This window comes from Sphingomonas hominis (assembly GCF_013328205.1).
Classification (GTDB): Bacteria; Pseudomonadota; Alphaproteobacteria; order Sphingomonadales; family Sphingomonadaceae; genus Sphingomonas; species Sphingomonas hominis.
Window position 1 is genome coordinate 283,739 of record NZ_JABULH010000003.1, and the last position, 57,499, is coordinate 341,237.

The following is a 57,499-nucleotide window of genomic DNA, read 5'->3' on the forward strand; positions in this document are numbered from 1 at the left end:
CGGTGCCCATGCGGTGTCCGGACACGTTGATGACGTCGTCGACGCGGCCCGTGATCCAGTAATAACCGTCCTCGTCGCGCCGGCACCCGTCGCCGGTGAAATACTTGCCCGGATAGGTGGTGAAATAGGTCTGGAAAAAGCGGTCGTGATCGCCCCACACGGTGCGCATCTGTCCTGGCCAGGACGCGGTGATGCACAGATTGCCACTGGTTGCGCCGTTCAGCACCTTGCCCGTCTCGTCGACCAGTTGCGGCTGCACGCCGGGCAGCGGCTTGGTGGCGGAGCCGGGCTTCAAGTCGGTCGCGCCGGGCAGGGGCGCGATCAACGCGCCGCCGGTTTCGGTTTGCCACCAGGTGTCGATGATGGGGCTGCGGCCCTCGCCGACGACGTCATGGTACCAGCGCCACGCCTCGGGGTTGATCGGCTCGCCGACCGTGCCGAGCAGGCGGAGCGAGGCGCGGCTGGTCGCGCCCACGGGCGCGTCGCCCTCCTTCATCAGCGCACGCAGTGCGGTCGGTGCGGTGAACAGCGTGTGCACCTGATGCCGGTCGACCACCTGCCAGATGCGGCTGGCATCGGGCCAGGTCGGCAGCCCTTCATACATCAACGTCGTCGCGCCGTTCGCGAGCGGGCCGTAAACGATATAGGTGTGCCCGGTGACCCAGCCGATATCAGCCGCGCACCAGTAGACGTTCGGGGCGCGATAATCGAACACCAGGCCGTGGGTGTAGGCCGCCCACAGCAGATAGCCGCCGGTCGAGTGCAGCACGCCTTTCGGCTTGCCGGTCGAGCCTGAGGTGTAGAGGATGAATAGCGGGTCTTCCGCCGCCATCGGCTCGGGTGCGCAATCGTCCGACACGTCGGCCGCTGCCTCGTGGTACCAGGTGTCGCGCTCGCCCAACGGCACGTCGCCGCCGGTCGCGCGGACCACCAGCACGCGCTCGAGCGTCGGCGCGCTCGCGGCGGCGGCATCGACGTTGGCCTTGAGCGGGATGGTCTTGCCGCCGCGTCGGCCCTCGTCGGCGGTGATCACGAGTTTCGACCCGCAATCCTCGATCCGGCCGGCGAGCGCGTCGGGCGAGAAGCCGCCGAACACGACCGAATGGATCGCGCCGATCCGCGCGCAGGCGAGCAGGGCGAACGCGGCCTCGGGGATCATCGGCAGGTAGACGGTTACGCGGTCGCCCTTGGCGACGCCTTGCGCCTTCAACACATTGGCGAAGCGGCAGACCTCGCGGTGAAGCTCGGCGTAGGTGATCCGGCGCGGTTCCTCGGTCGGGACATCGGGTTCCCAGATGATCGCGACTTGGTCGGCGCGTTCGGCGAGATGTCGGTCAATGCAATTGACGCTGGCGTTGAGCGATCCGTCGGCGAACCAGCGGATATGGAAGTCGTCGGCGTCGAACGACCAGTCGCCGGCCTGGGTTGGCGGCGTTATCCATTCGAGTTGCTGCGCTTGTTCCAGCCAGAAAACGTCGGGCTCGGCGACGCTGCGGTGGTACATTTCCTCGTAGCCGGCGGCATCGACGCGCGCCTCGCGCGCCCATTGCGCGGGAACAGGGAACAGGTCGATCTCGGACACGCGCGGGGTTCCTTTCCTTGGTCGCGGGCTGCATGCGCCGCACGACCGCGCGGGGCAAGTATCGTGGCCGCTCGGCCGCGATCGGTAGCGTCTCGTTAGCGAAATGGTAACGAATGGGCGGGTAAGGCGCGAAGCGCCATGCAACCGATCTCGATACTGTCCGCCGATGAAGCCGCCGCGCGCGATCCGCGTACCAGCGTGATGCTGAGTGCCGAGGTGGTGCGCAGCGAAGGCTCGGCGCCGACGCAGCATCGCGTGCTGAACGTATCGGTATCGGGGGTGTGCATCGCCAAGCCGGTCGGGCTGGTCGCGGACATGCCGGTGATGGTCTCGCTTGGCCGGGTTGATCACGTCGGCGCACGCGTCAAATGGGTGCGCGGCGACCGGGCTGGATTGCGCTTCGACGAAGCGATCGACCTCGACGCCGCGCGGCAACGCCGGCCCGGCAACGGCGCGCCGCCGCCGCCGACCTCGGGATGGATGGCTGCGGCGAACGAGCGTTTCCGGCGTCAGACCACGCTGTAGGGCACGACGCGTCGCGTCGCCGGATCGACGCGGATCGCGCGGTCGGTTGGCGGAAAGGCGCGCTGGTCGCAATCGCTGCGCGGGCAAAGCCGGCACGAGATGCCGATCGGCGTCGGTGTACCCGACAGTCCGTGCGACACGCCCCCCTGCCAAATCCCGAGTGCATCGGCGTAGACGAAATCGGCGGCGTGCATCGCCTCGCAGCCCAGCACGACCGCGTAGCGCCTGGGCGCGCGCGCGAAGCGGCCTGACGGCTTCACCAATCCCTTCGCCATCGACACGTAGCGGACGCCGTCGGGCGTCTCGGCGTGCTGGACCAGGATGCGGTCGGGGATCGCCGCCGCCTCGTGGACGTGCCACAACGGACAGGCACCGCCGAAGCGTGCGAATTGCAGCCGGGTGGCGGAATGTCGCTTGGTGATGTTGCCCGCCATGTCGACGCGGCAGAAGTAGAAGGGGACGCCCTCCGCGCCCGGGCGCTGCAGCGTCGAGAGGCGGTGGCACGCCTGTTCGAAACTGACGCCGAACCGCCTGGAAAGCCGGTCGATGTCGTGGCGCACCGCCTTCGCCTCGGCACGGAACGCGGCGTAGGGCATGACCAGCGCACCGGCGGCGTAGTTGGCTAGGCCGATGCTCAGCAGTCGCCGTGCCTCGTCGTGCGCGAGCGGCGCTGCGGCGACGATCCCGGCGATGGGCGCGGCGAAGGCAAGCGCGGCGAGGCGGTGCGCGACGAGAAAACGCCGCGTCTCCGGCGGGGTCGCGGCGGCAAGCGTCAGCACGCGGCCGTCGAAGCGTGCGAGCGGGGCTGCGTCGTCTGGGGCCAGCACCACCGCCACGCCGTGGTCGGCGAGCTGCTGGTCGAGCGCGCCGCCGCTCGCGAGTTCCTCGGCCGCACGATCGAGCAAGTCGACGTAATTGCCCGCGTCGTGGAACCAGTCGCGCACCGCCTCCCATGGCAGCCGCGCGCCGGTGCCGGTCAGCCCGGCGCTGGTGATCATCGCTTCCTCGGCGAGCGCGGCACGTTCCTCCGCCGCGCGCTTGGCGGCGTGGAGCGCGACGAAGCGATCGGCGACGTCAGGGCGCTCCTCCGCTAGTCGCGCGATGCTCTCCGCGTCGAGCGGCGCGACCGCTGGGTCGGCGAGTGCAGCGGCGAGCGCGGAAAGGCGGCGCGCGGGTACCTCGCCCTCAATCCCGGCGAGTGCCGCGGGGAAATGCCGCGCCAGCGCCGCGCTGACCACCGCGGTCAGCGGACGTTCGCCGCTCTCCAACTGCGACAGATAGCTGACCGACAGTCCCAGCTTCATTGCCATCGCGCGCTGATTGAGCCCGGCGGCGCGGCGCAGCGCGCGCAAGGTATCGCCGGCGTAGAGGCGGGAGCGGGGCATGACGGTCGCGCCTAGTTTGCAACGTGACTATTCGCAACTTCGCAACTTCACATTTGCGCGCGCAGTCGCGAGGGCGCAGGAGGACAGGCACAGGAGATCAGGATGTCATCGACGCTCGCCGAACTCGAGAAGAAGCGCGCCGCGGCGAAGCTGGGCGGCGGGCAGAAACGCATCGACGCGCAGCACGCCAAGGGCAAGCTGACCGCGCGCGAGCGGCTCGACGTGCTGCTCGACGAGGGATCGTTCGAGGAGCTCGACATGTACGTCGAGCATAATTGCGTCGATTTCGGCATGCCCCAACAGGTGATCCCCGGCGACGGCGTGGTGACCGGATCGGGCACGATCAACGGCCGGCTGGTGTTCGTCTTCAGCCAGGATTTCACCGTGTTCGGCGGCTCGTTGTCCGAACGGCACGCGCAGAAGATCTGCAAGATCATGGACATGGCGATGAAGGTCGGCGCGCCGGTCATCGGGTTGAACGATTCAGGCGGGGCGCGCATCCAGGAGGGCGTCGCGTCGCTGGGTGGCTATGCCGAGGTGTTCCAGCGCAACGTGCTGGCGAGCGGCGTGGTGCCGCAGATCAGCCTGATCATGGGGCCGTGCGCGGGCGGTGCGGTCTATTCGCCGGCGATGACCGACTTCATCTTCATGGTGAAGGATTCGTCCTACATGTTCGTGACCGGCCCCGACGTGGTCAAGACCGTCACCAATGAGGTGGTGACGCAGGAGGCGCTGGGTGGGGCGGTCACGCACACCACTAAAACGAGCGTCGCCGACAATGCGTTCGAGGACGACATCGAGGTGTTGCTCGCGACGCGCGATTTCTTTGATTTCCTGCCCGGATCGAACCGGCAGCCGGTGCCTGAGCGGCCGAGCGACGATCCGTGGGATCGGTTGGAGCCCAGCCTCGACACGCTGATCCCCGCGTCCGCCAATCAGCCGTACGACATGCACGAGCTGATCCGAAAGACGGTCGACGAAGGCGATTTCTTTGAGATCCAGCCCGGCCACGCCGCTAACATCATCTGCGGCTTCGGTCGGATCGAGGGCCGCACGGTCGGTGTCGTCGCCAACCAGCCGATGGTGCTGGCGGGCGTGCTCGACATCAACTCGTCTAAGAAGGCCGCGCGCTTCGTCCGCTTCTGCGACGCATTCGACATTCCGATCGTCACCTTCGTCGACGTGCCCGGCTTCCTGCCCGGCACGGCGCAGGAGCATAACGGCATCATCAAGCACGGTGCGAAGCTGCTGTTCGCCTATGCCGAGGCGACCGTGCCGAAGATCACGGTCATCACGCGCAAGGCGTACGGCGGGGCGTATGACGTGATGGCGTCGAAGCATCTGCGCGGTGACCTGAACTACGCCTGGCCGACCGCGGAGATAGCGGTGATGGGCGCGAAGGGCGCGGTCGAGATCATCTTCCGCGGCCGCACGCCGGAGGAGATCGCGCAGCGCACCGCCGAGTATGAGGCGCGCTTCGCCAACCCCTTCGTCGCGGCGTCCAAGGGGTTCATCGACGAAGTAATCATGCCCCATTCCACCCGCCGCCGCATCGCGCTCGGCCTGCGTAAGCTCGCCGGCAAGACGTTGGAGAATCCGTGGAAGAAGCATGACAACATCCCGTTGTGATGCGACTGCGTGCACATTATCATGTCCATGATAAAGGAGATGTGATGTGCAGACGGAACGCGTGACCTTCCTGACGACGCCCGACCACAAGGCCGCGCTTGACGCTTATGCCGCCTCGAATGGCAAGTCGGTCGGCCATGTCGTGCGCGAGGCGACGAGCCGGTACATTGCGCAGCCTGCCGACGACGACGCCAACGATGAAGAGGTGGAATTGGCAGCGCTGGTCGCAGAGGCGAATGCGGCGATCCCGCAGATGCGTGCCTCCATCGATCGGATGATCGACGCGCTCGACGCCTCGCACCGCAAGGTCGATGCGTTCCTTCGCGAGGCGGGGGTGCGCGCGTGAGTGCGATCGGCGACGCGCTGGCGGCGATCCGACAGGTCATCCTGATGCAGCAGCGTATGGATCAGCTCGACGGGCGGATCACGCAATTGGTGGCGGACGTCGATGGGCTGACCGATGCGCTATCGAACATGCGCGACCGCGTTAGCCGGCTGGAAGGCATTATCGAGGGCGCAGTGATGGCAGCGCGGCAGCGGAGGATCGAGGAATGAGCGGTATGACGCTGGGACGGCTCAATCACGTCGGAGTCGCGACGCCGTCGATCGAGCGGTCGGTCGCGACCTATCGCACGCTGCTGGGCGCGGAGGCGATCGGCGAGCCGTTCGACCTGCCCGCACAGGGCGTCCGCGTGTGCTTCGTCGACACGCCAAACACACAGATCGAGTTGATCGAGCCGTTTGACGAGCAATCTCCCATCGCGGGGTTCCTCAAGAAGAACCCGGCCGGCGGGCAGCATCACGTCTGTTTCGAGGTGCCCGACATCCACGCCGCGGTCGCGCACCTGAAGGCGGAAGGCGCGACCGTGCTAGGCGAGCCGCGCATCGGCGCGCATGGCACACCGATCGTGTTCGTCCATCCGAAGGATTTCGGCGGATTGCTGGTCGAGTTGATGGAAACGCCGGCAGGCGATCACTGACAACCATAAGCGGGAGAGGTGCCATGACCGATTACCAGACGATCATCGCTGAGAAGAAGGGTGACGTGCTCGTGCTCACGCTCAACCGGCCCGATCGGTTGAACGCTGCCTCGATCGACCTCGCGCAGGAGTTGAGCGCGGCCTTGTACGACTTGCAAGGCGCACGCGCGGTGCTGCTGACCGGAGCGGGGCGAGCCTTCTGTTCGGGCGCGGACTTGCAGTCGCGCGGCGGTGACTCCGCCGTCGCAGGCGGCGATGCCAGCCACCGCGCATTGATGAACTTCTACAATCCGTTGATGAGCCAGTTGCTGCATCTGCCCGTACCGGTCGTCACCGCGGTCAACGGCCCTGCGGCGGGCGTCGGTTGCTCGATGGCACTGTCGGGCGACTTCGTGCTCGCGGGCAAGAGCGCCTATTTCCTGCAAGCCTTCGTCAACATCGGGCTGGTGCCCGACGGCGGTTCGACGTGGCTGCTCGCGCGCGCGATCGGCAAGGCACGCGCGACGCAGATGATGATGCTGGGCGAGCGGATTGGTGCGGATCAGGCGGCTGACTGGGGGCTGATCTACCGCGCGGTTGAGGATGCGCAGTTGATGGACGAGGCGCTGGCGCTCGCGACCCGGCTCGCCGCAGGGCCGACCGTGGCGCTCGCCGCGATGCGCCGCACCATCATGAGCGCGCTCGACGGTTCGTTCGACCAGACGCTGCGCGCCGAGGCCGAGGGGCAGCGCGCGGCGGGCAATTCGCAGGACGCACGCGAGGGGGCGAAGAGCTTCATCGAGAAGCGCAAACCCGCCTTCACCGGCGCGTGAGCCGATCATCCGAGTAGAATGATATGACTGATCCCATCATCGAGCAGAACACCGGCGAGGACGCGGGCAGCGCGCCCAAGCCCGCGGCCATGCCGACCGAGGTCGCGGCGCCTCCGCCCGCGCCGGCGCTCGACACTTGGGCAAAAGCCGCGGCGAAGGAGGTCAAAGGCAAGGACCTGACCTGGGCGACGCCGGAAGGGATCGACGTCAAGCCGCTCTACACCGCGGAGGACGTCGAAGGATGGGAGCCCGGTCTGCCCGGTTTCGCGCCGTTCACCCGCGGCGTGCGCGCGTCGATGTACGCCGGACGGCCGTGGACGATCCGGCAATATGCCGGCTTCTCGACTGCTGAGGCCTCCAACGCCTTCTACCACCGCAACCTCAAGGCGGGGCAGAAGGGCCTGAGCGTCGCGTTCGACCTGGCGACGCACCGCGGCTACGACAGCGACCATCCGCGCGTGACGGGCGACGTCGGTAAGGCGGGCGTCGCGATCGACAGCGTCGAGGACATGAAAATCCTGTTCGACGGCATCCCGCTCGACCAGATGAGCGTCAGCATGACGATGAACGGCGCGGTGATCCCGATCCTCGCCTTCTTCATCGTTGCAGGGGAAGAGCAAGGGGTCGATCGGCGGTTGCTCGACGGAACGATCCAGAACGACATCCTCAAGGAGTTCATGGTCCGCAACACCTATATCTACCCGCCAGAACCCAGCATGCGGATCATCTCGGACATCTTCGGCTACACCAGTCGCGAGATGCCGAAGTTCAATTCGATCTCGATCTCCGGTTATCACATGCAGGAAGCCGGTGCGACGCAGGTGCAAGAGCTTGCGTTCACCATCGCCGACGGCATGGAGTATGTGAAATACGGCGTCGCGAGCGGGCTCGACATCGACAAGTTCGCCGGGCGGCTGTCCTTCTTCTTCGCGATCGGCATGAACTTCTTCATGGAGATCGCCAAGCTGCGTGCGGCGCGCGTGCTGTGGCACCGCGTTATGACCAATTTGGGCGCGCGCGACGAGCGGTCAAAGATGCTGCGCACGCACTGCCAGACCTCGGGCGTGTCGCTGACCGAGCAGGACCCGTACAACAACGTCATGCGCACCACGATCGAGGCGATGGCGGCGATGCTGGGGGGCACGCAATCGCTCCACACCAACGCGCTCGACGAGGCGATCGCGCTGCCGACCGACTTCTCCGCCCGGATCGCGCGCAACACGCAGCTGGTGATCCAGGAAGAGACCGGGATGACCAACGTCGTCGATCCGCTCGGCGGCAGCTACTACGTCGAGGCGCTGACTAAGGACCTGGTCGACCGCGCCTGGGCGATCATCGAGCGCGTCGAAGCCGAGGGCGGCATGGCCAAGGCTGTCGCCGCCGGCTGGCCTAAGGCGATGATCGAGGAAGCCTCCGCCGCGCGCGCAGCGCGGGTCGACCGCGGCGAGGACGTGATCGTCGGCGTCAACAAATACCGCAAGGAGAATGAGGACGGACTCGAGATCCTCGACGTCGACAATCACGCGGTGCGCGAGGCGCAGGTCCGCCGCATCAACGAGATGAAGGCGAAGCGCGACGAGGCGGCGTGCCGGGCCGCGCTCGACGCGTTGCGTGAGGGCGCACGCGGGCAGGGCAATTTGCTCGAACTCGCGGTTGACTGTGCGCGGGCGCGCGCGACGCTCGGCGAAATCTCCTCGGCGATGGAAGACGTATTCGGTCGCTTCGGCACGCAGCCGACGCCGGTGAAGGGCATCTACGGCGGCGCCTATGACGGCGATGCGGCCTGGACGCGGTTGGAGGAAGGGGTGGCCGCGACCGAGCGGCGGCTGGGGCGCAAGCCCCGGATGCTCGTCGCCAAGATGGGGCAGGACGGTCATGATCGCGGCGCAAATCTCGTGTCGTCGATGTTCGGCGACCTGGGGTTCGAGATCGTGCCCGGCCCGCTATTCCAGACGCCCAAGGAAGCGAGTGAGTTGGCGCTGGCGAAAGATGTCGACGTGGTCGGCGCGTCCAGCCTCGCGGCCGGGCACAAGACGCTGATCCCCGAGCTGATCGGCCATCTGCGCGACGCAGGGCGCGCCGACATCAAGGTGATCGCGGGCGGGGTGATCCCGGCGCAGGATTACCAGGCGCTGCGCGACGCGGGCGTCCAGGCGATCTTCGGTCCGGGCACCAACCTGATTACGGCGGCGCAGGAAGTGCTCCGCCTGCTCGGCCACAACATGCCGCCGATGAGCGAGGCCGCGGAATGAAAGCGACGATCCTGATCGCGGGCGCGCTGCTCGCCGCGCCGGCGGGGGCGCAATCAGCGAGCGACTATCAGGCCGCCGATGCGCAGCTGAACGCGGCATATCGAAACGCGATGGCGCGGATGAAGCAGCTCGATCATGGCACCAGGCTTGCCGACCTACCGCCGGCCGAACGTGCCGGGCCGAGCTATAGCCAGGCGCTGCTTAACAGCCAGCGCGCGTGGCTCGCCTACCGCGACGCCAACTGCCGCGCGTTCGCTTACGAATATCGCGGCGGCTCGGCGCAGGGCTTGTCCAACCGCGTCTGCCTAACCCGCGTCACGCGCGCGCGCACGACCGAGCTGCGGCTGCTGCAATCGGTGTTCCTGCCCAAATGACCGAGTTACCCATGACGATCCGTACCGACTGGACTCGTGACGAGATCGCCGCGCTGTTCGACCTGCCGTTCACCGAGCTCGTGTTCCGCGCCGCTGAGGTGCACCGCGCGCACCACGATGCGGGGGCGGTGCAGCTATCGACTTTGTTGTCGATCAAGACCGGCGGGTGTCCCGAAGATTGCGGCTATTGCTCGCAATCGGTGGTCGCCGACAGCGGGGTCAAGGCGACCAAGCTGATGGACGTGCGTGCCGTGCTGCAATCCGCCGCGCAGGCGAAGGACGCCGGCTCGACCCGCTTCTGCATGGGCGCGGCGTGGCGTAACCCCAAGGACCGCGACATGCCCGCGGTGCTCGAGATGGTGCGCGGCGTGCGCGCGATGGGGCTGGAGACGTGCATGACGCTCGGCATGCTGACGCCTGCACAGGCCGCGATGCTGGGCGAGGCCGGGCTCGACTATTACAACCACAACATCGACACCTCGCCCGAGCGCTACAGCGGTGTCATCACCACGCGCAGCTTCGACGAGCGGCTCGACACGCTGGCGCACGTGCGCGAGGCTGGGATCAACGTCTGCTGCGGCGGGATCGTCGGGATGGGCGAGACTAGGCAAGACCGGGTCGGCTTCGTCCACGCGCTCGCCACCTTGCCAGAACATCCCGGCAGCGTGCCGATCAATGCGTTGGTGCCGGTCAAGGGCACGGTGCTGGGCGACATGCTCGCCGACACGCCGCTCGCCAAAATCGATGACATCGAGTTCGTCCGCACGGTCGCGGTCGCGCGCATCACCATGCCGGCAAGCATGGTGCGCCTCTCCGCGGGGCGTGAGAGCATGTCAGAGGCGACGCAGGCGCTGTGCTTCATGGCGGGCGCGAACTCGATCTTCACCGGCGACAAACTGCTTACCGCCGCCAACGCCGGCGACGACCGCGACGCGGCGCTGTTCGACAAGCTGGGCTTGCGTCCGATGGCGGCAGAGTGCCGGGCGATGGAAGCGGCGGAGTGATACGCTTCCTCCGTCATGCTGAACTCGTTTCAGCATCCAACTCTCATCACGCGCCGTCGTCGCCTCGGGCGCAATGGACCCTGAAACGAGTTCAGGGTGACGGCGGTTTAGGACTTCGCGGTTCCCGCGAAGCGTTCATCTAAGGGGGCCGTCATGTTCAAGAAGATTTTGGTCGCCAATCGTGGCGAGATTGCGTGCCGGGTGTTCCGCACCGCCAAGAAGATGGGGATCGCGACCGTTGCGGTCTATTCGGACGCCGATGCGCTCAGCCCGCACGTGCTGATGGCGGACGAGGCGGTCAGGCTCGGGCCGGCACCCGCGGCCGAGAGCTATTTGAAGGCCGAGTTGATCCTGCTCGCCGCCAAGGAGACGGGCGCGGACTGCATCCACCCGGGCTACGGTTTCCTGTCGGAGCGCGAGAGCTTCGCGCGCGCCTGCGCCGAGGCGGGGATTGCCTTCGTCGGCCCGCCGCCGAACGCGATCGCGGCGATGGGCGACAAGATCGAGTCGAAGAAGCTGGCGAAGGAAGCGGGCGTCAACGTCGTGCCGGGCTTCCTGGGCGAGATCGCCGACACCGACGACGCGGTCCGCATCGCGGGCGACATCGGCTATCCGGTGATGATGAAGGCATCGGCCGGCGGCGGCGGCAAGGGGATGCGGCTCGCCTGGTCCGAGCAGGACGTGCGCGAAGGCTTCGAGGCGACCAAGCGCGAGGGACTGGCAAGCTTCGGCGACGACCGCGTGTTCATCGAAAAGTTCATCGAGAGCCCACGTCATATCGAGATTCAGGTGCTGGGCGATCAGCACGGCAACGTGGTCTATCTCAACGAACGCGAATGCTCCGTGCAGCGCCGCCACCAGAAGGTCGTCGAGGAAGCGCCCTCGCCGTTCGTCACGCCCGAGATGCGCCGCGCGATGGGCGAGCAGGCGGTCGCGCTCGCCAAGGCGGTCGGTTACTACAGCGCCGGCACGGTCGAATTGATCGTATCGGGCGCGGACACGACGGGGCAGGGGTTCTACTTCCTGGAGATGAACACCCGGCTCCAGGTCGAGCATCCGGTCACCGAGGAGATCACCGGGCTCGATCTGGTCGAGCAGATGATCCGCGTGGCGGCGGGCGAGCCGCTGTCGTTCGGGCAGAGCGACGTAAAGATCAACGGCTGGGCGGTCGAGAACCGCGTCTATGCCGAGGACCCGTATCGCGGCTTCCTGCCCTCGATCGGACGGTTGGTGCGCTACCGCACGCCAGCGGCCAACCAACGCCAGGCCCCTTTCGGTGACGACGAGGGCGCGCCGGGCGTGCGCGTCGACGACGGCGTGCGCGAGGGCGGTGAGGTCAGCATGTTCTACGATCCCATGATCGCGAAGCTGGTCACCTGGGCGCCGACGCGTGAGGAAGCGATCGATAAACAGATCGCCGCGCTCGACGCGTTCGAGATCGAGGGACCGGGGACCAACCTCGATTTCCTGTCCGCGCTGATGCAGCATCCGCGCTTCCGCTCGGGCGAGATCACGACCGGGTTCATCGCGGAGGAATATCCCGACGGCTTCCACGGCGCGCCGGCGAGTGATGACGTGGTACGTGCGCTCGCGGCGGCGGCGGGGTTCGCCGCGACCGCCGAGGCCGACCGCGCGCGGCAGGTCGATGGGCAATTGGGCAACCAGCTCGACGCGCCGACCGACTGGGTGGTGCGCGTTGGCAAGAGCGATCACCGCGTGCAGGTTGGCGACGATCACGTCGTCGTCGATGGTGCGCCGGTCGCGGGCGACATCGGCTACGACGCCGGCGCGCGGGTGGTCACGGTCGGCGGCGACGCGCCGCTGTCAGTCAAGCTCCGCCGCACGCGGACCGGCTTCACGATCAACGCGCGCGGCGCGACGCACAAGGTGCGCGTGCTGCCCGCGCACGTCGCCCCTTACGCGCAGCATTTGATCGAGAAGGTGCCGCCCGATCTGTCCAAGTTCCTGATCGCGCCGATGCCGGGGCTGCTGGTGCGGCTGGACGTGGGTGTGGGCGACCGCGTCGAGGCCGGGCAACCGCTCGCGGTGGTTGAGGCGATGAAGATGGAGAACATCCTGCGCGCGGAGAAATCGGCGGTGGTGAAGACCGTCAACGCTGCGGCGGGCGAGAGCCTGCAGGTTGACCAGGTGATTCTAGAGCTGGAGTGAGGTTGGGGCGGTAGGGGCGCCGTAAATCCACGGGACAGCGTAACCCACCGCGGCCATCGTCATCCCGGCCTTGAGCCGGGATCTCGCTTTCTTCTTTCTCCGCGACGGAAGCGGGACCCGGATCAAGTCTGGGGTGACATGTAGAAAGTCGATCGAGAGTTTTCCGGTGTGCCGTGCAGCCGTGCGCGACGCGGGAGTTAATCCCGCGTCGTCGGTCGGCACTTCGTGCCGCCGGCCGTGTAGGCGCGTGCAGCCTTGGCTGCACCGCCCGCCGGCACGGCGGGCTCGCGCCTACAATTTGCGACACAAAAGCGCTGGACGTGACCCGGTGTGTTGGCCATCTCCATCACCATGACGCGCCTGCGCCTCTCGCTCCTCTCCGCCGTTGCCTTAGCCGGCTGTACGGTCGGCCCCGACTACGCGCCGCGCTCGGCCGCCGAGCTGGGTGTGCCCGACGCCTATTCCATCACCGCCGCGCCGACGCGTGAGGATCTGACGCATTGGTGGACGCGCTTCGACGATCCGGTGCTCGGCCAATTGGTCGAGCAGGCGAGCGCTGCCAACACCGACGTGGCGCAGGGGCTCGCGCGGCTCAGGCAGGCGCGCGAGTCGCTGGTGCAGAGCCGCGCCAACCTGCTTCCCACACTGAACGGGTCGGGCGGGTACAGCCGGTCGGAGACGTTCCGCGGCGGCGGGCAGTCGGTGACGCTGCCCGACGGCACCGTGCAGAATATCGGCGGAGGCGGCGGCTCGAACTTCTCGCTCGGGCTCGACGCACAATACCAGCTCGGGCTGTTCGGCGAGGTGCGTCGCACCGTCGAGGCGACGCGCGCGCAATATGAGGCGTCCGGATTCGATTACGCGACCACGCTCCTGTCGGTGCAGCAGGAGGTCGCGCGCAACTACGTGCTGGCCCGGCTCTACCAGGCGCAGCTCGCCAATGCGCGCGCCAGCCTCGCGCTACAGGACGACAATCTCGAGATCGCCGGCTTCCGCGTCCAGGCCGGCCTCGTCTCCAGCCTCGATCAGGAGCAGGCGCGCAGCCAACGCGCGGCGACCGCGGCGACGATTCCCGCGTTCGAGCAGCAATATAACGCCGCCGTCTCGCGCCTCGGCGTGCTGACGGCGCAGGCGCCGGGGGCGCTCAAGCCGTTGCTCAGCGCGGCCCGGCCCATTCCCACCGGCCCGCGTGTCGTCGGCGCTGGCATCCCCGCCGACGTGCTGCGCCAGCGCCCCGACGTGCGCGCAGCCGAGCGGACGCTGGCCGCCGCAACCGCGCAGATCGGCGTCGCCAAGGCCGCGCTCTATCCCGCGCTCGCGATCAGCGGCAACATCAACACCAATGCGGGCAATGTGGGCGGGCTGCTCGGCACGATCACGGGCGGGCTGTTCGCCGGACTGACGCAGGCAATCTTCAACGGCGGACGGTTGTCGGCACAAGTGCGCAGCAACGAGGCCGCGGCCGATGCCGCGCTCGCCGCATATAAGGGCAATGTGCTGCTCGCACTGGAGGACGTGGAGAACGCGGTCGTCGCGCTCGACACCTCGCGGCGGCGTGGGCGCGAGTTCGCGACACAGCTCGACGCCGCCAACAATGCCGCGCTGCTGTCGCGGCTGCAATATCGCAGCGGGCTGACCGACTTCACCACGCTGTCGCAGCAGGAAGCGAACCTGTTCTCCGCGCGCAACAGCGAGGCGCAGGCGCGCGCCGATCAGGCGACCGCCTTGATCCAGTTGTTAGGTGCGCTTGGCGGCGGGTGGAACCCCGACGTGACCCCGACGGCGCCCAACCCCGCAACCCAACAGCCCGCTGCCCGAGAGACCCGCTGATGGCCGACCAGAACCTCGACGAATTCCTGGGCCAGAAGCCGCAGCCGAAATGGCGCAAGTGGCTCAAGTGGTCGCTGGTCGCACTCGGCGTCGTGCTGCTCGCGTTGCTGGTGCAGCGGCTCGTCTTCGGCGGTGCAAAGGCGACCGATTACGCGACGGCGCCGATCGAGCGCGGCAATCTAACTGTTAGCGTGTCGGCGACCGGCAAGCTCGCGCCGACCAACCAGGTGACCGTCGGCTCGCAGCTGTCGGGCCTCGTTACCAAGGTGGTGGTCGACGTCAACGACCGCGTGACCGCCGGCCAACCGCTCGCGCTCATTGATCCCGAACAGATCGAGGATCAGATCCGCCAGCAACAGGCGCAGATCGCGGCCAACCAGGCGCAGGTTCGCCAAGCGCAGGCGACCGTCGCCGAGAGTCAGGCGCAGCGCGCGCGACTGGAGCAGGTGTACAAATTGTCGAACGGCCGCGTGCCTTCTGCAACCGAGCTTCAGACCGGCCGCGCCGATTACCAGCGCGCGGTCGCCGCGCTGAAGGTTGCGCAGGCGAACGTCGTCGCATCGCAGGCGACGCTGGCGCAGAGCCAGACGCAGCGCGCGCGCGCGATCATCCGCTCGCCCGTCAACGGCGTCGTGCTCGCGCGGCAGGTCGATCCGGGGCAGACGGTCGCCGCCTCGTTCAACACGCCGACGTTGTTCGTCATCGCGGAGGACCTGAGCAAGATGAAGCTGGAGGTCGCGATCGATGAGGCGGACGTCGGATCGGTCAAGGTCGGGCAGCGCGCTAGCTTCACCGTCGACGCCTTTCCCGGCAAGACCTTCCCCGCGACGATCACGCGCGTCGACCTCGGCTCCAACCTGACCGTCAGCAACGCGACCGCCTCGTCGTCGAGTACCGCTACGACCGGCGCAACGACGGGACAGGTCGTCTCCTACGCCGCCGATCTGACGGTCGAGAACCCGACGCTGCAACTGCGCCCCGGCATGACCGCGACCGCCGACATCGTCACCTCGGACAAGAGCAATGCGCTACTCGTCCCCAACGCCGCGTTCCGGTTCAAGCCGCAGACCGCGGGCGGCGACGACAATGGCGGCGGGATCGCGGGCTCGCTGACCTTCCGTCCGCGTCGCGGTGGCCGGCCCGAGCGGACCGCGACGGTGGGCCGCGGCGGTACGCAGACGCTCTACGTCAAGGGTGCGGACGGCAAGCCGCGCGCCATCCAGGTGACGACCGGCGACACCAACGGCACGATGACCGAAGTGCTGTCGGGTCCGCTCAAGCCGGGGATGCAGGTGATCACCGGGCAGCTCGCCGGCGGCGATGATGCCGCGGGCAGTGGTGGACGCCGTGGCGGCGGCGGCCGGCGCGGGGGTGGCGGCGGTGGCCAGTAACGCCGCCGCGGCCGCTTTCCCCGGCGGCGCCGACGCGCTCATCGCGCTGCGCGGTGTCACCAAGAGCTACGGTGAGGGCGGCACCGCGTTCCAGGCGCTGAAGGGCGTCGACCTCGACATCATGGCGGGCGATTTCGTCGCGGTCATGGGCCCGTCGGGATCGGGCAAGTCGACGACGATGAACATCCTCGGCTGCCTCGACGTGCCGACCGGTGGCACCTTCCTGTTCCGCGGCCACCATGTTGAGACATTGAACCGCGACCAGCGCGCGCTGCTCCGGCGGCGTTACCTCGGTTTCGTGTTCCAGGGGTTTAACCTGCTCAGCCGCACGACCGCGCTCGAGAATGTCGAACTGCCGCTGCTCTACCGCGGCGACGAGAAGAAGGCGCGGCGTGAGCTATCGATGGCGGCGCTGGAAAAGGTCGGGCTCGACCGCTGGTGGGATCACACTCCCGCCGAACTGTCGGGTGGGCAGCAGCAGCGTGTCGCGATCGCGCGCGCGATCGTGACGCAGCCCGACGTGCTGCTCGCCGACGAGCCGACCGGCAACCTCGATTCCGAACGCTCGGTCGAGATCATGGAATTGCTCACCGATCTCAACCGCGGCGGCATCACCGTGCTGATGGTGACGCACGAGCCCGACATGGCTGCATTCGCGCGCACGGTGATCCACTTCAAGGACGGGCTGGTGGAAAGAATTGAGCGCAACCACCACCAGGGCGAGGCGGTGGAGGCCTGATGCTCGGCACCACCTTCGTTCTCGCGCTGCGCTCGATCCGTCGGCACCTGCTGCGCTCGTTCCTGACGACCCTCGGAATCATCATCGGCGTGGCGGCGGTGGTGACCATGGTGACGCTCGGCAAGGCGACCACCGCGCAGGTACAGCAGAACATCTCCTCGCTCGGCACCAACATCCTCCAGGTGCGCCCGGGCCAGGGCTTCGGTCGCGGCGGCGGGGGTCCGCGTCCGTCTGACTTCAAACCCGAGGACGTGTCCGCGATTGCCAACCAGATCGCAGGCGTCTCCGCGGTCGCACCACAAGCGCAATCGACCGCGACCGCGATTTACGAGGGTGCGAACTGGTCGACGACGATCAACGGCACCACCGCGGCCTATTTCCAGGTCCAGCCGTGGCCGCTCGCGTCCGGCCGGCTGTGGACGCCACAAGAAGAGTCCGCGGGCAAGGCGGTCTGCGTGATCGGCAATACCGTACGTCAGAACCTGTTCCGCACCGGCCGCGCGGTCGGGCAGCGCTTCCGCGTCGGCGCGGTCAGTTGCGACGTGATCGGCGTGCTGTCGACGCGCGGTCAGGCGGGCTTCGGCGGCGATCAGGACGACGTGGTCATCATGCCGATCAAGACGGTGCAGCGCCGCTTCACCGGCACGCGCGACATCCGCCTGATGCTGGTCGGCGTCGACCAGGCTTATTCGACCTCGACCGTGCAGGCGGGGATCACTGACCTGCTGCGCGAGCGCCGCAACGTCACCTCGGGCAAGGACGACGATTTCAACATCTTCGACACCAAGCAGATCAGCGACACGCTATCGAGCACCACGACGCTCCTGACCCGCATCGTCACCGCGGTCGCCGGAATCAGCCTGGTCGTCGGCGGAATTGGGATCATGAATATCATGCTGGTATCAGTGACCGAGCGCACGCGCGAGATCGGCATCCGCCTCGCGATCGGCGCGGTGGCGAGCGAGGTGTTGCTGCAATTCCTGGTCGAGGCGGTGGTGCTGTCGATGCTGGGTGGCGTCATCGGGCTGCTGCTGGCGCAGCTCGCGATCGGCGCGCTGTCGGCGCTTGGGGGCTTGCCGTACCTGTTCGTACCGGAGATCAACGCGATCGCGTTCGGCATCTCGGCGGTGATTGGCGTCGTGTTCGGTTATTTCCCGGCACGCCGTGCGGCGGCGCTCAACCCGATCGACGCGCTGCGCCACGAGTGAGCTACATCTTCTCTCAATGAGAGGGTTCGAGAAATCACTGCCGGCTCGACATGTCCTTGCCGTCACCACCGACTTGATCCGGCGTCCCGCTGTATTTCGGCGGGGAAAGACGCGGAATCCCGGATCAAGTCCGGGATGACGAAGAGGAGCTCGAACCCCGTTAAACCGTTGGCCGCTCGTGCCGTCGCGTGCCGGGTAGCGTCAGCGCCTCGGGCGCGTGAACCAGTTCGCGCAGTTGCTCCAGCTCTTCGGGCGTGTCGACGTCGATCAGTTCGGCCGCGTTGGTGACGACGTGGCGGCCGGCGCGGATCAGGTCGCGCGCGCCTTGATCGCCCGATAGCGCGCATAGCGTGTCGAAGTGCGCGCGCGCGAACAGCGCAGGCGGCTTTGGGCTCACGCCGTCGCTCGATGCCACCACCGCGTCGGCCGAGTCCGCCGCGTCGAGCAGGCGATAGATGTGCGACGCGGTAACTCGCGGCATGTCGGCGAGCGCGAGCAGCACCGCCTTCGCGCCAAGCGCCTCCGCGCACGCGACGCCCAGCCGCACCGACGACGCCATGTCGCCGACCGGATCGTCGTTGCCGATCACCGTGAACCCGTGCGGCGTGTAATCGATCGTGCAGCGCGGCGAGGTGACCGCGACCCGTTGCTTGAACGGTACCGCCTCCAGCGCGACCGCGACGTGCAGGCCGAGCGGGCGGGTGAGGAACGGCTCGTTCAGCTTGCTGCCGACATCACCGAAGCGCGCCGACTTGCCCGCCGCGAGCAGGACGAGGACCGTATCCTCCGCCGCGATCACGCGAGCACCGCCTCCGCCGCGCGGTCGAGCGCGCTGTCGGACGCGGGCACGGGCAGGTGGAACGCGCGCACCATGGCGGCGGCGATCGACAGCGCGATCTCCGCCGGGCCGATTGCGCCGATGTCGATGCCGACGGGACCGTCGATGCGGTCGATCTGCGCCTCGCTCAGCCCCGCCGCCGTCATCCGCTCGCGGCGCGCGGCGTGGCTCTTGCGGCTGCCGAGCGCGCCGACATAGGCCGCGTTGGTCTTGAGCGCGGCGATCAGCGCGGGATCGTCGATCTTGGTGTCGTGGCTCAGCGTCACCACCGCGGTCGACGGGCCCGGCCGATACGCCTCGACCGCCTCGTCGGGCCAGCGATCGTCGAGCGTGACGCCCGGGAAACGCTCCTCGGTGAGGAAGCGTCCGCGCGGGTCGATCACCACCACCTCGATGCCGAGCGTGGCGGCCAGCGCGGCGAGACTCTGCGCGATCTGCACCGCGCCGACGATCAGCAACCGGCGCGGCGGTGCGTAGCGGTTGGCGAACACCTCACCTGTTTCGATCGGGCGCAGGTCGCTGTGCCCGGTCGCGAGGTCCGTCGTTACCGTCACGCCCTGGCCGCTGTCGCGTGCCTCGGCGATGCGGTCGAACAATTCGGGGTCGAACCCTTCGGCGGAAACGGGCTGGACCATCACGCTGATCTGCCCGCCGCACGGCAGCCCGACCTCCCACGCGCTGTCGTCGGCGACGCCGTAGGTCTTCACCTGGAACGGCGCGCCCGCGATCACTTGCGCCGCGGTGTCGAGGATGTCGCCCTCGACACACCCGCCCGACACCGATCCTTCGAACCGGCCGTCGGCGTGCACCAGCATGTGGCTACCCTTGGGCCGCGGCGCGGAGCCCCAGGTCGACACCACGGTGGCGAGCGCCAGCGGCTCGCCCTTCCAGGCGTGGGCGGCGGCGAGGACGGAGTCATTGTCTGCCATATCGGTTCTCGTATGTGGATCAGACCGGCGGCAGGCCGGCGAGCAGGGTGTCGAGCGTCGCGGGTACGTCGCGTACGCGCACGCCCGTGGCATTGTGGATCGCGTTGATGACGGCCGCGCCCGCACCCGAGATGCCGAGCTCGCCGACGCCTTTCGCGCCGACCTGGTTGGCGGCGTCGTCGATCTCCTCGATGAAGTGAACGTCGATGTGCGGAACGTCGGCATTTACCGCGACGTGGTACTCGCCGAAATCGGGATTGACGAAGCGACCGCTGCGCGTATCCACCACCGCGGCCTCGCCGAGCGCGTAGCTCACGCCCCATACCATCCCACCGACGATCTGGTTCGCCGCGGTTTTCGCGTTGAGCACGCGCCCGACGTCGAACACGCCGAGCATGCGGCGCACACGCACCTCGCCTGTTACCGCATTGACCGCGACCTCGCAGAAATGCGCGCCGTGGCTCGCCTGGCTGGTGCGCTTGGCCTGTTGCCCTGGCGACGACTTGCCGCGTCCCTCGATCGGCTCGCCGCGCGCGAGGTCGGCAAGCGGAACCTCACGCCCGCCCGCCGCGACGCAGCCGTCCTTGAGCACCAACTCCTCGGGCGCGGCGTTCATCCGGAGCGCCAATTCGGCGAGCACGTCCTCGCACGCCAGCACCACTGCCGCGCACGCGCTGCCCGCGCCGAACGACCCGCCCGAGCCCGCGCTCTTGGGATAGTTGGTGTCGCCGATCCGCACGTCGACTCGGGCCGCCTCGACGCCCAGCACCTCGCCCGCGGTCTGCGCCAGGATGGTGTAGGTGCCGGTGCCGATGTCGGTCATGTCGGTCTCGACCGTCACGCGCCCGTTCGGCTCCAGCCGCACGTTCGCCGCCGCGGTGACGGTGAAATTGCCGCGCAGCGCCGCTGCCATGCCGATGCCGATCAACCACTCGCCCTCCAGCGTGGTGCCGGGATCGGGTACGCGATCGGGCCAACCAAAGTGGCGCGCGCCCTCCGCGTAACAATCGAGCAGGCGGCGGGTGGAGAAGGGCTTGGACGAGGTCGGATCATAGGTCGGCTCGTTGCGGCGGCGCAGCTCGATCGGGTCGAGCCCGAGCTGCTCGGCCAGTTCGTCCATCGCGCACTCGATTGCGAAGGTGCCGATCGCCTCGCCCGGCGCGCGCACCGCGCCGGTCGGCGGCAGGTCGACGCGCGCCAGCGCGGTGCGAAACACGCGCGTGTCGCCGCTGTAGAGCGGGATCGACCCGAACGGGATCGGCTCCAGGAACGCGGCATCGTCGTTCTGGTACGCGACGCCCTCGTGCGCGATCGCGCTGATATGGCCGTCATGGTCGCAGGCCATGCGGATGCGCTGGCGCGTCTCGCTGCGGTGATGGACGAGGTAGGCGGTGTCGCGCCTGGGCAGCGCGACCTTGACCGGACGACCCAGCTTCTCCGCCGCGATCGCCGCGAGGATCACCTCGGGGCCGACCCCGGTCTTGCCGCCGAACCCGCCGCCGACGAAGGGGGCGAGCACGCGTACCTGGTCGTCGGCGATCCCCAGCGCCTTGGCGATGGTGCCCTTGGCCGCGCCGATCACCTGGTTACTCGACCTGACGGTCAGCCGGTCGCCTTCCCACCAGGCGGTGGTCGCGTGCGGCTCCAACGCGGCGGGGAAGTGCGCGGGCGTAGTATAGGTCGCGTCGAAGGTGACGGGCGCGTCACGCATTGCCGCGTCGAGATCGCCTTTGCTGATCGGCGGCAGGAAGCCGATCTCGGGCTTGTCGTCGACCGGCTCGGCGGCGAAATCGTAGCGGCCGTCGCGTGCCTCGACCTCGACGCGGACCAGCAATGCCGCCTCGCGCGCCGTCGCCTGCGTCTCGGCGACGACCGCGGCGACGGGTTGCCCGGCGTAGAAGATCCGGCGCGTGCCCTGCTCGGCGAGGCGGTTCGAATTGCCTTCCCCCGCCATGATCCGCGGATCGTCGTGGATTACCGCCAGTACGCCGGGCAACGCTTCGGCCGCCGAAACATCGATAGCGGTGACCTCACCCGCACCGACCGGCGCGCCGACCACCGCCAGGTAAGCGGTACCCGCGGGCGCGTCCTCGTAGGCGTAATGCGCCGCACCGGTGACCTTCAACGGACCCTCGATCCGCGGCAGCGGCGTGCCGAGCAATCCTTGAACCGCGCGCTTCAATCCGCCCGGCCGCTCGGCCGTATCAATCGCCTGTTCGGTCACCGTGACGCTCCCCGCTTGAACACGGCCAATCTAGGGCGTGCACCGCGCAAGCGCCAGCGGGACGCCGGGCGATCGACCCCGGCGTCCCACGATCATCACGCGTCGAACGGCAATTGCTCGATGATCTTGTCGCAGGTGATCGGGAAATCGCGCACCCTGACACCGGTCGCATTGTAGATCGCGTTGGCGACCGCCGCGCCCGCGCCCGAGATGCCGAGCTCGCCAATCCCCTTGGCCTGGATCGGGTTGGCGTGAATGTCGCGTTCGTTGAGGAAGTGGACCTCCAGCTGCGGCACGTCGGCGTTCACCGGCACGTGGTACTCCGCCATGTCGCGGTTGACGACCTTGCCGTTGCGCTCGTCGTGGATCAGCTCCTCGGTCAGCGCAGCGCCGATCCCGAAGGTCATGCCGCCCAGACACTGCGACCGCGCGGTTTTCTCGTTCAGGATGCGTCCGGCCGAGAACACGCCCAGCATCCGCTCGACCCGCACCTCACCCGTCACCGCATTGACCTTCACCGCGCAGAAATGCGCGCCGTAGCTGGCCTGGTGGAATTTCTTCTCCTGCTTGCCCGGCTCGATCTGCCCGATCACCGACAGGTTCTCCTCGATCAACTCGGTAACCGGCACCGCGCGGTTCTGCGCGATTGCACGGCCGTCCTTGAGCGTCATCTCCTCGGCCGATGCGCCCATCGCCTTGGCCAGCTTCTCGCGGATGCCCTCGCAGGCGAGATAGACCGACGAGCCCGACGAGCCGGCGCCCCACGAACCGCCCGATCCCGACGACGCGGGTGCCTTGCCGTCGCCCAGGTGGACGACGACCTTCTCGACCGGCAGCCCCAGCGTCTCGGCAGCGATCTGCGCCAGGATGGTATAGGTGCCGGTGCCGATGTCGGTCATGTCGGTGTCGATGATCGCGCGACCGTCGGTGGTGAGCGTCACCTTGGCCGCCGATTTCTGCAACTGGTTCGATCGCACCGCGGCGGCGACGCCCATGCCGTACAGCCACTCGCCGCGGCGGTCGGTGCCCGCTGCCTTGCGCTGCGACCAGCCGAACAGCTGTGCGCCCTGGTCCAGCGCAGGGATCATCGCACGGCTGGAGAAGGGGATCTGCTTCTCGGGCTCCTGCGCGGGTTCGTTGCGGCGGCGCAACTCGATCGGGTCGAGGCCCAGCTTCTCCGCCAGCTCGTCCATCGCGCATTCCAGACCCATCATGCCGACCGCCTCGCCCGGCGCACGCATCGAGCCTGCCGCGGTCAGGTTCATCGGGATCAGGTCGTGATTGATTTCGCGGTTCTCGCCACCGTAGATGAAGTGCGTGCCGACGCCGACCGGCTCCCAATATTGCTCGTACGGCGTGTTGGCGATCAGCGAATTGTGGCTGAGCGCGTCGATGCGGCCACTGGCGTCGGTGCCGAGCCGGATGCGCTGCTCGGTGTTGGAACGACGCACCGTCGCCTCGTACACCTGTTGCCGTGCGAGCACGATCTTGACCGGGCGACCAAGCTTCTTCGCCGCGACCGCCGCCGCCACGCTCTCGGGCGCGATGCCGAGCTTCGAGCCGAACCCGCCGCCGACGTAGCGCGCGATGATCCGCACCTTGTCCGCCGACACGCCCAGCGCCTTGGCGAGCTGCTGCTGATCGCTCGCCACCATCTGATACGCGCCATGCAGGATCAGCGTGTCGTCGCGCCATTCCGCGATGGAGGCGTGCGGCTCCATCGCGGTCGAATTCTGGCTCGGCGTCGTATAGGTCACATCGAGCTGGACCGGCGCTTCGTTGAACGCCTTGGCAAAATTGCCCTGCTTGCTGTGGCCGGGAATCTGGTCCTTCTTCGGCTCCTTACCCTGGTCCTTGTGCGCGGCGAAGACGAAGTTCGCGTCGGCTTCCTTGTATTCGAGCCGGACTGCCGCTGCGCCGTCGCGCGCGGCCTCGAACGTCTCGCCGACGACGACCGCGACCGGCTCGCCGAAATATTGCACGTCCTGCACGCCCTGCGTCGGCGCGTTGGTGTCGCCGCCCTGGCCGGGGCTGCGGATGAACGTGTCATAGTCGACGATCACGTCGATGACGCCTGGCAGCGCGCGCGCCACGCTGTCGTCGATCTTGGTGATCTTGCCGCGGCCAAAGGTCGCGCGCACCAGCACGCCGTGAACGAGCCGTTCGGCCGGATATTCGGCCGCGTAAGGCGCACGCCCGGCGACCTTCAACGGACCTTCGACCCGGTTGATCGGCTTGCCGATCACGTCCTGTGCGCCGTCGTCGAGGAAGCTCTTGGGACGCGGATCGTCCATCACGAGCGCGTTGGTCTCGGTGTCGTCGGACCCGAACGATTTGCCTAAGATGCTCATGCGGTCAAATCCCTGAGGGTCGCGATCAGCGTGCGCCGCGCGAGCGGTATCTTAAAGTCGTTCGAGCCGTAGCCGCGCGCGTCGGCGAGCAGCGCATCGGCCGCCGCCTCGAACGCCTCGGTCGACGGCGCCTTGCCAACGATCGCGGCCTCGATCGCGGGGTTGCGCCACGGCATCGGCCCGAGCCCACCGAAGGCGAGCGCGGCCGACGCGACGACGCCGTCCTTTACTTCGACTACACCCGCCACGGAGACGAGCGCGAAGGCGTAGGAGGCGCGGTCGCGCACCTTGCGATAGACCTGCTTGCCGGCGGGTGGCGCTGGCAGCTCGACGTGGGTGATGAGCTCGCCCGCCTCCAGCACCGTCTCGATCTGCGGCGTGTCGCCGGGCAGGCGATAAAAGTCGTGGATCGAGATGCGGCGCTTGTCGCCGTCCGCCTTCTGCGTGACGATCACCGCATCGAGCGCGCGCATCGCCACCGCCATGTCGCTCGGATGCGTCGCGATACACTGTTCGCTGGTGCCGAGTACCGCCAGGATGCGGTTGAAGCCGCCCTGAGCGTCGCAGCCCGAACCCGGCTCGCGCTTGTTGCAGCGCGACGCCGTGTCATAGAAATAATAGCAGCGCGTCCGCTGGAGCAGGTTGCCCCCGGTCGATGCTTTGTTGCGCAACTGCCCCGAGGCACCCGCGAGTAGCGCACGGCTGAGCACTTCATATTTGTCGACCACGCGCGGGTCGGCGGCGAGATCGCTGTTGGGCACCAGCGCGCCGATCGTCAGCCCGCCATCGTCGCGCTCCTCGATCGTGTTGAGGTCAAGCCGGCTGATGTCGACCAGCCGCTCGGGGGTCTCGACCTGCAGCTTCATCAGATCGAGCAAATTGGTGCCGCCCGCGATGAAGCGGCCGTTCGCGTGCGTCGCCGCCTCGATCGTGTCGGCGCGGCGGTAATCGAACGTCTTCATGCCGACACCTTCTCTTGCGCGGGTTGCTCGCTCGCGGTACGCGGCGCGGGCTTGATCGCCTCTTCGCCCGACTGGCCCGCGACTTCGCGGATCGCGTCGACGATATTGGGGTAGGCGGCGCAGCGGCAGATGTTGCCGCTCATCCGCTCGCTAATCTCCGCGTCGGAGAGCGATACCTCGCCCAGATCGCCGGTGACATGGCTGGCCCAGCCCTTCTTCACCTCGTCGAGCATGCCGACCGCCGAGCAGATCTGCCCCGGCGTGCAGTAACCGCACTGGTAACCGTCGTGCGACACGAACGCGGCCTGCATCGGGTGGAGATCTTCCACCGTGCCCAGCCCCTCGATCGTCACGATCTCGTCATCCTGATGCATCACGGCGAGCGACAGGCAGGAGTTGATGCGCCGTCCGTTGACCAGCATCGTGCACGCCCCACACTGACCATGGTCGCAGCCCTTCTTGCTGCCGGTCAGTCCCAGGTGCTCGCGACACAGGTCGAGAAGCGAGGTGCGGACATCGACATCCGCGTCGTAGGTTTTCTGATTAATGGTGAAGCGCATGATCCGCCTTTTCGCTGCTCGTCCCGTAACGTGCGTTATGCGCTTCATATCCCTGCGAATGACTCTCACCGCCGCGCTGCTGCTGGCATCGGGCCACGCGGCGGGGCAGGGTGCGCGCATGACCGCCGCTCCTGCCAGCCCGCGCCTGTCCTCGCCCCCGATCGTGATCGCGCATCGCGGTGCCAGCGGCGAGCGGCCCGAACACACGTTGGCGAGCTACACTCGCGCGATCGAGCAGGGCGCTGACGTGATCGAGCCCGACCTGGTGCCGACCAAGGACGACGTGCTGGTCGCGCGGCACGAGAATGAGATTTCCGAGACCACCGACGTCGCGGATCACGCCGAGTTCGCCGCGCGGCGCACGACCAGGATAATCGACGGCCAGACGCTGACCGGCTGGTTCACCGAGGATTTCACGCTCGCCGAGTTGAAGACGCTGCGCGCGAAAGAGCGGCTGCCGCAACTGCGCGCCGCCAACACCGCGTTCGACGGGCAGGAAACGATCCCGACGCTGGCCGAGATCATCGCGCTGGCGAAGGCGCGGGGTGTGGCGATCTATCCCGAGACCAAACACCCGACCTATTTCGCGCGCATCGGCCATCCCACCGACCGGCTGCTGGTCGATCAACTCAAGGCCGCGGGATGGGACGGTGCAGACGCGCCCGTGTTCATCCAGTCGTTCGAGGTGGACAACCTCAAGCGGTTGAAGACGCTGACGCGAGTTCGGCTGATCCAGCTCGTCGCCGCTGCCGGAGCGCCCGCCGACGGCGCCGCAGTCAGCTACGCCGCGATGGTGACACCGGCGGGGTTGCGGGAGGTGGCCCGCTACGCTTGGGGAATAGGGCCGGACAAGGCGATGCTGTGGCAGATTCGGGGGCAGGGCGACGCGCCCACCACGCTGGTCGCCGACGCGCACGCCGCGGGATTGCGCGTGCATCCCTGGACCTATCGCGCGGAGAATGTGTTCGTGCGCGCACCCTTCCGCCGTGTGGGTGAGCCGCACGTGCATGGCGATGTCGCGGGCGAGATGGCGGCGGCGCTGACACAGGGGATAGACGGGTTCTTTACCGACTTTCCTGCTATCGGTGTCGCGACACGTGACGGTCATGTCGCGCGGGAGAACGAGTGATGCGTCGAGTTGTGCTGATGCTGGCGGCGGTGCCGCTGCTCGCGACCGGGGGCTGCGTCAGGACGGCGTGGAACGTCGCGACGATGCCGGTGCGCGCGGTCGGCAAGGCAGCGGATCTCGCCACCACCAGCCCGCGCGAGCGCGACGAGAAGTACGTCCGCCAGCAGCGCAAGCAGGCCGAGCGCGAGGAACGCGAGCGCCGCGATTACGAGCGTGACTGCCGCAAGAGGCGCGACGCTTGCCCGCCCTACCAGGGCTATGTCGCCGGGCAGCGCGAACGCTGAAGCTAAGCGCAATCAGCGCGGGCCTGTCACGCCTCGCCGGGCCTATTTGCCTCGCATCATCCTCGACCTGATCCGAGGACCCGCTTTAACGTCGGCGCCGAGAAGAAGCGTGATCCCGGATCAGGTCAAACGGGAACGCATTAGCGATCGCTGAAATTGCCGCCGGTCGCGGGCTCGCCCGCCGCTTCGTCACGCGAGGCGCGCGCGGTCATGCCGGTCGCCGACGCATCGTCCGCCATCTGTTCGTCCTGCGACGGCGTGGTCTCGGGCGGCAGCGCCTCGGCGGTGGCATTCAGGTCGATTGACGGGAGCGGCTCGGGCGTCGTCGTCTGGGCGGGCAGCGGCTCGACCGGCGGCGGCGTCTCGACTGCGGTATTCTCCTCGACGACGTTCTCACTCACGGTCGCGTCGTCACGCGAGCCCGAGCAACCGGGCAGGCCTGCGACGAGCAGCAACGCACCGCCGAGTGTGAGTACGGCCTTGTTCTTCCTGATCATCAACGCATCCTTACAAACGAAACCATTACAGCGAGGCGAGCGTCTGCTTCGCCTGTCGCGCCTCGACCTTGCTGGCCAATTCGCCGTCCCAGCCGTACGGGTCTTCACGAAAGCCGACCTGACCCGTCGGACTCGCGAACGCGGTCCAGTACAGCAGGTACACCGCGACCGGTTCAGCCATCTTCGCGCGCACCGTCTTGCCCGCCGCCACGGTGGTGTCGATCGCCGCGGGCTGCCATTCGGGCGTGGTCTTCATCAATAGCTTGGCGAGCGCTTCGGGCTTTTCCAGCCGCACGCAGCCGTGGCTGGCGAGGCGGTCGAAGCGCGAGAAGCCTTGTTGTGCGGGCGTATCGTGCAGGTAGACCGCGAAATCGTTGGCGAAATCGAACTTGTAGCGCCCGAGCGCGCTCTTCTCCGACGATTGCTGCAACCGCTTCGATCCGCCATTGTCGATCACGCGGAAACCGTTGCGCTTCAGATAGCCGGGGTTGGCGCGCTCCTTGGGCCACAATTCCTTGTCGGCGATCGAGCTCGGCACGTTCCACGGCGGATTGAGCACCACCGAGTGGATCGACGACACCAGCATCGGCGTCTCGTTGCCCGGCCGCCCGGTCACTGCCTTCATCGACATGACGGGGGCGTCGCCGTCGAACACCGTCAGCACAGCGGCGGCGACGTTCACCTGGACGCGCTTCTGCTCCAATTGCGCGGGCAGCCAGCGCCATCGCTCCATGTTCGCCGCGATCTGCCGCATCCGCGTGGTGACCGGCACGTTGAGCGCCGCCAGCGTCAGCGCGCCGACGTCGCCAGCCGGGTTCAAGCCATAACGCCGCTGCGCGCGCCGCACACCGTCGAGCAACCCGGCGTCGAACTTGTCGCCGCTCGCCGCCACCTGCGGATCCTCTGCCGACAATCGCTTGCGCAACGCTGCGACCGCTGGACCCGATCGACCGAACTTCAGCTCGGGCGCAGCCGACACGCTGCTCCAGCCACCATCGGCCGCGATTTCGCGATAACGGGCCAGACCCGCGACCAGCGCGTCATAGCCGGCATAAGGCGGCGGCAGCGACGCGATCCACGCTGCCAGCCGATCACGCGCCACCGCGTCGGCGAAACCGGGCAGCGGATCGAAGCGCTGCGGCCGAATGCCCCAGTCGCGCTCGAAATCGCTGGCGTCGAGCCGCCCGGCATGCACCGCGCGCGCGTGATCGAGCGCCACGCGCACCAGCGCGTCGCCCCCGGTCGCGCTCAGGTCGCGCGGCGCACCCTGGCGCAGGCCCTGCCTGACCTCGTCCTGCGCGATCAACTTGGCGAGTTGGCGCGCCTGCGCGTCCGACAGTTGCGGCAGCGGCTGCGCCACCATCGTCGCTCCGACCGGCGGGGCGAGTACGGGAGCCGGCGTTTCCTGCGCAGCCGCAAGCGAGGCGAGGGCGATCAGCGAGCCACCCGTCGCCGTCCGGATCGCACGTCGCATCCACGCAGCCTGCCCCTGACGCGAGCGACCGTGAAACGCGTTCAACCTGTTCATGAACTCTTGTCCTCTGCTCGATCCATTCCGAGCTGGTGTCGCGGTTAACGACCCGACCCTGCGCCACGATGAACGCGCTGCTATACCGCAAGTGGCACAGTTCGCGAAACAATCGTGGCGCGCCGATGCGGTGCGTGGGTTGTAATGGCCACAAAGGCCGCGCGTCAGATTGCGGTCGCACAGGTTAGCCGACAATTCGCTCTCTCCGCTCCATCCCGTCCGGCGATCGGCAGGAAAAAAGTATCGAATTTACTCACGAGAAACGCGTTCACTTTACGTTTCAGCCACTTGCCCTTGCGGTGTGTCTCGCAGAAAGTGTTGGCGGTCGCATTTTCCCGCAACTCACAATGATGAGGCAAAGAATGCATGGTTGTGCTGCAAGAATTGAATTGAACGGGCCACCTGAGGGCGCTGTTTACAACGAAGTGCATCAGCGCTTGTCCTCGATCGGATGGAAGCGAGAGATTAAGGGCGAAAGCGGCCGCTGGTGGAAATTGCCGGACGCCATGTACGTTGGCGTGTCGAACGAGAGCGACGTCAGCCAGATACAAGAATGGCTTACATCTACCGTTGACGAGGTCTGGCCTAGGAATGAGGTGATCGTCTTTCGCCACGACGATGCTGCTTGGCAGGGTCTAACTCAACTACGCGCGTGATGGTTCGCAGGGGTCTAGGCTTCGATCTTAATGCAGGCAGCCAGCGAGTGCGACGTTTGGTGAGCCGATTTGTATCTACCTAGCTCAGGACACGACATCACCGGGAAAGGGCGGCTTGATCAAGCCGCCCTTTTTCTGGCTTTCGAGCCAATCGAGCGGAGGCGAAGCCCCTCTTTCCGATGGCAGTTGACCGCCACACCAGATGGCTTTAATCCGCATCACTGCAAAATAGAGTTGCAAAACAACTTTGGCGATGCGGTAAAATCGGTAGCGGTTGCAGCCGCTTAGCGGGTATAGCACAATGGTAGTGCAGCAGCCTTCCAAGCTGAATACGCGGGTTCGATTCCCGCTACCCGCTCCACCCTCCTTTCCCCTGATTAAATGCTGTCGTGCATCGGCAGCTAGGACGTCGCTGGACCCGGTCCGGTGCAATGTGGCGCTGAGCGGCCAATGGCCAATTATAGCCATTGCTTATCTGCTGCCGTAGAGAGCGATCAGCGGGCCGGTCGCGCCGCTCGAAGTGAATATCACCGCTCGACTGCTGGCGATGTTCCAAACGGGCGATGACCCATCACACACGCCGCGCCGCTTTGCCGTTTGCCACGGTGGAGCGCACCAAGACGACTTCCAAACACAAAGTAAGAAGTGGTGGAAGGGACTGGATTCGAACCAGTGTACGCTCACGCGGGCAGATTTACAGTCTGCTGCCTTTAACCACTCGGCCACCCTTCCATCCGGGTCGCGCCGAACGGTTGTTCGGCACCTGCTGCACGATGCGGGCACGGTGCAGGCGGCTGGTCAGGCCGCTGTTCAACGCCGCCGAAGCGACGAAGAAGGCGGCTCCTAGAGGGGGCGGCGGGCGGACGCAAGCCCCTTCGCACATGCTTGCGCAGCAGCGGTCCGCCGCATAGGCACGCATCCATGCACGATCACGGATTTCAGCGCTGATGGCGCGGCGCGGCCATCGCCCGAGCCAGACGCAAGGCAATCGCCCGCGTTTCTGGGGCCGCCACGCGGTCACCGCCGCGCTCGCCAACCCCGAGCGGGTGGTGCGCAAGATGTGGGGCACCCGCGAGGCGTTGGCGGCGCTCGACCTGCCATCAGCGCTGCCCGTCGTCTTCGCCGAAGCGCCCGATCTCGGCCGGCTGGTGCCCAATGACGCGCCGCACCAGGGGCTGGTCGCCGAAGTCGATCCGCTGGAAGAAATCTGGCTGGGCGACCTGCTGGCGCAGGGCGAGGGCGACCGTCGCCCGCTGATCGTGCTCGATCAGGTCACCGATCCGCACAATGTCGGCGCGATCATGCGCTCGGCCGCGGCGTTCGACGCGCTCGGCATCGTGACGCAGGACCGCCACGCGCCGCCTGAATCGGGCGTGCTCGCGCGCTCGGCCTCGGGCGCGCTCGAGGTTGTGCCGTGGGTGCGGGTCGTGAACCTCGCGCGCGCGCTCGACGAGATCGGTGAGGCGGGCTTCTGGCGCATCGGGCTTACCGGCCACGCGCCGGCGTTGCTCGCCGAGCAACTGGGCGAGACGCGCCCCGCGATCGTGCTCGGCGCAGAGGGCGAGGGGATGCGACAGAACACCGAGGCGCATTGCGACCAACTCGCGCGGCTGCCGATCTCGGGCAAGGTGGAGAGCTTGAACGTCTCCAACGCCGCCGCGATCGCGCTCTACGCGGTGGCGGCGCGCGGCTGAACGGACGGGCAGGGCGCGGCGATCGACCGCGCCGGCACCGCTTTAATCCTCTTCGGCGATCCGCACCTTCAGCCCGTCGAGCGCCGAGGTGAACTGTATCTGGCACGACAGGCGCGAGCCCGCGTCGCGGTCGGCGGACGAATCGAGCAGATCGTTCTCGTCCTCGCTCATCTTGGGCAGGCGATCGGCGAAGGCCGGGTCGACGTGGACGTGGCACGTCGCGCAGGAGCAGCAGCCACCGCACAGCGCCAGGATCTCGTCGATGCCGGCATCACGAATGACTTCCATCACCGACAGGCCGACCTCGCCGTCGATCTCGCGTTCTTCCCCCTCGCGGGTGACGACGATAAGCTTGGGCATGATCAACTCTCCGATTGGTGACGGCTTCCATGCCGCGTCGCACGCGCCCGAGCAATGGTGCGCGCAACGGGTTGCGCGATGGGCCTGAGCGAGCGGGACCTGCGCGCCGGGCTCGACGCGCTCGCCGCGATCGAGCCCGCGTTCGGCGACGCGATCGCGCGCGTCGGCTACCCAGCACCCCGCATCCGCCAGCGCGGCTACGCCACCTTGTTGCGCACCATCGTCGGCCAACAGGTCAGCGTGCGCGCCGCCGACGCGGTGTGGCGCAAGCTGGAGGAGCAGGTCGGCGATCCGAACGACCCTGCGGCGGTCGCCGCGGCGAGTGACGAGAGTTTACGCGCCTGCGGGTTCTCGCGGCAGAAGATCGGCTACGCGCGTAGTCTGGCCGAGGAAGTGTTGAGCGGCCGGCTCGACCTCGCCGGTCTGCCCGCCGACGACGAGGCAGCACTCGCGCAGCTCATTCGCGTGAAGGGGATTGGTCGCTGGTCGGCTGAGGTCTACCTGTTGTTTGCCGAAGGCCGTCCCGACATCTGGCCTGCGGGCGACTTGGCGGTGCAGATCGAGGTCGGCCGCATCCTCGGCCTCAATGCGCGGCCGAGCGAGAAGCTGACGCGCGAACTGGCGGAAGCATGGCGTCCGCACCGCGGGGCGGCGGCGATCTTCACTTGGCATCATTACGGTGCAGGGCCCGACGCGGCGCCGGTCTAGGCGTCGCGCCTGCAGGAGTGGCGCGCCTGCGCTCGCTTCCGGGTCACGAGGATCGCTGACCGCGAACAAGGCGCCGATCGGCATTTCTGATGCAACAGGCTCATTACGAAGCCATGTGGGTGACTATTCGCTCTCCGCCGTCGTCAGTTTAGTCCTCACGAGATAACGGTATAAAGATATCTTTATATCTTGATTGACAAGGCGTGCGCGCTGGTGTTGAACGGCCATGTCGAGGTTCCCCGCCTCAGGCATGACGGCGGGGCTAAGACGGGAAGTCGGTGATGCCTTGCAGGCAGAGTCCGACGCTGCCCCCGCAACTGTAAGCGGCGAGCGGCGGTTCCTTTTGGTGCCACTGAGCCTTTGCACGAGGCTTGGGAAGGCCGGAGCCGCCGTGCTGACCCGCAAGCCAGGAGACCTGCCTTTGACGCCATAACGTTCCTCGGACGGGGGTTCCTCCGGTGGATCGCGCTTCAATGTGGTCCGCGGCGCATCCGTCGTCCGGGCTCCACGTGCTTGGTGCGTTCCCTCGTAGCTCCCTGCCCGAACACAGCAGGTGAGTCATGACCGACAGCGGCTTCACGTTCACGATCAACAGCATCCCGTTCGACGAGGATTACCGCCCCGCCGACAACACGCGCGCCACGACCAATTTCGCCAACCTGGCACGCGGCGAGCGGCGGCGCGAGAATTTGCGCAACACGCTGCGCATGATCAACAACCGCTTCAACTCGCTCGCACCGTGGGACAATGCCGCGGGGGACCGGTACGCGGTCGAACTGCGCATCGTCTCCGCCGGGCTGTTGATCGATGCCGCCAGGGTGGCGGAAGCGTTCCCGCTGATCGAGATCCTGCACACCACCATCGTCGACCGGATCACCGGCGCGCGCATCCCCGGCATCGCCGGCAACAACTTTTCCTCCTACATCCGCGACTATGATTTCAGCGTGCTGCTGCCCGACCATCTGGCGCACCACGCAGATGGCGGCGTGCCGGTCGACTTCGGCAACCTGCACGGCAATCTGTTCAAGCATTTCGTTAGGTCGGCCGCGTACCGCGACCGCTTCGCCAAGCCGCCCGTCATCTGTTTGAGTGTGTCGAGCAGCCAGCATTACGATCGGTCAACCAACGAGCATCCGGTGCTCGGCGTCGAATATACTGCCGAGCGCTCCTCATCCACCGACGCCTATTTCGGCAAGATGGGGATGAAGGTCCGCTACTTCATGCCGCGCCACGCGGTCGCGCCATTGGCCTTCTACCACCTCGGCGACCTGATCGGCGATCACACCGACCTAGAGCTAGCCGGCACGGTCAGCACGATGGAAACGTTTCAGAAGATCTACCGTCCCGAAATCTACAACGCCAACTCGGTCGCCGCGGCACGCTACCGACCGAGCCTGACCGATCAGGACTTCTCGCTCACCCGCATCGTCTACGACCGCGAGGAGCGCAGCCGCCTGGCGGTTCAGCAGGGACGCTTCGCCGAGGAACAGCTCATCAAACCGCACGGCGCGCGGTTGCACCAATGGTCCGAAAACTTTGCGCGCTGACCCGCACGATCCCGAACCGAACAAGGCTGACCCAACCATGACGACATTGCTGCCCACCACCACTGCGGGAAGCCTGCCCAAGCCCTCCTGGCTCGCGCAACCCGAAACGCTTTGGTCGCCCTGGAAGCTGGAGGGTGACGAACTGGTCGCGGGCAAGCGCGACGCGCTGCGCCTGGCAGTGGACGATCAGCACCGCGCCGGCATCACGATCGTCGGCGACGGCGAGCAGACGCGCCAGCATTTCGTCACTACCTTCGTCGAGCATCTGAGCGGCGTCGATTTCGCGCGCCGCGAAACAGTGCGGATCCGCAACCGCTACGATGCGAGCGTGCCGACGGTCGTCGGCGCGGTGTCACGCCCCCAATCCGTCTTCGTCGACGATGCCCGCTTCCTGCGCGCGCAGACCGCGCAGCCGATCAAATGGACGCTGCCCGGCCCCATGACGATGATCGATACGCTGTACGACGCGCATTACCGCAGCCGCGAGACGCTGGCGTGGGAGTTCGCGACGATCCTGAACCAGGAAGCGCGCGAGCTGGAAGCGGTGGGCGTCGACATCATCCAGTTCGACGAACCCGCGTTCAACGTCTTCTTCGACGAAGCGAACGACTGGGGTATCGCCACGCTGGAGCGCGCCACGCAGGGGCTGAGCGCCGAAACCGCGGTGCACATCTGCTACGGCTACGGCATCAAGGCCAACAACGACTGGAAGCAGACGCTGGGCTCGCAGTGGCGGCAATATGAGGAAACGTTCCCCATGCTGCAGCAGTCGAGCATCGATATCATCTCGCTCGAATGTCAGAATTCGCGCGTGCCGATGGACTTGATCGAGCTCGTCCGCGGCAAGAAGGTGATGGTGGGCGCAATCGACGTGGCGACCGACACGGTCGAGACGCCCGAGCAGGTCGCCGACACGCTGCGGCAAGCACTGCGTTTCGTCGACGCCGACAAGCTCCTGCCCGCTACCAATTGCGGCATGGCGCCGCTGTCGCGCGCGGTGGCGCGCGGCAAGCTGGAAGCGCTGGGTGCCGGCGCGGCGATCGTCCGCGCAGAACTGACGGCGTGAGCGTGGGCGAGGGGCGCTGCGCGAGCGCCGCCTCTCACGACCGATCCGACGCTAGGCGTGAGCGACGGACCGAACCCGGCGCGATGCCTCAGCGTGCCGGGCGCCAGGTCTGCGTCTTGCAGATGAACGCGATGCAGCCCTGCACCTTCAACGTACCGTCGGGGTTGCGGACGACGATCGACTTGTAGGTCTTGCCGTTGCGCGGATCGTAGATACGGCCGCGCCAGTCGCTGCCGCCATCGGTGAACTCGGACAACACCGGCATGCCGACGATCGGGCGGTTGCGCAGCGACGCTTCCTTGTTGTTGACGTCGGTCGCGGCGGCGCCCGGCCGCGCCTTCAGCACGCGCACGATCCGACCGCAGGTCTTGCCACCGCACGGACCGACCTCGACCAGCGCGGCGCCGTCCTCGGTGACGTAGCGGCCGTTGATCGGTTGCGCGGCCTGCGCCGGCACGGCCATGACGAGGGTGCCGACGGTCGCGGCGGCGAGCAGGTGAAGCGTTCTCATGCGCTCACTCTATGGAGCAAGACGATGAACGCGCAATGGACGATCGGCGTGAGCGGCGGCAGCGGCCTGTACGCGCGCAACGCCGCGATCATCGCGCGAAGGCTCGGCTAGCTGCGACAATTAGGACACGGCACGCGCGCGATCGTCGGGCGCGATCATGCGCGTTGAAACCGTTGCACTTCTCCCGCATTGCAGCCGCGATGTCATCGTCCACCCGCTCGCCCGCTCGTTCGCTGGCCGACAGCTACGCTTCGATCCGGGTGCCCGAGGATGCGGGCTTCTGGCGCACCATGCTGGCCTTCGTCGGGCCGGGCTGGCTGGTCGCGGTCGGGTACATGGACCCGGGCAATTGGGCGACCGACATCGCGGGCGGATCGGCGTTCGGTTACCTGCTGCTGTCGGTGGTGCTGTGTTCCAACCTGATGGCGATCGTGCTGCAATCGCTCGCCGCGAGACTCGGGATCGGCGCCGGGCACGATCTGGCGCAGGCGTGTCGCGCGCGCACTTCGAAGCCGGTCGGTTTCGTCCTGTGGCTGCTCGCCGAGATCGCGATCATCGCCTGCGATCTCGCCGAAGTGTTAGGCACCGCAATCGCGCTCAAGTTGCTGTTCGGCCTGCCGCTGGTCTGGGGCGTGGTGCTGACCGGGCTCGACGTGTTCGTGATCCTGGCGCTGCAACGCCGTGGCTTTCGCCAGTTGGAAGCATTCATCGGCGCGCTGCTGGTCGTCATCGCGGTGTGTTTCGGATTGGAGCTGATCTGGGCGCGGCCCGATTGGATGGCGGTGGCGGGTGGGCTGGTCCCCCGGCCCGAGGTCGTGACCAACCCGGCCGCGCTCTACATCGCGATCGGCATCCTGGGTGCGACCGTGATGCCGCACAATCTGTACCTCCATTCCTCGATTGTTCAGACGCGCGATTACGGTGAAGCGGAAGGTGCGCGGCACCGCGCGCTCAAGCTCGCGACGATCGATTCAACCGTCGCGCTCGGGCTCGCCTTCTTCATCAACGCGGCGATCCTGATCCTCGCCGCCTCCACCTTCCACGTCGCCGGTCGCACGCAGGTCGCCGAGATCGAGGAAGCGCACCAGTTGCTCGCGCCGATGCTGGGAGTCGGGGGGGCGAGCGCGGTGTTCGCGATCGCGCTGTTGGCGAGCGGGCAGAACTCTACCGTCACCGGCACGCTCGCCGGGCAGATCGTGATGGAAGGCTTTCTCGACCTGCGGCTGCCGGTCTGGCTTCGTCGGCTGGTGACGCGCGCGCTGGCGATCGTGCCCGCGGTGATCGTGGTCGGCGCGGCGGGCGACCGCGGGGCGAGCGAGCTGCTGGTGCTGAGCCAGGTGATTTTGAGCCTCCAGCTTCCCTTCGCGGTGATCCCGCTCGTCGCCTTCACCGTCGACCGCGGCTATATGGGCAGCTTCGTCGCGCCGCGCTGGCTGTCGCTGCTCGCTTGGGCGATCGCGGCGGTGATCGTGCTGCTGAACGGTTACCTGCTGTGGGGCATGGCAACCGGGTAAGCCGGCGGAAGGTCACGCGAAGGTCACACCAACGCGCGACGATGCGAACGCGGAAGGTCACGCTAAGGTCACGCCAAGACAAGCCGTGTTGCACGACCGGCGTGGTGCGATGCTGCACCTGAGCGACAGGCTGATCGCGGATTGCATGATGTACAAAGAGCGGTGTGTCTGGGCCAAGCATGACGCGGCGGTGGGTTGTAGGACAGCACCCAAGTGATGGTGCCCGGATGCGGCATGCCGGTGCGACCGGGGACACGTCTGCTTTCGGCCAGAGGCAGACATTCCGCAGTGGGTCATTCCAAGCCAGGCTGTGACCAGCCGCCCACGAGGGCGCCCTTAATCACGTTTAAACCGATACGGACCTAATCATGACGAATGACTGTTTCGTCGTATACAGCCGGTCAAGTCGGTGCCGACACAACCCGTCGTTGGCTCATCGCCGCAGCACTATATTTCCTCGCAGCGGCCTCAACGATCCATCTGACCAGCAACGGGCGGGACATAGCGACGATTTGGCCTGCTAACGCTATTCTCCTCGCGCTCTTACTCGCTGAAGCCGAGCCTCGCTGGCTGCTAGTGCTGAGTGCGGGCATGTTCGGCAACGTTGCCGCCAACGTGATAACGCGGGGCACGATCGCCGCGCCGCTCTTATTTTCAATCGCTAATCTTATTGAGGTCGCTATCGCGGCGAAACTGACCGGCTTTTCGCGCACGAGCGACGGTCTGCTCAGTTCCCCAGGCGCTGCGCTACGTTTTCTCGTGACCGCCGGCGTGTTTGCGCCATGTATCAGCGGCTTGTTAGGCGCTTCAACGGCTTATCTCGTTTTCCGAGAGCCGTTAGGTCAGTCGTTTTCGATGTGGGTCCTGAGTGACGGTTTCGGACTGGTTATCTTTACGCCAGTGCTGCTCGCTACCTTCCGTGGCGAGTTCGTCGATTGTTTCCGGAGCAAGTCGTGGCGGAAGCGATTTGAGATGATCGCCCTGCTTTCAACCACTGCGCTCGTCACATACGCCGTGTTCTACGTTGCCGAGCGACCTCTGCTCTTTGTGCTCTTTCCACCGATCATGATTGTGACCTTCCAAGCCGGACGCTTGGGAACCAAGACGGCGTTAGTGATCGTCGCGTTGATCGGCGGTGTAGCAACGATGCAGGCACACGGACCGATTACCATGCTTGCCGACGGTTCGATCGCGCAAGCGCAGTTGTTTCAGGCGTTCATTGGCACGCTATTGCTTACCTCGCTTCCTTTCGCCGGCGAGGTGACGAAACGAGCGCGTTTTATCGCAGCCCTGATCGAGCACGACAAGCAGATGATGGAGAAGGCCACCACCGATCCTCTCACGGGTTTGCTCAATCGATGCGGGTTCGACTTCATGGTCGAGCATCTGTTCGGCCGACGTGACGAAATGCGGTCGGTGAGCATCATCGCCATCGACCTAGATTATTTCAAGTCGATCAACGATCGCTGGGGGCATCAAGCCGGCGATCAGGCGCTCTGCCATCTAGCGCGGCTGCTCAGGGCTCAGGTCCGCTCAAAAGACGTAATCGGCCGCCTCGGCGGTGACGAGTTCCTGATCCTGCTTCCGGACAGCGACATCAATCAAGCCGAGCTGATCGGAAAACGCATCACTGCGGCCGCTCGTAACGAACCGCTTGCGATGGACGACACATCTGTGCTGCTGCTCAGCCTGAGCATCGGCGTCGCAACTGTGCTGCCGGGTGAACCTTTCAGCGACCTCGCGCGTCGTGCAGATCAAGCGCTTTACGCTGCAAAGGCAGCGGGGCGTAGCGCCGTTCGCCTCGCGTCATAACCTGCACGCCAAGAACTTGATGGCGGTTGGCTGCGGTCCGCTCGCCTCAACTGCACGCGCGCCGCTGCCACCAAAGCAGGCAACGGCGTCGGCGATCAGCCTGCGACCGGTTGAAGCCAGACAAGCCAACCGCACGCCGCTCACTCGCCTTGGTATTTGATCTCCAGGAAGCGTCCGCGGGTCGCCAGCGCGTCTAGGTCGCCTTGGGCGAGTTGCTCGCTCATCTCGTGCAGTTCGCGTTCGATCACGCCCAAGCCGTCGGCGAGTTGCTGGTCGGGTGTCTTGCCGTTTCGCGGCGTGGTGCGCAGCGCGGGCGGGACCTTTTGATAATCGCGGACGAACTCGGGGAGTTGTTCGCCCACCAACCGGCGTACTTCGGCGGCGGCGGGTGCGTCGTCGTCGAGTGCGCCGACCTGTACGCGCAGCGTGTCGAGTTGCGCGCCGATGCGATCGACCACTCTCACCGCGGGGGCGGGCAGGGCGGGGCGCTGCGCGTCGAGCCAGCGCTGCGTCGCGGCGGGCAGCGCCTTGATCTCGGCGCGCGCGATGCGCTCGGGGCTAGGCACCGGCGTCGCGGGGGCGAAGGCGATGACGAGCGTCGTCGCGAGCATGAGCAGCATCACGGCCAGTGCGCCGAACATGCCGAGCGGCATGACGATGCCGCCGAACAGCCCCGCCGCGATCAGGATGGCGGCGTTGGCGAGCGCGATCAGCGCCGCGCGCTGCTTCACCCCGCCGCGCCCGCCGCGCGCGGGCGCGCGCTGCGTCTGCACGACCGGCGCGCCGCGCACGCGATCCACCGTGCGGCGCGCGGCGACGACCGCTTCGTCCGTCTGCGTCGGTACGCTCACAGCGCCTCCAGTTTGAACTGGTCGGCGGGACCCGACACGCGGTTCTGCGATGCGCCCTCGGCACGCGCGATATAGCCGCGCGACTTCTCGACCTCATGGCCCAGCGTCGTGACCGTCGTCTTCATGCTGTCGAGCGCCTTGAGCTTGAAGTCGTCGATCGCGTCCATCGTGTCGTAGATATTCTGGAACGCGCGCTGCAGCGTTTCCAGCGGGATCGTCGAGGCGGCGGCCTGTTCGTGGATGCGCGCGGTATTGGAGCGGAGCAGCTTGCCGGTCGAGTCGATGATGTTGGCGGTGGTGGTGTTCAACTGCGTGATCTGTTCGAGCACCAGCTTCTGGTTGGTCAGCGCCTGCGCGACCGTCACCGCGGTGCGCAGCGCGGCGACCGTGGTGGTCGAGGCACGGTCGACGCCCTTGATCAGCTCGACGTTGTTCTTCTTGACTAGGTCGAGCGCCAGGTAGCCCTGCACGGTCACGGCCATCTGCGTCAGCAGGTCCTGCGTGCGCTGGCGCGCGTAGAACAAGGCGGTTTCGCGGATCGCCTTGGCCTTGGCCGGATCGGTCGCGTCGAGTTCGTTCGCCTTGTCCTCCAGCCGCGCGTCCATCGTCTGCGACAGGTGGATCATCTGTTCAAGCCGCCCCATCGCGGTCCACAGGTTCGCGCGCTCGGTATCGATCGAGGCATTGTCCATCAGCAGCTCGTCCTTGCCCGAGGACAGGCTTTTCAGGATCGAGCTGATGTGCGTCTGGCTGGATTTGTAGCTGTCGAAATAGTTGCGCATCTTGTTGCCGAACGGGATCACGCCGAACAGCTTCTGCGGCGCGGTGAGATTGCCCTTCTTGCCGGGATCCAGATCCTCGACCACGCGGCGTAGTTGCGCCAGGTCCTTGCCGACGCCGTCGTCCTTGTCCATCGCGCGCACCGGGCGATCGAGGAAGCGGTTGGACTGACCCGCGGCGTCGCGGATCTCTTTCTGCCCCATGCTGGTGATCGCGTCGACGCGGCGGCCGAACTCGGGACTGTTGACGTCCTCGGCAATCAATTGCTCGACGAAGGTGTCGACGCGCGTTTCCAGCTCGGTGCGCGTGCCCTGGTCGACCGGCACCAGCCCTGCGGCCTTCGCGGGCGCGAGCGTGGGGACGGGATCGGGCGGGGTGAGCACCAATTCCTTCTCGATCGCTCCCTGCATCGTGTCAGGCGTCGTGGCCATCGCGTCGTTCCTTCCGCTACCCATTCGCGAGCCTGACCGCGTCGGCGTCCGCGATCAAGTGTGTTGTTAGTATAAGACGCGGGGGCAGCCGCGGCAACGGCCATCAAATCGCAACATCATCGTCACGCGCGCGCAACCGTGGCGACGCGAAGCTGCAACGGGCGCCGCCTAGCGGGTGCGGCGGGGCCGGCGGAGCAGCCGCGCGGTGAAGGGGAAATGAAATGACGGGTAGGTTGTCGCTCGGCCTGATGGCCGGGTTGCTCGGTTGCGTGTCGAGCCAGGCGCTGGCGCAGGCCGCCGCGCAGCCGGAGAATACGCCCGACGACATCGTCATTACCGCGCAGAAGCGCGAGCAGCGGATCGAGGACGTGCCGCTGACCGTCACCGCGGTGACGGGCGAGCGGATGCGCGACCTGGGCGTCAATTCGCTCAGCGAAGTGGCGCTCTACGTGCCCGGACTGCGCATCCAGGAGCAGAGCGCGAACAATCCCGGCTTCGTGATCCGCGGCATCACCTCTGACTCGGGCTCGGCGCAGCAGGGCGCGCGCGTCACGCTCTATTATAATGGCGTCGACATCTCGCGTTCGCGCGGGGCGTACCAGGATCTGTACGATCTCGAGCGGATCGAGGTGGTGAAGGGTCCGCAGGCGACGCTGTTCGGTACCGCCGCCGCGGTCGGCGCGGTGTCGATCATCTCCGCGCGTCCGCGTGAGGGCTTCTCGGCAAACCTGACCGGCTCCTACGGCAATTACGACCGCACGCAGGTGTCGGGTTACCTGAACGCGGGCAATGACACGCTCGCCGGACGGCTGGCCTTCGCGTACAAGTACCGCGACGGTTACGTCCGCAACATCGCGGGTGACCCCGACGTCCCGAACCAGAACCAGGGTCGGGTGAACCAGGACGATCTGAACGGGCAGGATCAGCGCGGCATCCGCGGCTCGCTGCGCTGGACGCCGTCAACCGACGTCACCGCCGACCTCGTCCTGACCTATGACGGGCAGCGTAACCCTGGCACCGCGTTCAAGAGCCGCGTGTTCGCGCCGACTGGCGGGCAGACCGGGGATTTCGGTTACGCCGAACTGTCGGGCTCGCCCTTCTCGAAGGAGGTGCTAGGCAAGCGCAAGCTCGGGCTCGACCGCGACGTGTACGATGCCAATCTGACGGTGCAGGTCGACCTCGCGCCCGGCATCACCTTCACCACGGTCAACGGCTACCGCCGCTTCAACGCGCTGGAAACGTTCGACGCCGATGGCGGCCCGGCATGGTATCTCGAATTCGCCGAGGACGCCAAGGGCGACCAGTGGAACCACGAGGCGCGTTTCGCCTTCACCGGCGACACCTACCGCGCCTCGTTCGGCTGGAATGCTTTCCTGGAGGACGGTTTCCAGCGCGTGCCCTTCTCGACCGAAGAGGGAACGTATCTCGCCTGCTCGGTCGCGGCGGCCTATGCGGGCGTGCGGCAAGGGTTGGCGGCGGCGGGCGTGCCGACCGGCACCGGGTGCGTTGCCGCGAACGGCACCATCCCGGCCGCGACGCGTGCCACCGCGCTGCTGACGCGTGGTGCGGCGACGCAGATCCCTTATTCGTCCGAGTTCACCAACTACGGCACCAACCAGGCTTATTCGGTGTTCGCCGACGGCACGTGGATCCCGATCCCCGCGCTCGAGCTGACCGCGGGTGCGCGCGTGCTGATCGAGCGGCGCAAGTCGGGCTACAGCTCGATCCAGCCCAATTCGCGCATCCTGGCGGCGGGCGGGGTCAACACCAGCCTGCTCGGCACCGCCAACACGAACGGCGTGCGCTTCACCGCGGAGGACAGTTTCGCCGCGGTCCTGCCGCGTTTCAACGCGCTGCTGCGCGCAACCGACGGGCTGAACTTCTACGCCACGATCAGCAAGGGTCGCCGCTCGCCGGTGGTGCAGCTCGCCGCGGCGGCCGCGGGCACGGGCGTACGCCCCAACCTGCAATCCGTGCCCGAAGAAACGGTGTGGAATTACGAGGGCGGGATCAAGGCCGCGCTCGGCGGCTTCACTGGCACCGCCTCGGTCTTCTACCAGGAATATAATGGCTTTCAGGTGTCGGTGACGCAGCCAAACGGCACCGCGCTGACGCAGAGTGCGGGCAGCGCCAAGAACCCCGGCGTCGAGTTCGAGGGTACCTACCGCGTCTCGCCGATCTTGTCGGCATTCGGCAGCTTCGCCTATATCGACGGCAAGATCGACCGCGGCAACAACGTCGCCCCGACCTTCGCCGGCGCGCGCTTTCGCTTGCAGCCCAAGACGACCGCGTCGGGCGGCATCAACCTGCGCGTGCCCTTCGGCAGCGCCACCTTCTACGCCGTGCCTAGCGCAACCTATCAGTCGAAGGTGTTCTTCGAACTGCCCAACTCGGACGCGATTTCGCAGGGCGGCTACACGCTGGTCAACCTGCGCGCAGGGATCGAGCTGGCGGGCGGCCGCTACCGTATTGGCGGCTTTGCGCGGAACCTCGGCAACGAGAAATATCTGATCGACGCGGGCAACACCGGCGGCGGCTTCGGCACCCCCACCTACATCCGCGGCGAACCGCGTTTCTACGGCGTCGAGGTGGCAGGGACGTTCTGATTGAGCGCCTCGGCCAATAGGAGCGGCGAACCACCCAATTAGGTGGCGTCGCTCCTTGTTTTGGCTCATTGTTGGCCTTCTATGTCGTTCGATAAGGAGCGGGTCAGCCGATGGAGCAAACGGTTTTTGTTGACCTGCTGCATCAGGTCGTGATCGCTCCAGCAGCAACGGATACGATTGCTAACTTGGCCGCCCCATCCGGTAGGCGGGTATCGGACGAGCGAAAGCGCCGTGCTGCTTGGTTCAACAGCCTTTCGGCGGAAGACCGCGCCAACGTTGAACATGTTGCGCAAGAGGCGGCGAGAGGCGTCGCCTTCGGGATCTTCTGTGTTCTTGATGGCTGTCGGGTCATCGAGGATTACGACCAACGCGGTCACCTTGAACTCCATCACATCTATAAGGGAACGAAGACGCTGCTTTCCTCCAGCGCCGACGACAGTTCGGCTGGAGCCCTGCACGAGCTGCTCTGATCCTCACCCCTCCCTGACCAGGGAGGTGGCAGGGGTGGGTTGCTGTCGCGGGTGAATAACGACAGCCTCGCTTAATGCCGCGCATCGCTCCAGCGACGACCGCCAGAGCCCGCGCGGTCCGCCGCGAGGCCACAGCGGAGAACGTGCCTTGTGGACGCACCTTCGCTACATCCGCCCGCAATTTACGCGGCAACTGCCTGTCGGGCGCTACATGCTCGACTTCGCGTGCCGGTCGCTCAGGATTGCGGTGAAGCTCAACGGCAGCCAGCATCTCGATACCGCCGACTATGATCCGGAACGGACGCGCTACCTTGAGGCGTTGGGTTGGCGAGTGGTGCGGTTCTGGAACAATGCGGTTCGTGAGGATGCGTATGCAGTGTCAACGGCGATCCTGGCGATCGTCGCGGAGCTAGGCGGGCCGACCCACCCCAGCCCCTCCCTGGTCAGGGAGGGGAGTAGGCGCTGTCCTACACGCCAACGCGTGGTGACAAGCGTGTCATGCCTTCCGACACATACAGCCTCCGCGCAGGCGCGCGCATAGGGTGCGACCTTCGCGACCCTTCGCTCGCGATCCACGAAGTGGAAAACACGCGCGTGGACCTCCACTTCCTCCACTTCGCCTCCGATGCCCATTCCGCCGCATCTTTTCGCGCGCGCACAAATAGGCTAAGGGCGCGGCCGAAATCGCCGGTGCGCGTGAGCGTCGGCCATCCAGGAAACATGATGAACCTCCGCAATATCGCGATCATCGCGCACGTCGACCATGGCAAGACGACCCTCGTCGACCAGCTCTTCCGCCAGTCGGGCACCTTCCGCGAGAACCAGCGCATCGAAGAGCGCGCGATGGATTCGAACGACCTGGAAAAGGAGCGCGGGATCACCATTCTCGCCAAGCCGACCTCGGTCGACTGGACGCCCCCGGGCGAGAGCGAGGCGATCCGCATCAACATCGTCGACACGCCCGGCCACGCCGACTTCGGCGGCGAGGTGGAGCGCATCCTGTCGATGGTCGACGGCGTCGTCCTGCTGGTCGATTCGTCGGAAGGCGCGATGCCGCAGACGAAGTTCGTCACCGGCAAGGCGCTGGCGCTGGGCCTGAAGCCGATCGTGGTGGTCAACAAGGTCGACCGCAACGACGCGCGCATCCAGGAAGTGCTGGACGAGGTGTTCGACCTGTTCGTCAGCCTCGACGCCAACGACGAGCAGCTCGATTTCCCTGTGCTCTACGCCTCGGGCCGCAACGGCTATGCCTCGACCGACATGGACGCGCGCGAGGGCACGCTGATCCCGATGTTCGAGACGATCGTGCGCCACGTGCCCGCGCCCAACCTCGAGGTCGAGGACGTGCCGTTCACCTTCCTGGTGACGCTGCTCGACCGTGACAACTTTCTTGGCCGCATCCTGACCGGCCGCGTCAATTCGGGCACGGTGAAGCTCAACCAGCCGATCCACGCGCTCGACAATGACGGCAAGGTGATCGAAACCGGCCGCGCGTCGAAGATCCTGTCGTTCCGCGGGCTCGACCGCGTGCCGGTCGAGGAGGCCAAGGCGGGCGACATCATCAGCCTGGCCGGCCTGACCGTCGCGACCGTCTCGAACACCATCGCCGACCCGCAGGTGACCGAGCCGCTGCACGCGCAGCCGATCGATCCGCCGACGCTGTCGATGCGCTTCGCGGTGAACGACTCGCCGATGGCGGGTCGCGAGGGCAGCAAGGTGACCAGCCGCATGATCCGCGATCGCCTGTTCCGCGAGGCGGAATCGAACGTCGCGGTGAAGGTGACCGAGGCGGCCGATCGCGACAGCTTCGAGGTCGCCGGCCGCGGCGAATTGCAGCTCGGCGTGTTGATCGAGACGATGCGCCGCGAGGGCTTCGAGCTCGGCATCAGCCGCCCGCGCGTGCTGTTCGGCGAGGACGAGGACGGCAAGAAGACCGAGCCGTACGAGACCGTCATCATCGACGTCGACGAGGAACACTCTGGCACGGTCGTCGAGAAGATGAACCTGCGCAAGGCCGAGATGACCGACATGCGCCCGTCGGGCGGCGGCAAGACGCGCATCACCTTCTCCGCGCCGAGCCGCGGCATGATCGGCTATCACGGCGAGTTCCTGTCGGACACGCGCGGCACCGGCATTATGAACCGGCTGTTCGAGAAGTACGGACCGCACAAGGGCAACATCGAAGGCCGCAAGAACGGCGTGCTGATCTCGAACGGTGCGGGCGAAGCGCAGGGCTATGCGCTCGGTCCGCTCGAGGACCGCGGCGTGCTGTTCGTCGGCCACGGCGAGGCGCTGTACGAAGGCATGATCATCGGCGAGAACGCCAAGACGGATGACCTGGAGGTCAATCCGATGAAGGCGAAGCAGCTGACCAACTTCCGCGCGAGCGGCGGCAAGGACGATGCGATCCGTCTGACCCCGCCGAAGAAGATGACGCTGGAGCAGGCGATCGCGTACATCGACGACGACGAGATGGTCGAGGTGACGCCCAAGAACATCCGCCTGCGCAAGCGCTTCCTCGACCCCAACGAGCGCAAGCGCGCGAGCCGCAGCAAGGCCGCCTGAAGCGAGGCCGCAGCGAACGCTGCGGCGAGCGCTCACTCAGGCGACCCAGCCGGCCTCGCCACGAGCGAGGACCGACGACGCGGCTCTGCCGCGGCGCGCACCGGAACGCGATAAAAGCGGCGGCGAAGGACACTCCCTTCGCCGCCGTTTGCGTGTCCTACACGTTCGAACTCACGCTATAGCGGCCCCATGCCCGACCGCCGCTCCCCCTTCGCCCGCCATCGCTGGACCCCGTCGCGCTACCGCGCGCTGCTGCGCACCCGTGGCCCGCGCTCGGTGCGGTTCCGCACTCGCGTGTCGGTGCTGGCGGGCGCGATCGCGATTGGCTTGGTTGCGATTCTGTTCGCCGAAGCTGCCGACTGGGCCGGCGGCTGGTTCAACAATTATGCGAAGCGCTGGCACTGGCTGCCGCTCCTCACCACGCCGCTCGCCTTCGTCGCGCTCGTGTGGGTCACCCGCAGCATCGCGCCACTCGCCCGCGGATCGGGCATCCCGCAGGTGATCGCGGCGAGCGAGGACCCCAACCGTGCCACCGGGTCGCTCATCTCGGTCCGCACCGCCGCGACCAAGATCGTGCTGACCATCGCTGCGGTGCTGTCGGGCGCGTCGGTCGGGCGCGAGGGGCCGACCGTGCAGCTCGCCGCCGCGGTGATGGGGCTGACCCACCGCATCATGCGCGTGCCGCTGCGCACCCCCGTCGTCATCGCGAGCGGCGCGGCGGGCGTGGCGGCGGCGTTCAACACCCCGCTCGCCGGGTTGCTGTTCGCGATCGAGGAACTAGCGAGCGCCTATGAGCAGCGGGTCACGCTGCTGGTGCTGTCCGCGATCGTCATCGCCGGTATGGTCGCGCAGTCGGTGCAGGGCGATTACGTCTATTTCGGGGTGATCGGGGCGAGCATTCCTTTGAGCAGCGCCTTGCTGGTCGTGCCGGTGGCGGGCGTCGTCGGCGGGTTGTCGGGCGGTTCGTTCGCGCGGCTGATGCTGATGCTCGCGACCGGCAGCACGGCGGTGACGCGGTGGAGCAAGGCACATCCGATCGTCTTTGCGGGCCTGTGCGGCGTGGTCGTCGCCGGGCTGGGCGTGGTGACCGGGCTGACCTGGGGTACCGGCTATTCCGCCGCACGCGCGATGATCGTCGGGGTCGATGCGCCCTTGTGGTTCGGTCCCGCCAAGTTCGTCGCCACGCTCGCTACCGCGGTTGCGGGGCTGCCCGGCGGCATCTTCGCGCCGTCGCTGGCGGTGGGTGCGGGCGTCGGCAATCTGTTGCGCGAGGTGTTTCCGGCGAGCCCGACCTCGGCAGTCGTGATCCTGGGCATGGTGGGCTATTTCGCGGGCGTGGTGCGTGCGCCGCTGACCGCCGTCATCATCCTGTCGGAGACGACGGCCAGCCGCGGGCTGATGCTGCCGATGTTCGCCACCGCCTTCATCGCCGACGCGGCGAGCCAATGGGTGTGCCGAGAGAAACTGTACCACGGCCTGTCGCGCGGCTTCGCGATGGGGCCGGAGCCCAAGCCGCAATGAAAAAGGGCGGCGGATTGCGCCGCCGCCCCTCGTCAGGTGAGGCTCAGCGGAATTTCCCGCTGAGCGAGACGCCGATCACGCGGGGTTCGTTGAACACCGCGGCGTTGTAATTCTCGATCACGCCCTTCAGGTTCTTCTCCGCTGTCAGGTTGCGCGCGAACGCCGCGATCTCGTAGCGGCCATCCGGCGTGGTGTAGCCCGCCTTCAGCCCCAGCTCGAAGTTGCCGTTCGCGTAGAATTCGCGCGTCTTGTAGAGCACGAAATTCGTGTAGCCCTGCAGGTTGAAGTCGGTCGCAACGAAGAAATTGCCCTCGTTGCTGAGCGGGATGTCGTACCGCACCGCGGCGTCGATCTGATATTCCGGCGCATTGGGCAGCGGGTTGCCGTCGATCTGCGCCAGCACGGCGGGGCTGCCGAAGATCGTGCGCGTGATCGTCGGATCCTGCACGGTACAGGTGACACGGCCGGCGAGCGCGCAGACCTGCGCGTAGACGTTCTTGTCCTTGATCTCGCTGTGCAGCGCGCTGCCGCCGAGTGAGAAGGTGATGTTGCGGATCGGGCGCCATTCCAGCTCCGCCTCGAAACCGTATGCGTCGGCGTGGTCGGCGTTGAACAGCACGCCGTTGCCGTTGGCGTCGTTGCCGTTCAACTGGATGTCGTTGACGCGGTAGTAGAAGCCGGTCGCGTTGAAGCGCATGTTGCCGAACGGCCGCGTCTTCACACCCGCCTCGTACGAGGTGATCGTCTCGCTGTCGGCGGTGGTGAACGCCGAGCCGAACACCGCCGAGCGGCCCTGGATCGTCGGCCCGCGGAAACCGCGCGCGACGCGGGCGTAGATGCTGGCGGTCGGATCGACCTCGTACAAGGCCGACACGTCCCAGCTCGGCTCCTTGCCCGTCAGCTTGACGTTGCGCGGGGCGGTGGCGGGGAAGTTGACGGTCGCGCCGGTTGTCGCGGGCTTGACCAGGATGGTGCGCTTGTTGTCCTCGGTGTAGCGGCCGCCGGCGGTCAGCGTCAGGCGATCGATCGTGTAGCTCGCCTGGCCGAACACTGCCCATGACGTGTTGGCGTCGTGCAGCCGGACCCAATTGCCCGGATTGTTGGTGTTGCCGTTCGCCGCCACGAACGGCGCGGACAGGAAGAAGCGGCGCTGGTAGAAATCGGTCGTGTCGCGCTGATCGAAGTAGAAGCCACCGAACTGCCACTTGAACGCCGCGCCCGCGTCGCTGGAGGCGAGGCGCAACTCCTGCGTCCACTGATCGAGGTCGCGGATGTTGCCCTGGCTCTGCCCGCAGTCGATGCAGCCGCCGCTCGCGTTCAACGGCAACTGGCGCACGCCGCCGTCGGTGTCGCCGCGGCTGTAGCCCGAGGTGGTCTCGTACGCGGTGATCGAGGTGAGCGTCGCCGGCCCGAAGTCATAGGCCGCGTTCACCGACCCGCCATAGGTCTTGTACGCCTGCGGGTTGTTGTTGCCTTCGTCCAGCGCGATGCGGCCCCGCGGCTCGCGCGCGACGCTGTTCGACCCACGCACCAGCGCGCCGCGGTGGAACACGGTCGAGGTGCCGTCGTAATCGCGCGCGTGACCCGACACGTTGATCGACAGCGCCTCGGTCGGCGTGAACAGCAATTGCAGCCGCACGTCGCGCTCGTTGAACCCGCCGAGCGCGTTCTTGCCGCCGCGCGTGCCGTCGACGCCGGGGCCGGTGAAGGTGTTGTCGATCCAGTCGTCGCGGTGCTGGTAGAGGCCGGACAGGCGGAACGCGATCTTGTCGGCGACGATCGGGCCGCCGATCCCTGCGTCGACGGTGGCGGTGTTGTAGCTGCCGTAGGAAGCGCTGACGCGACCGTCGAAGGTCTGGCCGGGGCGGATCGTGTCGAACTTGATGATGCCGGCGGTCGTGTTGCGCCCGAACAGCGACCCTTGCGGCCCGCGCAGCACCTCTACTTGATTGACGTCGAACACCGGATTCGATTTCAGCACCACGTGTTCGAGCACGACGTCGTCCTGGATGATCGACACCGGCTGCGACGCGCCGAGGTAGAAGTCGATATTGCCCAGGCCGCGAATGTAGAAGCGCGGAAAGATGCGCCCGGTCGTCGTCTCGGCATACAGGCCGGGCACGCGGCCCGCGAGCGACAGAATGTCCTCGCCCGCCGACTGGAAGGTGCGCAGGTCGTCGCCGCCGACCACCGCGACCGAGACGGGCACGCGCTGCAAATTCTCGCTGCGGCGCTCGGCGGTGACGGTGATCTCCTGCAGCCCATCCTCACCCGGTGTGGCGGTCGCCGCGTCAACGGCGGGCGGGGTAGGCGACTGCACCGTCTGCGCCACCGCTGGGGTGGAAAGCGTCAGGAGGCCGGCGGCACCGGCGAGCAGGAGCGACTTGGACGTCACGATGATCTGTTTCCCTTTCGTGTTCACGAGTATCGAGCGCGCAGCACCGGGCCCCTGCGCGAACGAGCGTTCGTGCAGGCATCCATTCGGCGATTCGCGGCTCCCCCCGCTTGAGCCCGCGCCTTGCACGCGATTGTGTCGCCCGTGTGAAATGTGTCGGATGATTGCTCTGGGTTATTGATGAGCTCTGCTCGCCCCTGGTGGCAGGTGCGCGCGTGATTGTCTGACCTCATTGGGGTGAAGAATAGCGACGTTAGATCAGCGGGTTAGCCCGGGGCGATGTCGGTTGACACCTGGCCCGCTTGATGTTGATACGACAGCATGACCAGCCGTTCGTCGCGCAGCATCGCCGTCTCGCCCGAGTGGGACGACTTCATCGCAGCACAGGTCGGATCGGGTGCGTATGCCGACGCGGACGACGTGGTGCGTGCCGGATTGCGCGCGCTGCGTGACGGCAAGGTGGTGCGCCCGGCCCCGGTGGGCTGGCCGGTGGGTGGCGGTGCGTGCGGTGAGCTGGTGCGGCATGGCGACTGGGCGGCGAGCACGCTCGGGCCGATCGACGATTGGTCGCTGGAGTTGCGCGCGACGGTCGCCAACGTCGTCAACTCGCCGGTCGCCAAGGTGCTAATGTGGGGACCGGACCACGTCATGATCTACAACGACGCTTATGCCGAGATCGCGGGGGCGAAGCATCCTGCGGCGTTCGGCGGGCGCGTGGCGGCAGTGTGGCCCGAGATCTGGGACTGGAACCGCGCGGTGCTGGAGGCGGGCTTTCGCGGCGAGCGCCGATCGTACCGCGACCAGCCGCTGACGCTGAAGCGCGGCGGCGTGGCGGAAACGGTCACGTTCGATCTGTTCTACACGCCGGTCTACGAGGCCGACGGGCGGGTCGGCGGCGTGCTGTGCACCTGCGTCGACAACAGCGTGCGCGTCGCGGCCGAGCAGCGCTGCCTAGAAAGCGAGCGCGAGTTGCGCACCATCACCGACGCGATGCCGGTGCTGGTCTCGTTCATCGATCGCGACCACGTGTTCCGCTTCGCCAATCGCTTCTACGTCGACTGGTTCGGGATGACGCCGGACGAGGTGGTCGGCCGTCACATGCGCGATGTCGTGGGTGAGGCGAATTACGCCGAGCGGCTGCCGCTGATCGAGCGCGCGCTGGCGGGCGAGACGATCGCGTCCGACGGGCTGCTGTATCACCGCGACGGCACCGCGCACCGCGCCAATATCCAGTATCTGCCGCGCGTTGCGCACGACGGCAGCGTCAGCGGGTTCCAGGTGCTCGTGTTCGACTTGGAGGATCGCGCGCGCCGCGAGGAGGATCTGGACGCCAGCAACAAGCGGTTTCGCGCCGCGATGGACGCGGTGCACGGCGTGCTGTGGACCAACAGCGCCGACGGGCGGATGCTAGGCGAGCAGCCGGGCTGGACCGCGCTGACCGGGCAGAGCGCGGACGAGTATCTGGGCTACGGTTGGGCGGAGGCGGTTCATCCCGAAGACCGCGCCGGGACGATCGAGCGCTGGAACGACGCGGTCGCGACCAAGACGATGTTCATCCACGAGCACCGCGTGCGGCGGCATTGCGGCATGTGGCGGACGTTCGCGGTGCGCGCGCTGCCGGTCCTGGGCGAGGCGGGCGAGATCACCGAATGGGTCGGCGTTCACACCGACATCTCGCACCAGCGCGCGGCCGAAGCGTCGCTGCGCGAACAGGCGGAAGCGCTGGCGCGCCAAGTCGCGCACCGCGAGCGCGCCGAAGAGCAGTTGCGGCTGTTCAACGAGTCGCTGGAAGCGCGCGTGATCGCCGAGATCGACGAGCGTCGCCAGGCCGAGGCGAAGCTGCACCAGGCGCAGAAGATGGAAACGGTCGGCAAGCTGACCGGCGGCGTCGCGCACGATTTTAACAACCTGCTCCAGGTCGTATCGGGCAACCTGCAGTTGCTCGGCAAGGACGTGGCGGGCAACGACCGTGCCGAGCAGCGCGTGGCGAACGCGATGGCGGGGGTGTCGCGCGGGTCGAAGCTCGCCGCGCAATTGCTCGCCTTCGGGCGGCGGCAGGCGCTGGAGCCCAAGGTGGTCAACGTCACGCGCTTCGTGCGGGGCATGGACGACATGCTGCGCCGCGCGATCGGCGAGGCGATCGAGATCGAGACGATCGTCGGCGGCGGCTTGTGGAACACCTTCATCGATCCGGGTCAGGTCGAGAATGCGCTGCTCAATCTCGCGATCAACGCGCGCGATGCGATGGACGGGCAGGGGCGGCTGACGATCGAGCTCGGCAACGCGCACTTAGACGACGAGTACGCGCGCACCCACGACGAGGTGACACCGGGCCAGTACGTGATGCTGGCGGTGAGCGATACCGGATCGGGCATGACGCCCGAAGTGCTGGACAAGGTCTTCGAGCCGTTCTTCTCGACCAAGGTCGAGGGCAAGGGATCGGGGCTGGGGCTGTCGATGGTCTACGGCTTCGTCAAGCAATCGGGCGGGCACGTGAAGATCTATTCGGAGGTGGGCGAGGGAACAACCGTGCGCCTGTACCTGCCGCGGGCGACCGAGAGCGAGGACGTCGAGGTGCGCGTCGACACCGGACCGATCACCGGCGGGACCGAGACGGTGCTGGTGGTCGAGGACGACGACGAGGTGCGCGCCACCGTGGTCGAGATGCTGAGCGACCTCGGCTACCGCGTGCTGAAGGCGCCCGACGCCGCCTCCGCACTGATCGTGATCGAGAGCGGGGTGCCCATCGACATCCTATTCACCGACGTGGTGATGCCCGGCACACTCAAGAGCCCAGAACTCGCACGCAAGGCCAAGCAGCGGCTGCCCAACCTCGCGGTGCTGTTCACCTCGGGCTATACCGAGAATTCGATCGTCCACGGCGGCAAGCTGGATGCAGGCGTCGAATTGCTGTCCAAGCCGTACACGCGCGAGGCGCTGGCACGGCGGTTCCGCCACGTGCTCGCCAACCAGGGACAGCGCGCGCAGGCGACCGCGGCGCATCCGTCGACGCCGCGCACACAAGCTCCGCGCGTCCAGCCGCCACGCGACCTGACGGGTGCTACCGTGTTGTTGGTCGAGGACGATGCGCTGATCCGTGCCAACACCGCCGAGATGTTGCAGGAAGCAGGTTGCGTCGTGGTCGACGCGGCGAGCGCGGAAGAGGCGATGGCGGCGCTTCACACCGCACCCGTCGACGTGCTGGTCACCGACCTGAACCTGCCGGGTCATTCGGGTGCGGAACTGGCGCAGCGCGCACGCGAGATGCGTGGGTCGATCGGCATCGTGTTCGCGACCGGCGACGGACACCGCGCGGCGGAAGCGGCGGCGATCGGCGACGTGGTGCTGCCGAAACCTTATGCCGCGGCGCGGCTGACGCAGGCGGTGCGTGCCGCGCTCGACGCCAAGGGCGTGTCGCCGTCGACTGCCACCCCGGCCGGCGAGCATGGCGATCCGGCGATCGCGCGGAGCGAGCGGCAGGGCGTTTGACCGCGCGCGCGGCGACGCTGTCCGGCGGTGCGCGCGCGCCGCTAGACAGCAGCGCTGCCAGCAATTAGCGCCGCCCCTTCAACGATTTGAAAGCGTCGATCGCGTGCCACCCGTCGAGCGACATATCGCGATCATCACCCCGCCCACGGTGGGTCACATCAACCCGTTGCAGGTGCTGGCGCGCGAGCTGGTGTCGATCGGCCACCGGGTCACGATGGTGCACGTCGGCGACATGGCACGCTACGTCACCGATCCGCAGGTCGGTTTCGCGTCGGTCGAGGCGGGCGAGGCGGGCGCGCTCGACGCTTATCTGGCGCTGCTCGGCCAGCCGACCGGTGCGCGCGGGTTGACGCGGATGATCCGGGCGACGGCGGCGATGACGGCCACGCTGCTCGACGGCGCGCCCGCGACGCTGGCGCGGATCGGCGCCGACGCGGTGATCGCCGACACCGCAGAACCCGCGGGCGCGGCCATCGCCGAGCGGCTGCGCCTGCCGTTCGTGGCGAGCGTCACCGGGCTGCCGCTGCTGCGCGAGGAGAACGTGCCGCCGCCGTTCCTCGGGTGGCGGTACCGCGCCGATCCGATCGGGCGCAACCGCAACAACGGCGGTTACTCGGTCGCGGACATCTTGATGCGGCCGATCACGCGCGTGCTCGACGAGCGGCGGCGCGCCTGGGGGCTGGGGCGCGAGGCGGCGCCATTGTGCTGGGCGGCGCAATGCCCGCGCGGGTTCGATTACCCGCGTTCGGCGCTGCCGGCGACGTTCGCTTATGGCGGGCCGTGGCGCTACGCGGAAGGAACGGCCGAACCGCTCGATCTGCCCCGCGACTCGCGGCCACTGGTGTTCTGCTCGCTCGGCACCTTGCAGGGATCGCGCCGCGCCTTGTTCCAGGTGATGGCGGCGGCGTGCGCGGCGGTCGGCGCCCGCGCAGTGATCGGGCATGGTGGCGGGTTGACGCCGGCGGAAGAAGCCGCGCTGCCGGGCGATCCGCTGGTGCGTGCGTTCTGGCCGCAGCAGGCGGTGTTGCGGCATTGCGCGGCGGCGGTGCTGCACGGCGGGTTCAACACGGTGCTCGACGCGCTGGCGGCGGGGGTTCCGATCGTCGCGCTGCCGATCGCGTTCGAGCAGCCGGGTACCGCGGCGCGGATCGCCTATGTCGGCGCGGGACGCGTGCTGTCGCCACGTGGGCTGACCAGAACGGTGCTGGCGCAGGCGTTGCGCGGCGTAATGGCGGAGCCGAGCTACCGCGCGGCCGCGCGCCGGATCGGTGACGAGATGGCGGCGAGCGGCGGTGCCGCGCGTGCCGCGGTGCAGGTCAGCGCCGCATTGTCCTGACGCTGGGTAAGCGCCACCACGGCGTGCGCGGGCTCAGGTGATGTTCGTGGTGATAGGTGCCGAAGTGGAAGCAGGTCGCGATCGAGGCGAGCGGCGACAGCGCATTGCCGCGCGCATTGTGGTGGTCGGCGAACGGCGTGTCGTCGTGGCGATGCGGCAGGAAGGTGCCGAAGAAGAACAACTGCCCGAGCGCGAGCAGCGCCGGTACGGCCCAGAATGCGACGATGTTGAGTATCGATGCACCGAGCAGCAGGTAGAGACACGCCGCCAGCGTGATGCGCACGATCTGTCCGTGGGTGTAATAGCCCATGAAGAAGCGCGCGAACCACGCCCGCGGGTCGCGCGGTGCGTCGGGGTGAAAATCGGGGTCGTGCGCGGTACCCGGTGCGTCGTGGTGGGCGTGATGTTTGGGATGGAGCGCATCGTACGACAGCGCGGCATAGGCGCCGAGGCACAAGGTACCGACGATCCGGTTCAGCCGCGGACGGCCAGGCGCGAACGAGCCGTGCATGCAATCGTGCGCGACGATGAACAGCCCGGTGCTGAGCCACGCCTGCACCGCGATCAGCAGCGCGGCGAGCGGGGCGGTGGCGATGCTCCACTGCCAGAAGAAGATGCCGCCGACGTGGATCGCGACCCATGCCGCGCCGATCGCGCCCGCGAGAAGCGCGCTGACCCGCGTGTCGCGGCCGATGCTGCTAGCCGATGCCATGATCCATTCCAACGCTCGGGCGGTGCGCCATGTCCGTGCGCCGCGCAAGTGTTATGCGCAGGCGCCGCCGCGCCAGCCACGGTGCGACCGCCAGCGCCGCGGGGGCCAGCGCCAATCCTGCGAGCACGTCGACGCCGTAATGCCCGCCGAACAGCGGCGTCGCGACGATCGTCACCCCCGCCCACACCGGTGCGACGTAGCGCCAACCGGGCGTGTCGCGCTGCGCCCAGGACAGGATCACGGGCAAGGTCGCGTGATAGCTGGGAAAACTGACGATCCCCATCAATTGCGTCAGGTCGAGCGTGCGCCACGAGCCATCGCGCAACCCGGCGATCATCGCTTGTTCGAGCCAGGCGATCGACGGCCACAGCCGGGTGTATCCGGCGGGGTCGACCACATTGCCCATGGCCGGCATCCACCACGACACGACGATCGTCGCAAACCCCGCCAGGATCGCCGCCGTGACCGCGACGCGCAAACGCTCGAACTGCGCGTAGGCGCTCATCGCGACGATGCAGGTGACCATCTGGAGCGTCAGGCTGTGATAAGCGAGGCCGCCGATCCACAAGGCGACGGACGCGCGATCGGCGGCGGCGAACACCGCGGGCCAGTCGAAGCCGAGCGCGCGGTCTGCGGCGGCGAGCCGCGTGTCCCACAAGGCTCCTGCGCGGGCGGCAAGCGCATAGGCGAGCACGACGCCGATCAGCGTGAACAAGGTCATCTGCAGGAACGCGGTCGCTCCCGCCGCCAGCCGCGGTTGCGCCCGCCGACGCCCGATCACCGCACCGCCGGCGAGCAGGGCCAGCGCGATCGCCGACGGCATCGCACGCCACGCGTCAACGCGGAAGCCGAGCCCCCGAGCGACGAGCAGGCATGCGGCGAACATCGCCGCCAACAGCCACCAGGCCGCGACATCGCTGGTGGGTTCATTGCGTTGATCCATCACGCGCTCCAACGCGGCAGCCGCAGTCGGGTGTCAAGCGCGGGAACGCAGGCGCGATCGATATGCAGTCGACCCCATCACACGTGGCAAGGAAGGGCCGCTATGTTGCTGGGTCATTCGCTGCAGCGCTGGCGCGGTAGTGAGGCGGACGCCGTCCAGCCGCGCAGCTACGTTCACCGACCTGCTCCACGACTGAGCCGCGCGACGCCCGAAGTAGTCGCAGTGCTGTCCAGGTACCGGTTTCCCACCTCAATCGGGTAGCGGCGCGTCGCGGTGAAGCACGCCTTCGTCGCGCAGCGCGGTCCAGAACGCGGGCGGGATCTTCGCTTGGAGCGCGGCGTGATCGGCGA

General features: G+C 67.2%; 48 protein-coding genes, 2 tRNA genes and 1 riboswitch (2 of these 51 cut by a window edge). Of the genes, 31 read left to right on the forward strand and 19 right to left on the reverse strand.

Annotation, left to right across the window (positions count from 1 at the left end; all coding sequences use genetic code 11):
- Positions 1-1,582: the 5' portion of an acetate--CoA ligase gene (acs, locus tag HRV97_RS09695; protein ID WP_174194052.1), read on the reverse strand. The gene continues 359 nt to the left of window position 1, outside the view; the window shows 1,582 of its 1,941 coding nt (coding positions 1-1,582); its start codon is at positions 1,580-1,582; the stop codon falls past the left edge of the window.
- A gap of 138 nt (positions 1,583-1,720) precedes the next feature.
- Between acs and HRV97_RS09700 the strand changes: the two genes are divergently transcribed.
- On the forward strand, positions 1,721-2,107 hold the full coding sequence (locus tag HRV97_RS09700) for a PilZ domain-containing protein (RefSeq protein ID WP_174194053.1): 387 nt from the start codon (positions 1,721-1,723) through the stop codon (positions 2,105-2,107).
- Here HRV97_RS09700 and HRV97_RS09705 read toward each other — a convergent pair.
- On the reverse strand, positions 2,092-3,492 hold the full coding sequence (locus HRV97_RS09705; protein ID WP_174194054.1) for a helix-turn-helix domain-containing protein: 1,401 nt from the start codon (positions 3,490-3,492) through the stop codon (positions 2,092-2,094). The two genes, HRV97_RS09700 and HRV97_RS09705, sit on opposite strands and share 16 nt — an antisense overlap.
- A gap of 102 nt (positions 3,493-3,594) precedes the next feature.
- Here HRV97_RS09705 and HRV97_RS09710 point away from each other — a divergent pair, with 102 nt between their 5' ends.
- The 13 genes from HRV97_RS09710 to HRV97_RS09770 all read left to right on the forward strand — a co-directional run bounded on the left by HRV97_RS09710 (position 3,595) and on the right by HRV97_RS09770 (position 17,880).
- A complete protein-coding gene (locus tag HRV97_RS09710; protein WP_174194055.1) occupies positions 3,595-5,121 on the forward strand; it encodes an acyl-CoA carboxylase subunit beta in 1,527 nt (508 codons plus the stop codon).
- 46 nt (positions 5,122-5,167) lie between these two features.
- The gene (locus HRV97_RS09715; RefSeq protein ID WP_174194056.1) at positions 5,168-5,467 is read left to right on the forward strand and encodes a hypothetical protein; all 300 of its coding nucleotides are present in this window, start codon (positions 5,168-5,170) and stop codon (positions 5,465-5,467) included.
- Positions 5,464-5,676 carry a hypothetical protein gene (locus HRV97_RS09720; protein ID WP_174194057.1) on the forward strand — a complete coding sequence of 71 codons (213 nt, stop codon included), beginning with the start codon at positions 5,464-5,466 and terminating at the stop codon, positions 5,674-5,676. The genes HRV97_RS09715 and HRV97_RS09720 overlap by 4 nt, the downstream gene beginning before the upstream one ends.
- A 5-nt stretch (positions 5,677-5,681) precedes the next feature.
- Positions 5,682-6,101, forward strand: a complete 420-nt coding sequence (mce, locus tag HRV97_RS09725; protein WP_174194163.1) for a methylmalonyl-CoA epimerase — start codon at positions 5,682-5,684, stop codon at positions 6,099-6,101.
- A 23-nt stretch (positions 6,102-6,124) separates the two neighbouring features.
- Complete coding sequence (locus tag HRV97_RS09730) at positions 6,125-6,913, forward strand: enoyl-CoA hydratase-related protein (protein ID WP_174194058.1); 789 nt, start codon at positions 6,125-6,127, stop codon at positions 6,911-6,913.
- Positions 6,914-7,002: 89 nt separating this feature from the next.
- Positions 7,003-9,165: a methylmalonyl-CoA mutase gene (gene scpA, locus HRV97_RS09735; protein WP_174194164.1), complete on the forward strand. Its 2,163-nt coding sequence runs from the start codon at positions 7,003-7,005 to the stop codon at positions 9,163-9,165.
- The gene (locus HRV97_RS09740) at positions 9,162-9,539 is read left to right on the forward strand and encodes a lysozyme inhibitor LprI family protein (protein WP_174194059.1); all 378 of its coding nucleotides are present in this window, start codon (positions 9,162-9,164) and stop codon (positions 9,537-9,539) included. The genes scpA and HRV97_RS09740 overlap by 4 nt, the downstream gene beginning before the upstream one ends.
- Positions 9,536-10,543 carry a biotin synthase BioB gene (bioB, locus tag HRV97_RS09745; RefSeq protein ID WP_174194060.1) on the forward strand — a complete coding sequence of 336 codons (1,008 nt, stop codon included), beginning with the start codon at positions 9,536-9,538 and terminating at the stop codon, positions 10,541-10,543. The genes HRV97_RS09740 and bioB overlap by 4 nt, the downstream gene beginning before the upstream one ends.
- A 153-nt stretch (positions 10,544-10,696) precedes the next feature.
- Complete coding sequence (locus HRV97_RS09750) at positions 10,697-12,712, forward strand: acetyl-CoA carboxylase biotin carboxylase subunit (RefSeq protein WP_174194061.1); 2,016 nt, start codon at positions 10,697-10,699, stop codon at positions 12,710-12,712.
- A gap of 351 nt (positions 12,713-13,063) precedes the next feature.
- The gene (locus HRV97_RS09755; RefSeq protein ID WP_174194165.1) at positions 13,064-14,542 is read left to right on the forward strand and encodes an efflux transporter outer membrane subunit; all 1,479 of its coding nucleotides are present in this window, start codon (positions 13,064-13,066) and stop codon (positions 14,540-14,542) included.
- Complete coding sequence (locus HRV97_RS09760) at positions 14,542-15,933, forward strand: efflux RND transporter periplasmic adaptor subunit (RefSeq protein ID WP_174194062.1); 1,392 nt, start codon at positions 14,542-14,544, stop codon at positions 15,931-15,933. The genes HRV97_RS09755 and HRV97_RS09760 overlap by 1 nt, the downstream gene beginning before the upstream one ends.
- Complete coding sequence (locus HRV97_RS09765; protein WP_174194166.1) at positions 15,923-16,672, forward strand: ATP-binding cassette domain-containing protein; 750 nt, start codon at positions 15,923-15,925, stop codon at positions 16,670-16,672. The genes HRV97_RS09760 and HRV97_RS09765 overlap by 11 nt, the downstream gene beginning before the upstream one ends.
- The gene (locus HRV97_RS09770; RefSeq protein WP_174194063.1) at positions 16,672-17,880 is read left to right on the forward strand and encodes an ABC transporter permease; all 1,209 of its coding nucleotides are present in this window, start codon (positions 16,672-16,674) and stop codon (positions 17,878-17,880) included. Before HRV97_RS09765 ends, HRV97_RS09770 begins: the two co-directional genes overlap by 1 nt.
- Before the next feature lie 160 nt (positions 17,881-18,040).
- Here HRV97_RS09770 and HRV97_RS09775 read toward each other — a convergent pair whose 3' ends face one another.
- The 6 genes from HRV97_RS09775 to HRV97_RS09800 form a co-directional block, all read right to left on the reverse strand.
- Positions 18,041-18,679 carry an NTP transferase domain-containing protein gene (locus HRV97_RS09775; protein WP_174194064.1) on the reverse strand — a complete coding sequence of 213 codons (639 nt, stop codon included), beginning with the start codon at positions 18,677-18,679 and terminating at the stop codon, positions 18,041-18,043.
- Positions 18,676-19,647, reverse strand: a complete 972-nt coding sequence (locus tag HRV97_RS09780) for an XdhC family protein (RefSeq protein ID WP_174194065.1) — start codon at positions 19,645-19,647, stop codon at positions 18,676-18,678. The genes HRV97_RS09775 and HRV97_RS09780 overlap by 4 nt, the downstream gene beginning before the upstream one ends.
- Before the next feature lie 19 nt (positions 19,648-19,666).
- Complete coding sequence (locus HRV97_RS09785; protein ID WP_174194066.1) at positions 19,667-21,871, reverse strand: molybdopterin cofactor-binding domain-containing protein; 2,205 nt, start codon at positions 21,869-21,871, stop codon at positions 19,667-19,669.
- A 95-nt stretch (positions 21,872-21,966) separates the two neighbouring features.
- On the reverse strand, positions 21,967-24,222 hold the full coding sequence (locus HRV97_RS09790) for a xanthine dehydrogenase family protein molybdopterin-binding subunit (protein ID WP_174194067.1): 2,256 nt from the start codon (positions 24,220-24,222) through the stop codon (positions 21,967-21,969).
- Positions 24,219-25,184, reverse strand: a complete 966-nt coding sequence (locus HRV97_RS09795) for an FAD binding domain-containing protein (RefSeq protein ID WP_174194068.1) — start codon at positions 25,182-25,184, stop codon at positions 24,219-24,221. Before HRV97_RS09795 ends, HRV97_RS09790 begins: the two co-directional genes overlap by 4 nt.
- Entirely contained in the window at positions 25,181-25,744 is a 564-nt protein-coding gene (locus HRV97_RS09800) for a 2Fe-2S iron-sulfur cluster-binding protein (RefSeq protein ID WP_174194069.1), read from the reverse strand. The genes HRV97_RS09795 and HRV97_RS09800 overlap by 4 nt, the downstream gene beginning before the upstream one ends.
- 58 nt (positions 25,745-25,802) lie before the next feature.
- On the opposite strand from HRV97_RS09800, the gene HRV97_RS09805 reads away from it, so the two are divergent.
- Both HRV97_RS09805 and HRV97_RS09810 read left to right on the forward strand, forming a co-directional pair.
- On the forward strand, positions 25,803-26,873 hold the full coding sequence (locus HRV97_RS09805) for a glycerophosphodiester phosphodiesterase (RefSeq protein WP_425505755.1): 1,071 nt from the start codon (positions 25,803-25,805) through the stop codon (positions 26,871-26,873).
- Entirely contained in the window at positions 26,873-27,157 is a 285-nt protein-coding gene (locus HRV97_RS09810; protein ID WP_223176726.1) for a hypothetical protein, read from the forward strand. The genes HRV97_RS09805 and HRV97_RS09810 overlap by 1 nt, the downstream gene beginning before the upstream one ends.
- Positions 27,158-27,297: 140 nt before the next feature.
- Here HRV97_RS09810 and HRV97_RS09815 read toward each other — a convergent pair whose 3' ends face one another.
- A complete protein-coding gene (locus tag HRV97_RS09815; protein WP_174194072.1) occupies positions 27,298-27,654 on the reverse strand; it encodes a hypothetical protein in 357 nt (118 codons plus the stop codon).
- A gap of 25 nt (positions 27,655-27,679) precedes the next feature.
- Positions 27,680-29,182, reverse strand: coding sequence for a L,D-transpeptidase family protein (locus tag HRV97_RS09820; protein WP_223176727.1), 1,503 nt, complete (start codon positions 29,180-29,182; stop codon positions 27,680-27,682).
- Positions 29,183-30,125: 943 nt separating this feature from the next.
- Here HRV97_RS09820 and HRV97_RS09825 point away from each other — a divergent pair.
- Positions 30,126-30,199, forward strand: a tRNA-Gly gene (locus tag HRV97_RS09825).
- A 285-nt stretch (positions 30,200-30,484) separates the two neighbouring features.
- Here the strand turns inward: HRV97_RS09825 and HRV97_RS09830 are convergent.
- A tRNA-Tyr gene (locus HRV97_RS09830) sits at positions 30,485-30,570 on the reverse strand.
- A gap of 215 nt (positions 30,571-30,785) precedes the next feature.
- On the opposite strand from HRV97_RS09830, the gene rlmB reads away from it, so the two are divergent.
- On the forward strand, positions 30,786-31,532 hold the full coding sequence (gene rlmB / locus HRV97_RS09835; RefSeq protein WP_174194073.1) for a 23S rRNA (guanosine(2251)-2'-O)-methyltransferase RlmB: 747 nt from the start codon (positions 30,786-30,788) through the stop codon (positions 31,530-31,532).
- 42 nt (positions 31,533-31,574) lie between these two features.
- On the opposite strand, the gene HRV97_RS09840 is transcribed toward rlmB, so the two are convergent.
- Positions 31,575-31,892, reverse strand: coding sequence for a 2Fe-2S iron-sulfur cluster-binding protein (locus HRV97_RS09840; protein ID WP_174194074.1), 318 nt, complete (start codon positions 31,890-31,892; stop codon positions 31,575-31,577).
- A 78-nt stretch (positions 31,893-31,970) separates the two neighbouring features.
- Between HRV97_RS09840 and HRV97_RS09845 the strand changes: the two genes are divergently transcribed.
- The 3 genes from HRV97_RS09845 (at position 31,971) to HRV97_RS09855 (ending at position 35,213) form a co-directional block, all read left to right on the forward strand.
- Positions 31,971-32,600, forward strand: a complete 630-nt coding sequence (locus HRV97_RS09845) for a DNA-3-methyladenine glycosylase family protein (protein WP_174194075.1) — start codon at positions 31,971-31,973, stop codon at positions 32,598-32,600.
- A gap of 219 nt (positions 32,601-32,819) precedes the next feature.
- A riboswitch (cobalamin riboswitch) is annotated at positions 32,820-33,037 on the forward strand.
- A gap of 123 nt (positions 33,038-33,160) precedes the next feature.
- The gene (locus HRV97_RS09850) at positions 33,161-34,147 is read left to right on the forward strand and encodes a putative oxygenase MesX (RefSeq protein WP_174194076.1); all 987 of its coding nucleotides are present in this window, start codon (positions 33,161-33,163) and stop codon (positions 34,145-34,147) included.
- A 37-nt stretch (positions 34,148-34,184) separates the two neighbouring features.
- Positions 34,185-35,213 carry a methionine synthase gene (locus HRV97_RS09855; protein ID WP_174194077.1) on the forward strand — a complete coding sequence of 343 codons (1,029 nt, stop codon included), beginning with the start codon at positions 34,185-34,187 and terminating at the stop codon, positions 35,211-35,213.
- An 88-nt stretch (positions 35,214-35,301) separates the two neighbouring features.
- On the opposite strand, the gene HRV97_RS09860 is transcribed toward HRV97_RS09855, so the two are convergent.
- Complete coding sequence (locus HRV97_RS09860) at positions 35,302-35,724, reverse strand: DUF2147 domain-containing protein (RefSeq protein WP_174194078.1); 423 nt, start codon at positions 35,722-35,724, stop codon at positions 35,302-35,304.
- On the opposite strand from HRV97_RS09860, the gene HRV97_RS17670 reads away from it, so the two are divergent.
- The 3 genes from HRV97_RS17670 (at position 35,710) to HRV97_RS09870 (ending at position 39,050) form a co-directional block, all read left to right on the forward strand.
- Positions 35,710-35,835: a hypothetical protein gene (locus HRV97_RS17670; RefSeq protein WP_281356802.1), complete on the forward strand. Its 126-nt coding sequence runs from the start codon at positions 35,710-35,712 to the stop codon at positions 35,833-35,835. The genes HRV97_RS09860 and HRV97_RS17670 overlap by 15 nt on opposite strands.
- An 89-nt stretch (positions 35,836-35,924) precedes the next feature.
- Positions 35,925-37,238, forward strand: a complete 1,314-nt coding sequence (locus HRV97_RS09865; protein WP_174194079.1) for an Nramp family divalent metal transporter — start codon at positions 35,925-35,927, stop codon at positions 37,236-37,238.
- A gap of 375 nt (positions 37,239-37,613) precedes the next feature.
- On the forward strand, positions 37,614-39,050 hold the full coding sequence (locus HRV97_RS09870) for a GGDEF domain-containing protein (RefSeq protein ID WP_174194080.1): 1,437 nt from the start codon (positions 37,614-37,616) through the stop codon (positions 39,048-39,050).
- A 140-nt stretch (positions 39,051-39,190) separates the two neighbouring features.
- Here the strand turns inward: HRV97_RS09870 and HRV97_RS09875 are convergent, their stop codons facing one another.
- A complete protein-coding gene (locus HRV97_RS09875; RefSeq protein WP_174194081.1) occupies positions 39,191-39,901 on the reverse strand; it encodes a hypothetical protein in 711 nt (236 codons plus the stop codon).
- On the reverse strand, positions 39,898-41,112 hold the full coding sequence (locus HRV97_RS09880) for a toxic anion resistance protein (RefSeq protein WP_174194082.1): 1,215 nt from the start codon (positions 41,110-41,112) through the stop codon (positions 39,898-39,900). The genes HRV97_RS09875 and HRV97_RS09880 overlap by 4 nt, the downstream gene beginning before the upstream one ends.
- Before the next feature lie 221 nt (positions 41,113-41,333).
- Here HRV97_RS09880 and HRV97_RS09885 point away from each other — a divergent pair, with 221 nt between their 5' ends.
- From HRV97_RS09885 to HRV97_RS09905, 5 genes are all read left to right on the forward strand, one after another.
- A complete protein-coding gene (locus HRV97_RS09885) occupies positions 41,334-43,718 on the forward strand; it encodes a TonB-dependent receptor (protein WP_174194083.1) in 2,385 nt (794 codons plus the stop codon).
- A gap of 110 nt (positions 43,719-43,828) precedes the next feature.
- Positions 43,829-44,188 (forward strand): hypothetical protein, encoded by a 360-nt coding sequence (locus tag HRV97_RS09890; protein ID WP_174194084.1) that lies wholly within the window; start codon positions 43,829-43,831, stop codon positions 44,186-44,188.
- A 148-nt stretch (positions 44,189-44,336) separates the two neighbouring features.
- A complete protein-coding gene (locus tag HRV97_RS09895) occupies positions 44,337-44,729 on the forward strand; it encodes a DUF559 domain-containing protein (protein WP_246248643.1) in 393 nt (130 codons plus the stop codon).
- A 182-nt stretch (positions 44,730-44,911) separates the two neighbouring features.
- Positions 44,912-46,753, forward strand: a complete 1,842-nt coding sequence (gene typA / locus HRV97_RS09900; protein WP_174194085.1) for a translational GTPase TypA — start codon at positions 44,912-44,914, stop codon at positions 46,751-46,753.
- Positions 46,754-46,942: 189 nt separating this feature from the next.
- A complete protein-coding gene (locus HRV97_RS09905) occupies positions 46,943-48,274 on the forward strand; it encodes a chloride channel protein (RefSeq protein ID WP_174194086.1) in 1,332 nt (443 codons plus the stop codon).
- Positions 48,275-48,317: 43 nt separating this feature from the next.
- On the opposite strand, the gene HRV97_RS09910 is transcribed toward HRV97_RS09905, so the two are convergent.
- On the reverse strand, positions 48,318-50,669 hold the full coding sequence (locus HRV97_RS09910; protein ID WP_425505757.1) for a TonB-dependent receptor: 2,352 nt from the start codon (positions 50,667-50,669) through the stop codon (positions 48,318-48,320).
- Between the two features lie 321 nt (positions 50,670-50,990).
- Between HRV97_RS09910 and HRV97_RS09915 the strand changes: the two genes are divergently transcribed.
- Entirely contained in the window at positions 50,991-54,158 is a 3,168-nt protein-coding gene (locus HRV97_RS09915; protein WP_174194088.1) for a response regulator, read from the forward strand.
- Positions 54,159-54,261: 103 nt separating this feature from the next.
- Positions 54,262-55,494: a glycosyltransferase gene (locus HRV97_RS09920; protein ID WP_343044480.1), complete on the forward strand. Its 1,233-nt coding sequence runs from the start codon at positions 54,262-54,264 to the stop codon at positions 55,492-55,494.
- On the opposite strand, the gene HRV97_RS09925 is transcribed toward HRV97_RS09920, so the two are convergent.
- The 3 genes from HRV97_RS09925 to HRV97_RS09935 form a co-directional block, all read right to left on the reverse strand.
- Positions 55,475-56,206, reverse strand: coding sequence for a fatty acid desaturase (locus HRV97_RS09925; RefSeq protein WP_174194090.1), 732 nt, complete (start codon positions 56,204-56,206; stop codon positions 55,475-55,477). The genes HRV97_RS09920 and HRV97_RS09925 overlap by 20 nt on opposite strands.
- Entirely contained in the window at positions 56,193-57,149 is a 957-nt protein-coding gene (locus tag HRV97_RS09930) for a phosphatase PAP2 family protein (protein WP_174194091.1), read from the reverse strand. The genes HRV97_RS09925 and HRV97_RS09930 overlap by 14 nt, the downstream gene beginning before the upstream one ends.
- Positions 57,150-57,398: 249 nt before the next feature.
- Positions 57,399-57,499, reverse strand: partial view of an aldo/keto reductase gene (locus HRV97_RS09935; RefSeq protein WP_174194092.1) — the end only. The gene runs 904 nt beyond the window's last position; the window shows 101 of its 1,005 coding nt (coding positions 905-1,005); its start codon lies beyond the right edge, outside the window — the gene reads right to left on this strand; its stop codon occupies positions 57,399-57,401.

Excerpts from the sequence above, each read along its gene's own strand:
- HRV97_RS09760 (WP_174194062.1), top strand. The coding sequence starts at position 14,542 with ATGGCCGACCAGAACCTCGACGAATTCCTGGGCCAGAAGCCGCAGCCG.
- HRV97_RS09865 (WP_174194079.1), top strand. The coding sequence starts at position 35,925 with ATGTCATCGTCCACCCGCTCGCCCGCTCGTTCGCTGGCCGACAGCTAC.
- scpA (WP_174194164.1), top strand. The coding sequence starts at position 7,003 with ATGCCGACCGAGGTCGCGGCGCCTCCGCCCGCGCCGGCGCTCGACACT.
- HRV97_RS09925 (WP_174194090.1), bottom strand. The coding sequence starts at position 56,206 with ATGGCATCGGCTAGCAGCATCGGCCGCGACACGCGGGTCAGCGCGCTT.
- HRV97_RS09850 (WP_174194076.1), top strand. The coding sequence starts at position 33,161 with ATGACCGACAGCGGCTTCACGTTCACGATCAACAGCATCCCGTTCGAC.
- HRV97_RS09930 (WP_174194091.1), bottom strand. The coding sequence starts at position 57,149 with ATGGATCAACGCAATGAACCCACCAGCGATGTCGCGGCCTGGTGGCTG.
- HRV97_RS09705 (WP_174194054.1), bottom strand. The coding sequence starts at position 3,492 with ATGCCCCGCTCCCGCCTCTACGCCGGCGATACCTTGCGCGCGCTGCGC.
- HRV97_RS09700 (WP_174194053.1), top strand. The coding sequence starts at position 1,721 with ATGCAACCGATCTCGATACTGTCCGCCGATGAAGCCGCCGCGCGCGAT.
- HRV97_RS09815 (WP_174194072.1), bottom strand. The coding sequence starts at position 27,654 with ATGATCAGGAAGAACAAGGCCGTACTCACACTCGGCGGTGCGTTGCTG.
- HRV97_RS09810 (WP_223176726.1), top strand. The coding sequence starts at position 26,873 with ATGCGTCGAGTTGTGCTGATGCTGGCGGCGGTGCCGCTGCTCGCGACC.
- HRV97_RS09710 (WP_174194055.1), top strand. The coding sequence starts at position 3,595 with ATGTCATCGACGCTCGCCGAACTCGAGAAGAAGCGCGCCGCGGCGAAG.
- HRV97_RS09780 (WP_174194065.1), bottom strand. The coding sequence starts at position 19,647 with ATGGCAGACAATGACTCCGTCCTCGCCGCCGCCCACGCCTGGAAGGGC.
- HRV97_RS09800 (WP_174194069.1), bottom strand. The coding sequence starts at position 25,744 with ATGCGCTTCACCATTAATCAGAAAACCTACGACGCGGATGTCGATGTC.
- HRV97_RS09790 (WP_174194067.1), bottom strand. The coding sequence starts at position 24,222 with ATGAGCATCTTAGGCAAATCGTTCGGGTCCGACGACACCGAGACCAAC.
- HRV97_RS09840 (WP_174194074.1), bottom strand. The coding sequence starts at position 31,892 with ATGCCCAAGCTTATCGTCGTCACCCGCGAGGGGGAAGAACGCGAGATC.
- HRV97_RS09915 (WP_174194088.1), top strand. The coding sequence starts at position 50,991 with ATGACCAGCCGTTCGTCGCGCAGCATCGCCGTCTCGCCCGAGTGGGAC.
- HRV97_RS09855 (WP_174194077.1), top strand. The coding sequence starts at position 34,185 with ATGACGACATTGCTGCCCACCACCACTGCGGGAAGCCTGCCCAAGCCC.
- rlmB (WP_174194073.1), top strand. The coding sequence starts at position 30,786 with ATGGCGCGGCGCGGCCATCGCCCGAGCCAGACGCAAGGCAATCGCCCG.
- HRV97_RS09880 (WP_174194082.1), bottom strand. The coding sequence starts at position 41,112 with ATGGCCACGACGCCTGACACGATGCAGGGAGCGATCGAGAAGGAATTG.
- HRV97_RS09805 (WP_425505755.1), top strand. The coding sequence starts at position 25,803 with ATGACTCTCACCGCCGCGCTGCTGCTGGCATCGGGCCACGCGGCGGGG.
- HRV97_RS09860 (WP_174194078.1), bottom strand. The coding sequence starts at position 35,724 with ATGAGAACGCTTCACCTGCTCGCCGCCGCGACCGTCGGCACCCTCGTC.
- HRV97_RS09820 (WP_223176727.1), bottom strand. The coding sequence starts at position 29,182 with ATGAACAGGTTGAACGCGTTTCACGGTCGCTCGCGTCAGGGGCAGGCT.
- HRV97_RS09750 (WP_174194061.1), top strand. The coding sequence starts at position 10,697 with ATGTTCAAGAAGATTTTGGTCGCCAATCGTGGCGAGATTGCGTGCCGG.
- HRV97_RS09845 (WP_174194075.1), top strand. The coding sequence starts at position 31,971 with ATGGGCCTGAGCGAGCGGGACCTGCGCGCCGGGCTCGACGCGCTCGCC.
- HRV97_RS09885 (WP_174194083.1), top strand. The coding sequence starts at position 41,334 with ATGACGGGTAGGTTGTCGCTCGGCCTGATGGCCGGGTTGCTCGGTTGC.
- HRV97_RS09870 (WP_174194080.1), top strand. The coding sequence starts at position 37,614 with ATGACTGTTTCGTCGTATACAGCCGGTCAAGTCGGTGCCGACACAACC.
- HRV97_RS09755 (WP_174194165.1), top strand. The coding sequence starts at position 13,064 with ATGACGCGCCTGCGCCTCTCGCTCCTCTCCGCCGTTGCCTTAGCCGGC.
- typA (WP_174194085.1), top strand. The coding sequence starts at position 44,912 with ATGAACCTCCGCAATATCGCGATCATCGCGCACGTCGACCATGGCAAG.
- HRV97_RS09795 (WP_174194068.1), bottom strand. The coding sequence starts at position 25,184 with ATGAAGACGTTCGATTACCGCCGCGCCGACACGATCGAGGCGGCGACG.
- bioB (WP_174194060.1), top strand. The coding sequence starts at position 9,536 with ATGACCGAGTTACCCATGACGATCCGTACCGACTGGACTCGTGACGAG.
- HRV97_RS09770 (WP_174194063.1), top strand. The coding sequence starts at position 16,672 with ATGCTCGGCACCACCTTCGTTCTCGCGCTGCGCTCGATCCGTCGGCAC.
- HRV97_RS09890 (WP_174194084.1), top strand. The coding sequence starts at position 43,829 with ATGGAGCAAACGGTTTTTGTTGACCTGCTGCATCAGGTCGTGATCGCT.
- HRV97_RS09740 (WP_174194059.1), top strand. The coding sequence starts at position 9,162 with ATGAAAGCGACGATCCTGATCGCGGGCGCGCTGCTCGCCGCGCCGGCG.
- HRV97_RS09905 (WP_174194086.1), top strand. The coding sequence starts at position 46,943 with ATGCCCGACCGCCGCTCCCCCTTCGCCCGCCATCGCTGGACCCCGTCG.
- mce (WP_174194163.1), top strand. The coding sequence starts at position 5,682 with ATGACGCTGGGACGGCTCAATCACGTCGGAGTCGCGACGCCGTCGATC.
- HRV97_RS09730 (WP_174194058.1), top strand. The coding sequence starts at position 6,125 with ATGACCGATTACCAGACGATCATCGCTGAGAAGAAGGGTGACGTGCTC.